The following is a 57,671-nucleotide window of genomic DNA, read 5'->3' as shown; positions in this document are numbered from 1 at the left end:
CTCAGTCTTGTGTCCAGCCAGCAGCCTATCATCAGCACAAAGCGCAACTCTGAAGAAACTGCTTCTCGCCCGATTTTGATTCCCGCCGTTGTACCTGATGTTTCGGCTTCGGGTATCATTTTGCCCGAATTGCTCGAATCAGAAACTCTTGCTGAACTGCAAACGATTTATTTAACCGACGATCTGCTGTTTACCTTCCAGCGATGTCGCCGTCGCTCGTTTCTGGATGTCTATGGCGATCGATCGCTGCAAGATCCGCCCAGCAATTATTTGCTAAAGCTAAAGCAAGATAGCCAGACCCACCAGCAGGAAATTTTGCTCGAACAGCCTGCCATTCAGCCGGATTATTTTGCCAACAACTGGGCAGCCGGAGCTACCGCAACCCTGGAACTGATGCAGCAGGGAGTCGATCGCATCGCACAGGGCGTTTTGCTGGTGGTGATCGAAAATGGCATTACGTTGGTCAGCAGTCCAAATTTGCTGGTGAAGCAGCCCGGACAGTCGATTTTTGGTGATTGGATTTATGCACCCGTTGATATTCGGTTAGGTAAGCGTCCTAAGCTTGATTATCAGGTTGTTGCTGCGTTTCATGCCTATTTGCTGGCAGCTGTCCAGGGAGCCTGGTCAGAAACAAGCTGGCTGATTTTACGCCGACGTGGAGCGTATGCGGTTAACCTGACGGAACTGCTGCCCCGTATGGAAGAAACGCTGCAAGGCTGCATCGAAACGCTGCTGCACCCCGAAGAACCTGAAATTTTTATCTCCAGCAATCGTTGCGATCTGTGTCACTGGTATAGCCACTGCTATGGCATCGCTCAGAGCCAGATTCACCTGTCGCTGTTGCCCGGAGTCACCCCCAGCCGCTACATCTATCTCAAAGAGCATCAGATTACAACGCTCGAAGCTCTGGCCGCCATCCAGCCTAAAAAGCTTGAATCTTTGCCCGGATTTGGCCCGCAGGTTGCCCATCGGCTGATTCGTCAGGCACAGGCAGCTTTAACGAATGAGGCCTTGCCAGACTGCCTACCCCAGGAACCCGTCCCCTACCCGCTGCTGTCTGAGGCAGAATTACCCACTGCCCCGATCGAACTTTACTTTGACATCGAAGCCGCCCCCGAACAGAATATTGTCTATTTGCATGGTGTGCTGGTGGTCGATCGCCTCAACCAAACCGAAACCTTCCACGCACTGCTTGCAGAAAACCAGACTGACGAATCCCTGGCGTGGCAAAAATTCCTCGATCTGGTCTGGCAATACCCCGATGCACCTATCTATCACTTCTGCCCCTACGAAGTGCAAACCGCCAAACGTCTTGCCCAAACCTACGGCACCCCCACCCACCTGATCGCGCCCCTGATCCATCGCTTTGTGGATCTGCATGAGCGGATCACCCGCGTTGCCATCCTCCCTGTGGAAAGCTATGCGCTGAAACCGATCGCCCGCTGGGTTGGCTTCGACTGGCGCGACCCAGAGGCAAATGGGGCACAGTCCGTCTGCTGGTATGACCAGTGGGTTGCTACAGGCGATCGAACCTATCTAGATTTAATCCTGCGCTACAACGAAGATGACTGCCGAGCAACTTATGTTGTGAAAGATTGGCTGGTGCAGTTCTGCCAGACCCAGAGGGATTAAAAAGTACTGTTTGAAGAATCGTATTAGGAGTCCTGCATTGCCCCCTAAATCCCCCATTTTTAATCTGCCGCGCTGAAAGCGCGAGGGGGACTTTAAAATAGGAGAAATTTCTAAGCATCTTTGTCAACGTCCTATGGGAACTGCGTTTGAAATCGGCTTAATTCTCAACCTGCAACCTGAACTGGCAAGCGAGGATATTGAGACATTAGAGTACATGACACGATCGCAAGATTATGATTTTCAAACGCTGCTTGACGATGCCCTTTTCACAGAAGGCAAGGAATGGAGAAGTATTATTGCAAACACAGAGATAGAGTATGAACAGAAATATCGCTCTCAACTTCGTCGGAGTGTTTTCAGTAACAACCAATTATGTTTTCGCATCGAGATAGGAGACGATTGGTGCTGGGGCGGTCCTTGGAATTGGTTCTCGGATTGGCTATTTTTAATCAGCACTGACGAAGGCTTAGTCGGTTACATGATAGATATCACTAAATTCAAAACTGAGCTAATTTACTTTGAGAAAAGCGGGATAACTTTGCAGGTTGTTGAGGACTTTAAAGTCCCCAGCAATTTAGCAATTCGCTAAGCGAATCATTGGGTGGTGCAGGGAATATCGATTTCAAGTCATAGGATGCTAGTGAAGCATAAAATATCGGTTTCAGAGCTTCAAAACTAATTTCAGAACTATCCCTTTAAAACTCAAAGTCCCCCAGAATTGGGGGATTTAGGGGGCTGCAAAGCCTCAAACACCAGTCCAACCTTGCCCTATCTCACCGAAGCAATCTTCGATCGATAAGTGGCACTATCTAATCCATCTCCCATATTTGCCGTTGCCGGATCGATCGTTCGATCGAGGGCAACAATTCGATCGCGTACCGCCGGGTGGGTGCTGAGAAACGAAGGAATCGATCGCTGGTTTGCCAGCTTTTCCATAAAGTCAACCATTGCCCCTGGTGCATAGCGCGTTCGTCTCAGGTTTGCCAGTCCTTTTTGGTCGGCTTCAAGTTCGTCCTGGCGGCTGTTGGGGCGACGTACGGCAAACTCCACGCCCAACCGCACTGCGGCATTGCGATCGAGTCCCGCTGCCGAAACCAGTCCTGAAGCCAGTGCGCCTTCCCGCAAATTTTCGACCGCATGACGACCTGCGATATGTCCGATTTCGTGGGCAATGACGCTGGCAAGCTGCGCCTCGTTGTCTGCCGCTTTCAGCAAACCCGTGGTGACGTAGACAAAGCCGCCCATTGTGGCAAAAGCGTTGATCTGATCGCCTTCCACAACTTGAAAGGTATAGGGAATGTTGGGACGATCGCTAAACGGTGCAAGCCGCTGTCCGATCTGATTCACGTATTGCGTGATTGTCGGATTGTTGTAGATCTTGATTTCTTCTGAAACGAGCTGCTGATTAATTTGTCGTCCCAGTGAAACTTCTTGCTGATCCGACAGAGTCGAAAGCTGAAGCACCTGCACACCGCGCAGCAGCAAATCGAGCAAGGGAACTGCCTGCGAAGTATGTGGGGTCGCGATGACCAGACTCACTGCGGTAAACAGCGATAGCAGCCCATATAGCCAGCGACGACGGAAATAGAGCGAGAGGCGATCGAAAAAATTAAGCATATCTGACTGTGGTTCTCAGAGTGCAGGTTCATTAAGGATGCGTAGACAGATTTTGCTGCAAGGGATTGGGGGCTGAGTGGGTTAGGATGCAGCGATCGTAGTTTGCATTCAAGATCCAATAGGCAAAACCAAACTGGGCAAAACCAAACGCCCTATTATTCGTTAGACGAAGCAGCAAAATGAAATGTTTCAGCCGATGTTCAGTTCTCTGATCGCTATTTTAAGCATTCCCTCTGTAGCGTCGAAATGGTCTATCGCAATGCCTAATTGAAACGATCTGCGAAAATGATTGGGTCAGTGACTTCAATGTGCCAACTTCGCCTACAATGATCTTGCTCTTTTCATCCGGTGCTGGGCACTGCTCAACCCAATGGCTATTTTGGATTCTAAAGGTCGGCTATTTGGCAAAATTAGCATTCTCGATCTGGGTGCAGGTCTGGTAATTCTGCTGGTGCTGGTCGGGCTGTTTCTGTTGCCGGGAAGCGGTGGCTCTGTGGCGCAAGTAGGTACGTCAACCAAGCCGATCGAAGTTGATGTGATCGTTCGGGGTTTGACGGTGCGCGATCCGCAGGCGTTGATCAAGTCGCTGGAAGACGAAAAGAAGACCAACATCATCATCCGCAATCAGCCCTTCGGTCAGGTGAATGTCCTGGGAGTGCAGCAGCTTCCGCGCACGGTAGCCGTTCCTCAACCCGATGGTTCCGTGAAGTCGTTTCCTGATCCGCGTCCAGAATTGAACTACACCGTAGACATGATGGTCACGCTGGGCGGCAATGCTCAAATTGTTGAAAATGGTCCTGTTCTGGGCAACACCAAAATCAAGGTTGGAACGCCCCTCGAGTTGGAAGGGCTCACCTACCGCTTCAATGCGCCTGTGATTGGAGTCAGAATCAAAGATTAGGCGTAGGCAGATCTGAAAGACGCAAGACTACTTGCCTGGAGCAAAGATTCCGATCGCCCTGGAAAACCTTGCTCAGCAGGCAATGAATGCGATCGTCGATTGTTCTCACTAAAGTTCTGAGTTCTTTGAATCAAGAACAGAGTGATCAGTAACAGATTGATCAACAAAAGATTGATCGCGTGATTTCTGCGTCTTTCAGATTTGCTTAGTGAACGCTTAGTGAACCTCGCTAATTTAGCGAACAGCCCCCTGCAATTGCTCGATCGCTGGCTCAATGCCTGAAGCGTTAATATACCTTTAAGTGATTGAGGGCGAGCAGCAATGTGGTCAGGTCAATTTCGTAGGGGTCTTTGATAGGAAAAGTAAGGGTATTTCGAGGACGTTTATCGAAGTCTAAATAGCGCAAAACTTTAGGGGTCATTTTTCCGCGAACTCCGCACCATCTGCCATTGAAGAGTGTGGCGAGCCGACGAAATCCGGGGCGACTGAGGGTGAAGCAAGGGGAGAACAGTTCAATCAGTCGAAGCCCGCTCCCTGCAACTTCTGGATTTTCTAGCCCCCGGCGATTGAAAACGAAGTTGGCGGTTCCAGCTCCATGAGCAACAACTGCAACTTTGGCATTCCGGCAAATCGACCATTCTTCACTTGGGGTTAAATCTTCAAAATAGTAAGTGACGAAGCCTCGCTTTTCTAAAAACTCAGTGATTTCATCATTGTTGCTTAATTGACGGCTGCCTTTACGGGGAATAAAAACTCGTTCAGGTGTATTAGGATTGTAGTCTTTAATTTCAAGATCGTAAGCTTCAGGCTGAAATCCATAAAGCTCTCGATTTGGAGTGACTTCAACCACTTCTCCAAAAACATTACCATCAGTGCAAATCGTGGGAATCCCCAATCCGTCATAAACTTGGCGGGCTAATTCTGTAGCACTTGCATTCAACACAACATAAATCTTAGCTTCTTGACCAAGATGCTCTGACAAAGCCTTTTTTGCAAGCAAGACAGGAGTCGCTACGTTATCAATAATATGGCTTATATTTTTTTCTGTATCATATCGACTGTCATAAACAAAACGACCTGAAAAATCCAGGGTTTCAGAACCCTTCAGGGCTTGATTGAGTTTATTATGGACTTTCCATTTCCAGCTTCCTGTTTGTCTGGCTCCTGTATCTTTGCTGTTAACTTGAATCTGTACATTTTTTTCTGGGACAGACTCTTCGGGTAGGAGGATTGTTTCTGTGAAAGCTGTATACACATCGGCGGCGCAGGTTGGATAAGCAAACATAAGTGCTGAATCAACCACGTATCCTGGAATGCGATGTTGTAATGAAATTTGCATCTGCGATATCTCCAGCAATCAGCTAATTCTATGTATGCATTGGCAATGAAATCCTGCCCAGCCAAAACATTTGGCAAGCCAATCTTGTCACTATGCAATCTCGATCGCTCAAGTGCTTTGTTCCTACGCTCTAATTTTTCTAAAGGGCGATAGGACGTTACTTGTAACCCTCTGCTAGGACGGCTCAGTGTAGGCTGTGCGTAGCAGTAAATATGGCATGAAGTTATGTGCTAACACTTAAGTTTGCTTTCGCTTCATTAAATCTTTGTTTTTCCCCTCAGGATGAGAGAATGACCCTTACGGAGGCTATACTGAACGGACAGCTTCGCTTTGAGCAGTAAGAGCTGCTTGTAAATGTTAGTTAGATTCAGTCCGATAGCTGTGATTTTCCAGGCTCGTTAATGCTTCGTCAGTATGTGAAGCATTCATCAAGTTATTACTTTATTCAAAGTACCCTTGAGTTCTTTACCTTTGAGGCATAAGAAGCTTATGAACCTCTCGATCGCCCTAGGTGACATTACGCAGCAAGCTGTGGATGCGATCGTTAATGCTGCCAATTCTTCTTTGCTGGGGGGCGGCGGAGTCGATGGGGCAATTCATCGGGCAGCAGGCAGAGCACTTCTAGAGGAATGTCGGCAGCTTGGCGGCTGCGAGACCGGACAGGCAAAAATCACGCACGGCTATCGGCTTCCAGCAAAATGGGTAATTCACACGGTTGGTCCTGTCTGGCGCGGTGGCAGTTATAGAGAAGATCAACTTCTGGCGCAGTGCTACCAAAATAGTTTGCGATTGGCGATCGGCTATAACATTCGATCGATCGCCTTTCCTGCCATCAGCACCGGAGTTTATGGCTTTCCCCTCGATCGTGCCACTCAAATTGCCCTCAGCGAAACGCTAAATTTTTTGAGTCAGGAACCCCGGATCGATCGCGTGATTTTTGTGTGCTTCAGCGAGTCTGCCTATCAGTGTTATCGATCGACGCTGGCAACGCTAACGGGTGAAGTTGCTGAGGTTGAGTCTGATTCCGCTGGATAGCCGGTGGAAATGGTTGGCTGAGACGTTTGTAGATCTAAGCTTGAGCTTTGCAGGAGGCGAGTTGAGCCGTCTTGCAAGACGAACAGATTGGTTATTTGGAGTGGGAGAGTTTGCAGAATCCTGACTTATACTGCATTCAAATCGAAAATGGGAAAACCCAAATCGACCGAATGGTTCAGGCATCTACCCCAACCTAGTAACTTATCCCTTCACCGGTTATCTTCACCGGTAACTTATCCCCTCAATCAACGGAGAGGGTGGGATTCGAACCCACGGTACCTTTCGGTACACTCGATTTCAAGTCGAGCGCATTCGACCACTCTGCCACCTCTCCAGACGGCAAGATTATCTTAACAGGTTGACCTCAAAAGATGCTAGTGCATTGGTAGGGAAGCGGGCTCTGCCTGGTATAGCACCTGTTCAGAGACGATCGCGTCTTCTTCATCGAGCCACACTAAAGAAGCTTGCGTTATCGTTCCGGCTTTCATTTGCACCAGGGAGAAATTGCGCTGGCGTCCGGCTTCGGTTTGGATAATGCGAGGCACACTGGCAGCATTGAGATAGACCGTTCCGGTGGGGAAAACATCGATCATTTTTCGCAGACAGTCTTTGGTGTGGCGCAGCCCGTGGTGCATGTGTCCGAAGGTAACGAGGGGAACGGACTTGCCCAGGAGCAGCGTTTCTTCGATCGCCGCTGTCAAATCCGGGTCGCCGTGGTCGCCGCCAAGGGGTTTCCAGTCCTTGCCGCACGGGTCTTCGGGCTGAGCGCCCAGTCCTTTGGGTCCGCAGTGCCCGATAAAGAGTACCGTGTCGAAGGCAGCATCTTTCACCGCCTGCACAATTTTCGCCGTCGATTCTTCAAAACTCTGCACCCCATACCGCTCTTTGTAAAACTGCCCGTGGGCTGACCAATCTGAGCCGCCCCAGCTAAACGGACGGCCACCCACTACGCTGAGATTAAATTCGGGAAAGTCGAGTTTGCCATAGCCGACATGGGTTGCTCCCAAGAGGTCAAGCTGTTGCTGTACCCGATCTTCGGTGTGGGTTCGCAGCTTCTTGCCCCAGTGAGTTGCGGTGTACCAGGCATCGTGGTTGCCCATCACTGCCGCCTTGGGAATCGACATCTCCGCGATCGATCGCACCACTTCCACCGATTCATTGCCAAAGTCACCCACCAGCAGCACCAGATCCACGCCCAGATGCTTCAGGGCAAGCTCGTCGGCGGGTTCCCACAGATCATGGACATCGCCAACAACCGCGATCGTCAGGGCATGGGAAGTCGAGGGAGTTGAGGTAGAAAAATTGGCGGCGGGAAGCGGAGTGTGACCGTTAACCATGCTGTGATGAAAAGATACCTTTCCTTAAGGATAGGCAGGGAAGGCACTTTTTTGTATGGAACCAGGGAAGGAAGCTCTGATCGACTTCGGAACTTGGAATTTAGGAGGTCGCAATTAAGAATGGCAGCGAGGAGAGTGATTGAGCAGAGTGAAGGGTTTATCGGTCGTCTTGAGGGTGAGCAGGGAGATAAACCGCTGGTCTACTCCAGGTTTTGCAATTACGAATTCCGAACTCCGAATTCTGAATTTCTGAGGGTGCGAACATAACGCTCAAACCAGAGACCGATCGCAATAATGCCAATGCCGCAGAGCAGAAACGCCAGGGACTTCACCAGCAGTCCGGTGTCGTATTCCAGGGTACGGCTGAGAATTTGCAGCGTCAGCAGAATTAAGCCACTCCAAAACAGACTGCGCTGACCTTCGGCGAGTCCTTCTCGTAGAAATCGCGTTGCCATTACAAAAAATACGGCATTTATTAAAAGCGTTGCCAGCTCCAGGATCGGATTCATGCTCCAGTGCCAGAAGCCTAGCAGTGCCAGCAGTACCAGCACCAGCAGCACCAGCGCATCAGTTTGGCTCAGTCTCCAGCGATCGGTTCTTTGGGGACGCGCCAGATTAATCCACTGAAGAATCGCGATGATCGTAAACAGCAGCAGATTGGGATTCAGCAAAAACGATCGCCCGCTTGTAATCAATCGTCCCAGCTGCTGCGAAAGCGGCAAATCGGTTCCTGGAAAATCCCAGGCATTGTGAAACGACAGGATGTAGAGCAGTCCCACTAAAAAAATAATGGCTAAACTGCGGGCAAGCGGCGCAAAAGTCGCGGTTTCCTCGGTTTGATGCTCCTCATTCTGGTGTACAGCCTGTCCTTCGTCCTCGAAGCTCCAGAGCAGCGCGGGCGGAATTGTAAAGGCGATCGCAGCTAGAAACCCCGACGCAAAATTTAGTCCCAGACCAAACGACTGCAAGACGACTTCAAACGAAGAAATCACGGCGATCGACCCTAGCACGAAAATCGTTCTAGAGCGACACCAGTAGGCAAGAGGCAGAAACAGCAGTGTGGCGGCGATCGGCATATTGCGAATCAGCAGCATAATTCCGGGCAGCGTGCCCAAACCCACTAGGTAAGCAACGCCGCTCCAATAGCCAATGCCCATCAGCAAAATCGCCAGCACTCCCAGCAGGGTCAGCCGCAGCGCGTATGCCATTGCCAGCACCGCCAGCCCCCAGACCAGACAGAGTTCGGCAAACGTGCCTGTGCTGTGAAACATCTGCCCCACCAGTGCCAGATTTGCCCCCAGGATGAGTGCTCCCAGCAGTAATAAGCCCAGTCCGAACCGATGCTGCCAGTTCTTTTGTAGGCTTGCTTGCGGGACGAGATGCCAGAGGTAAAAGCCGATCGTATTCACACCCAAAAATAGTGCCATCAGCAAGAGCAGTTTTACGCCTCGCCCGATCGCCTGCCAGTTTGCTGCGACAAAGGTAATCACGCTCAGCCCCAGCAGCGCACAGCCTAAACACAGCACCACGACGACAAAGCGATCGCGAGCCACGCGGTCTAGCCCTTCAAACTGATAGCGGTCTGCAAGCTGCTGAAACTGGTCTGCGTTAATCAAGCCTTCCGATCGCCATTGCTCTGCTTCCTGGCGCAACTGCTGCCGAAACTTCTCTGAGGCCATTGCCGCATCCTGTTCTGGATTATCGGATGATTTCCGTGCCTCTACTTTGCCAGAGATTTGCAAAGTCAGCGTGACCTAAAGGACAGCTATTGAAGTGGTGCGTCGTGTGGGTTCTAATTGCCGCAGCAGATCACCTTGAACGCAGTATCAACCGTTTTTAACGGCTTCTTAGCTACACAGCTTTAGCTACACAGCTTTAGCTGCACTACTGCTGCACCACTTAAGGATTTACCGGAGGCTGGCTACGCCGCCATTCTGCGATCGCTTCCTGGGCTTTGGGATAGGTCGGCGTATTGGGTGGAACGAGCTCAGCCGTCTGAATTGCCAGATCGAGATTGCCTTCTGTTGCGCGATCCTGAGCAAGCTGGAAAATGAGCTGACTCCACTGGGCGATTGACTGCTGGGCACGGGCGTAAACTTCAGGGCGATCGTTAGGAACCAGCAGCCCCGTGCGAATCGCTCCCCCATAGTTTTCGGCTGCGGCTGGCGTTGAGCCATCATTGCCGCGATCAGCTCTGCCTTGCGCCATGTCGAGAATAATCTGACTCCAGCGATCGATGTGCTGCTGTGTTTCGTCGAAGAGCGGCTGACCGGGACGAATCAGGCGGGCAATCTCGATCGCATCAACAAAGTCAGAAGCTTGATTTTCAGCCGAAGATTCCCGCGATCGGCTGGTCATACTTTTTGCCTGACTCAGCAAGCCGCGATTGGTTTGCTCCAGCAGTTTGAGCGTGTTGGGGGTTTGCTGCTCTGGGGTGAGCTGGCTAAGCTGCTGTGAGGCTTCCTGATACTGACGCGCCTGGATTGCGGTTTCGGCGGCTGCCGTTAGCGTTGCCGGATCAAGGGGAACTGCCAGCGTCGGAGGCGAGTTTGTGGGCGCAGAAGCCGTCGGAGCAGGCGGATTAGCAGGTTTATCCTGTCCAAAAATGACCGCCGCGTTTCGCAGCAGCACGCCGACCAGCAGCAGACTTACCAGAATGCCGCCCCAAAGCAGCAATCGCTGCCAGAACGGATCTTGAGGCAACAAAGCGGCTCCTCCCGAAGCAGGAATCGGAGTCGTTTGAACTGGAGCAGGCTGATGTTCTGGAGGAATCGACGGTAAAGCCACTGCAGGCTCATCGATCGCCGAAGCTGCATAGGATCGCTCTAGCAACGATCGAATCCCTACCCCCGTTTCACCTCCTCCCCCGCCCACACCGACCGGAGCCACGGCACCCAGACGCACCACCGCTGCTTCGGGCACAATGAGCTGATATTTCTGAGCCAGCGGCAAAAAGGCTAAAGGATCTTGTCGCGGTCGCCAGTGCTGTTCGCTCAGTTCCGGCAGGCGATCGGTCAAATACTGCACTAACTGATCGAGCGTAAAACAGTTTCGATAGCGAATCGCCTCTATCAACGTCGCGGTGAAAAGTCCCTGCCGCAGGGCGATCGTCTCGTGGGAAAACTGCTGCGGCTGACTGGAAAGAATCGTGGCAATCCCATAATGCTGAGCAAGCTGTAGCGTTTGATTGCCAACTCCGTCTCCGGTAAGGTGATTGTGAGTGCGGTTCACATCCAGCAGCAGCACAACTTGCTGAGTCGGGGCAGTTTTGAGCCGTTGAAAAACTGTGTCGATCGCAATTCCGGTTTCTGCGGGACGAGTGGGGTCACTGTCGATCGGCATCACGTAATCAACCCCGTTCTGCTGAATTCCATAGCCGCTGAAAAAGCACCACAGCACGTCCTTGGCGGCGAGGCGCGTCTGGCAAATCTGCTCGATCGCCTGCGGAATGTTCTTTTGAGTGGGATAGAGCGATCCTTCAGCACAATCCGTCAGGGTCAGGCAGCAGTCGGTAGAGAACCCCGCTTCCTGAACCCAGAAATCGCGCAAGCTTTGTGCATCTCGCTGAGCATACAAAAGAGGTTGCAGCTTTTGAGTTTGATATTGATTAATTCCGATCGCGATCGCCCAGTGTGCCATTCCGTTTCACCCGTTCTCCAGCCGTAAAATGCGTTAACCCTGTGCCGGTCTAAGTGGATTCCTTGCCCTGTCTAAGCTAAGAATGCCCAGACGATAACACAATCTATTCAGTCCCGGCACACAGGGGATCGCGAAAAATAGAGGTTTCTACCCAAGGGCAGCAGGCAAAACAGCATTGAATTCTGCCGCTAAATCAACTAAAACAGTGTGGTTAAACGCACCGGATGTTTTCGAGAGGTCAGAATGCCCCAGCATCACCATTTGAGCAGAAGTCTAGCGAGCAGAGATCCAGCGAGCAGAAGTCTAGTAAGCAGGAAACATCGCCGTCATCCGATCCTCACAGGCTTGCTGCATTGGGGGTCTACCCTCTCGATCGCTGCCACTCTCTCCCTGCTGCCTTTGGGATTCCATGCTGAATTGGCTCAGGCTTATCCGCGTCAAACTTCGGTGTCGGTCGCTCAGCAGGAAGGGGACAGCTACACAGCTCTGGTGCGCCGGGCAGAGACAGCGGCGCGAACCACGGCTCAGCAGATTTTTGACGGCGATATTTTGGTAAGCGAAGTCGCAATTACGGTGGTGGGAGAAAGCGGAACTTCGATCGTCCCCATTCTGACAATGCGTGTGAGTCGCGACAACTGGCGTACCCGTCCTGATCCGCAGCAGTGGTCAACTTATTTTCGCAGTGCCCGATTGCTTCTCGAACTGGGAACTCCCGCTGCCAGTCCTCCTTCTGCGCCTGCGGCTCCAGTGCCCTCTGCTCCCGTCAATTCTCCAGCAGCGCAACCGGGAACCGTCCCACCCGCGAATATGAATCCGCCTGCGGATGCTTCACCGACAAACCAGCCTACACCCCAACCTGCGAATCAGCCGAGCGATCAACCCGCGAATCAACCCGCGAATCAGCCCGCGAATCAGCCGACCAATCAACCCGCAAATCAACCCACGGGTCAACCTGCAAACCAGCCCCCCACGTTTAATCAGCCGTTCAATCAGCCTGCAAACCCATCTGGGAATCAGCCGTCCAATCAGCCTGCAAACCCAGGAGTTGCCCCAACCCCGAGACCGGGAACACCCACTCCTCCTCCAGCTCCCTCGCAAACGACTGCCCCAAATTCTGCCCCGATCGATTCCCCTGCAACTCCGGCAGGACAAGGGGGTTAAAGGCTTTGGCTACTCTAACTCTGGCATTGACGGGACTGGCGCGAATCGAACGCGCGACCTATCGCTTAGGAGGCGATCGCTCTATCCTACTGAGCTACAGCCCCAGATCTACCGCCATTATCATAGCAAGAGAATCTGGAGCAGGCGTAAACGAAAACCAAAACTATAGACAGCTTGTCGACAGCATGACGATCGCCCTCAGCTCAGCAGTGGTTCAACAGGACGGGGTTGAAGTTTCTGCCTTCGATGGGTGAGTTCTGAGAGCATCTCAATTGCAAGGGATTCAAGCTGCCGATCGCAAATTGATTCAAGCCAGCCCTGATGCCCCGGTGGTCTGACAACCCAGTCTGCAAATCTAACGGCGATCGGTTCCCGATGTCCGCCCGGAATTTCTTGCTGAATCGGGTTTGCCTTCTGTTTTCGACTAAGGGTTTGAGCAAACCATGCCACATCGCTCTCATTAGGAGAGCCTGCCAAGGTTCCAGCAATCGTGTCCTGCCGAAAGGAAATGAGCGCAGTGAGATTAAACAGAGAACTGTCTAAAATTCGGCGTTGGGTTTCCTGACGATTGGGCACTGCACCGAGATGCAGTCGATCGAGCAGGTCTGCCAGGGATGGAATGGGTAGTGCGTTGCGAGTGTCTGAAATATCGGGCGCGATCAGCAGGCTTGGCTGATCGAGAATCGATCGCATCGTTTCTAGCAGCACAATATATTTGCAGCCTAAGCTATGTCCTACCCAGAAATGAGGAATCGTAGACGGATAGTTCAGCTCGGCTCGAATCTGATCGCGCTCTTGGAGTAACCCTTGCGCGATCGCCAAATGATTGAACCCAAACCGAAAAGGAACCGCAATCACGGTGTAGCCTGCTTCAAACAGACTGTTTAGAAAATGGGAATAGGCGATCGAAGGAAAGGAACCGTAGAAAGCTCCCCCCAAAAATTCGATAACGCCGATCGGTTCAGGATGACGAGCGACCCAACTATGGGAAATGGGGCGAAACCGCATGATTGAATTCTTTGAAATATTTTGTGAAGTTGATTGAATGAGACGGGCAGGAAATCAGGAAAAGGGTTCCAGCGATTGCTGCTGAAACCCCAGTCTATCGAGCAAGGGTAATCTGCCAAACGTAAGCGTCAAGCGTCAGAACACGATCGCTATTTGCTCAGCTTCAGAATGCTGCCCGGATTTGCCGTTGGCAGTGAATAAGCCTGCTGGTCAAAATCAGGGTTGGGCAGCGTCAGATCCGCAGGCAGGAAAGTCCCGCGAATTTGAGGCGTGATCAGCACCTCCGCATGAGCAGCAGCAGAGTAGGGAGAGAGGGATGCTTCCACATAGCCCCGCACTTCCAGGTTGGCAACTTCCAGACTCGATCGAATCGGTGCTGTTTTAGAAACATCGGGTTGCAAAATGAGTAGGGCAGTTGCACCAGAGGCAAGCGTCAGCGGTTGGCTGGGCTTACCCGTCACCGGATCAGGAATCAAATCGCTAAACACATTGCCACTTCCCATATCCACGATCGAAATCAATTCCTCATTATTGAGGGGTGATGAACTGTTGAATTGAATTGAAATTGCGGCATCGGGTTCGCTAACGGGATTCACGTTAGAAATCATCAGAAAATATGCCTGCACCACGCGACGAGAAACACTCGGATTGAACGGTGCGGGAGCGATCGGTTTAACCAACAGTTCAAAAGAAGAAATAATCATTAAGGATTCCTGGTTGCATCTTTAACCACGAAAGCATTTGCCTTCCTGGGGTCGCATTCCCCTGACAGGTACTCTTTGCTCTGTGAAGATGCCAGATTATCCTTAACGGAAAGGGATGCTTAAGATGCTCAGGAATCCGACGATCGCCATACGTCATTCCAGGGAGAACCGCCGACCTCCAAACCGCAGAGAGAGCTAGTGGCCTGCAAAATCGTTTTGGTGGAATAAGCCGATCGCTCCTTCAGCGTAAGCTGCAAGTTGCCCTGCATTGTATCTTTGCAGCAAAACACGAGTCCCTCTTGGGTGGGGGCGCGAAGCGGTGTTCCAGGAAGGGTGGTGGTTCCCACAAGTTCGACTTCGTAGCCGTGATTCTGCGCTTGCATCCGCCATTTGCCCCAGGGATGAATTTCCCAGTGCACACGGGCATTCCAGGGAACAAACTCATAGAATTTGCCCTGGTAGTGAATCCCCACCATTGCCACTGATTCCATCCAGGTGAGAACTTGCCGCCTGCCGCCGCCTGCGGTGAGTGCCAGATCTGGCTCATGGTCGAAGCAATTGCAGTTGAGCCAGAACCATTTGGTTGGAAATGCGCCGCCCCAGTTCTTCTCGCCGTAAGCCGGAGCATTTGTAAACTCATAGCGTTTGCCGTTCCACTCGATCCAGCCGGTTGCCAGCCCGTGTGCCATCAAGATTTGCCAGCCCGGTTCAAAAATCTGAAACTGCGATAGCCATCCTGCCGTAGACTGCTGCGGTTTCCTGGAATCGCCCCATCCGTAGATCGGCTGAATTTCGTAGCACCAGCTCGCCGCTCGTCCCGACCCCGGATCAAGAAGCTTTCCCTGATTTAAGGTCGCCGTTGCCTGATAGCCTTCCTGAATCGTGCGATCGAACTCTTCCGGCTCCAGATATTTCGAAATGGTAGAAATCGGCGATCGTCTCCCCCAGTGTCCTAAACCCAATCGATCGCCCCACGCCCAAAATCGATCAACAGCCGGAAACGTCCGCCACAGATACTCATCGTCTGGACCCAGGATTTGCGCTGCGCCCCCGCTTTGTGCCTTACCGCCGATCGGATCTTCGATCGAATACATAAATGCAAAGGTCTGGCGGTCTTCGGGTAGCGTGACGCGATAGTACCAGCCTTCAAAAAAGCGGCGATGAGAGCCGTCCCAGTGATAGCCACTGTGGGGGGGAGACTGGGGATTTTGCAAGTCGGTCATGGGGCAGTTGCAGACAGTTCTTTTAGTCTAAAGGTTGTTTGAGAAGTATTGAAGGTTCTGCATTGCCCGCCATACTCCCCGTGAATAAGGGACTTTCAAACCTAAGAGGAGAGCAAGATCCTCAGGCAGCGAGAACGGTAGAATAAGGAACGGTTGCGCTGAAGAATGTCTAGGAAAAGCAGGCGATGCGAATCTCTTTAAGCTGGCTCAAAGAATTGGTTGAAATTGATATGACCCCCGAAGCGTTGGCAGATTTGCTGACGATGGCAGGGTTTGAAGTTGAAGAGATCGAAGATCGGCGCACCTGGGCGGATGGCGTGGTCATCGGTCGTGTGATTAGTCGAGAGCCTCACCCGAATGCGGATAAGCTCAGCGTTTGTCAGGTTGATATTGGTGCAGCACAGCCTTCTACGATCGTCTGCGGAGCTTCAAACGTGCGAGCCGATATCTTTGTTGCCGTAGCGACGATCGGCACTTACTTGCCCAAAGTTGACCTCAAGATCAAGCCGCGCAAGTTGCGGGATGTGCCGTCTGAGGGGATGATTTGTTCGCTGGCGGAGTTGGGCTTAGCAAAAGACTCCGAAGGCATTCACATCTTTCAGCAGGATGTCACCGTCGGGTCAGATGCCCGTCCTTTTCTAGGGCTGGATGACGTGGTGCTGGATCTCACCTCAACGGCAAACCGCGCCGATGCCCTCAGCATGATCGGAATTGCCCGCGAAGTCGCTGCCCTGACGGGGGCAAAGCTAAAGCTGCCCGAAGTGCCCGAAATTCCGGTGCAGTCTGGTTCAGATCTGGCAATTCGCATCAGTGAGCCGCAAGCCTGCCCGATCTACATCGGCACGAATATCGATGGCATTACGATCGCCCCTTCCCCCAATTGGATGCAGCGTCGTTTGCAGGCAGCAGGCACTCGCCCGATTAACAACGTGGTTGATATCACAAACTATATTTTGCTGGAATGGGGACAGCCGCTTCATGCCTTCGATCGCGATCGGCTTCAGACCGTTGCCCAAGCCCAATCGCTGACGATCGGCGTTCGCAGTGCCCATTCTGGAGAAACCCTGAAAACCCTGGACGCGCAGGAGCGCAATTTGCAGGAGCAAAATCTGCTGATTACCGCAGGCGATAAACCTGTTGCGCTGGCAGGGGTAATGGGCGGCGAATCAACGGAAGTCTTTGACGGGACGCAAAACCTGATGCTGGAGGCGGCGATTTTCGATACGGTGGCAATCCGGCGATCGGCTCGCACTCAGGGACTCCGCACCGAAGCCTCTGCCCGCTATGAGCGAGGGGTAAACTCAGCAGAGCTAGAGCTTGCCTGCCGTCGTGCCATCCAACTCATTACTGAACTGGCAGGCGGAACGGTTCGCACTCAGGCGGTTGCCGATCACCGTCCGGGTCAAGCAGCGACAATTAGGACGATCGCCCTGCGAATGGAGCGAGTCAATCAAGTGCTCGGACTGGTGCTGCTCAACGGTCACGGCGAGAATTGCAATCATAACGGTCATGATCACAGCCATGATGAGCTGACCGAAGACGATATTGGCGAACTGCAACCTGTCGATGTCGAGCGCACCCTGAGCGCACTGGGCTGTCAGCTTACGGAAACTGAAGCAGGGGTTTGGTCGGTCACTGTGCCGCCCTATCGCTATCGAGATCTAGAGCGCGAGATCGACCTGATCGAAGAAGTGGCACGGCTCTACGGCTTCAATAATTTCTGCGATACGCTGCCCGGAAAAACCGAGCCAGGCTACCTCTCCGACGAGTACGCGCTGACGAAGCGAATTCGTGAGGCGATGCAGGCAGTTGGCTTAACCGAGGTGATGCACTACTCGCTGGTGAAAACGGGTGAAGAAAACCAGGTCGTCCTCAGCAACCCGCTCCTGGTAGAATATGCTGCCCTTCGTACCGATTTGATGCCTGCCCTGATCGATGCCTTTCAGTACAACCTGGAACAAGGTAACGGGGCACTCAACGGCTTTGAAATTGGGCGCGTGTTCTGGCGCGATGAAGACGGCTTGAACGAAACCGATATGGTGGCGGGCATTCTGGGCGGCGATCCGACGGTGGGCAAATGGGTGCGGAGCGGACGTGAACAGCCGATGACCTGGTTTGAGGCAAAAGGAATGCTGCAAAGTGTCTTTCTGCGGCTAGGCCTGAACGTGGAATATCAGCCCGATCGCCGCAATCCCCTGCTGCATCCTGGCAGAACCGCTTCTCTCTGGATCAATGGCAACCGCCTGGGCACATTCGGTCAGTTGCACCCCCAGCTTTGCCAGGAGCGCGGCTTACCTGATGCCATTTATGGCTTTGAACTCAGTCTGGACGAACTGCTCGACGGCATGGCGCAGGACGAAAACCTGGTTTCCCTGTTCCAGTCCTACTCGTCCTATCCGGCATCCGATCGCGATATTGCCTTCTTTTCACCCGTGCAGTTCTCGGTCGCGGAAATCTCGCGGGCGATTACCCAAGCAGGCGGTAAACTGCTCGATTCCGTGGAGCTATTTGATGAATACCGGGGCGAAAATGTGCCGCAGGGCAAACGCAGCCTCGCCTTCCGTCTGATTTATCGCGCTCCCGATCGCACCCTGACCGACGAGGACATCAACCCCGTCCATGTGAAAGTCCGCCGAGTCCTGGAAGAAAAATTCCAGGCAGAGCTAAGAAGTTAGTCTAGGAAGCTAAATCAATCAGGAATCTATGCCCAAATATGTTCTCTGGGGTCGCTACTGCGAAGACGTGCTGGAAAAACGCGCCCCTTACCGTCAGGCACACCTCGATCGCCTGGCTCAACTAAAAGATGCAGGACGGGTAATCACGATCGGACCAACCAAAGATGTAACGCGGGTCTTTGGCCTATACGACGCAGAAACCGAAGTCGCTGCCCGTCAGCTTGTCGAAGAAGACCCTTACTGGCAAAACGGCATCTGGACAGAATATGAGCTAATGGAATGGATTCAAGCCTTTTAGGTGATGCGAAGTAGTTCCTTCTTCGAGGTAATTGCCTTCCTGCCGGAGCTTCATTCTTCCTTTAGCAATACTGGGGTAACGAAATGGGGGGATATCATCACAAGATATTCCCTGATTTTTTGCTGGATGTTTTGGGTTCTGTCGCTCTTTACTGACGCACGACCTTCCTCTTAATTTAACCTGTGATTTCCCTATCCTTCTCGCTGCAACCCGACCTCATTCATTTCTCCCTGAACCACTGCTTCACACCGATTCTGGCTCAAGCTGCCCCTCTGCTGGGTAGCACCTGGATTGATCTGAGTGCTCTGTTTCTGATGCTGGGAATGTCTGCTTTCTTCTCCGGCTCCGAAACGGCAATCACGGCTCTAGACAATCTGAAACTGCGTGCCCTGATCAAAGACCAGGGCGATCGAAGTGGTTTATTTACGCTCGTCCTGGAAAAGCGGACGCGTTTTATTACGACGCTGCTTATTGGAAATACGCTGGTCAACAACCTGGCTGCGATTTTGACCAGTAACCTGTTTGTCATCTGGTTTGGCAGCAATGAAGCAGTGCTGTTTGCCACGATCGTCGTCACGATTTTGACGCTGGTTTTTGGCGAAATTACGCCGAAGTCGCTCGCGATTAATAACGTCTTACCGATTTTTCGGGTTGTGGTGCGTCCGATCTTCTGGCTGTCGCGGATTCTCTCCTGGACGGGCATTGCCTATTTGCTAGAAGCAATTGCCCAGGCAGCAATTCGGCGATTTCAACGCGATGTTGTGCCGCAAGGTGAGTCGGTCAAAGATTTGCAGCTCATGATCGAGATTCTGGGCGGCAAAGGGCAGCTTGACCTGGACAAACGCCAGCTCCTCAACAAAGCCCTGATGCTCGATCGCCTTACTGCCTATGATGTGGTGAAGCCGCGTATCGAAATGCGAACCATTTCCCAGGAAGCAACGCTGCAAGGCTTCATCAATCTCTGCCTGGAAACAGGCTACTCGCGCATTCCCGTCCAGGAAGAGTCCAAAGACGAAATTATCGGCACAGTGCATCTCAAGCGGGCCCTTCAGGTACTCAAAACCCTTAACCAAGAAGGACAAAGCGATGGTTCTGTGACGCTGGCAATGGACTTGCCCGTGTTTGTGCCCGAGGTTAAGCGGATCGCCGATTTGCTGAAAGAAATGCTTCAGCGTCAACTCCATTTGGCGATCGTGGTAGACGAATACGGTGGCACGGTGGGATTGCTCACGCTAGAAGACATTCTGGAAGAACTGGTCGGCGAGATCTATGACGAAAGCGATCTCCCTGCCCGTGCTAACCTGCGAGGACGAGTGCCCTTCAATCGTCGCATCGCAAGAAATCCTTCTCCCAATCGCTAGCCCCGTCATTCTGAAAAAATTGATCGCAAACTCTTTGACAAAATTCGCAACTTCCATGTACGATGATTAATCGTGGAAAGGACGGGTCGGTGCCCGAGTGGTTAATGGGGGCGGACTGTAAATCCGCTGGCTACGCCTACGCTGGTTCGAATCCAGCCCGGCCCATTCCACGATTTGCCCGTGTAGCTCAGTGGTAGAGCACACCCTTGGTAAGGGTGAGGTCATGAGTTCAATCCTCATCACGGGCTTATTGTAGAGCGACATGATATTTGTCTGTGGCACTACATTAGTAGTGTCGTTGCGAGTGCCGAGCAGTTTCATCGTATTATTCGTGAGCATTGGTGCATCGAGAATCGATTGCATTGGGTCAAGGACGTGACGTTTAACGAAGACAATGCGCTGCAAACCGGCAGCAATACAGTCACGAACTGGTCAGTGGTCCGCAACTTCTTCATTAACTTTTCTTTTTCTCGCACGCTGGGGTTCACTTCGATGGCTGCTGCCAAACGGCAATTTGCCAATCAGTTGGACAAGGTTTTTCCCCTATTACAATGAAACAGCCCTGCTTAACCAGTCAGCACACAACCTTAATTTCAGTCCTACACTGGTTTTAAGCATCCTGAACTTCTCCTTCAGGTCAGGTATATATAATGCTAGGTTCAATCCGTCAGGACCATGAACAAACAACGATCGTTGATGTCTACTCCCTCTGCCAAAGCCAGCAGCTCTGCTCAACGCGACGGCATGACGACTGGAGGGAAGCGAGGCTTCAGGCGGGGAGACTGGGGGCGCGGGCTGGTCGGCTTCTGGGCAATGGCTGCGGCAATAGCAACAGCGCTGGATCTGGGGCTGGTACAGGTTTTAGAACGACAGACACAGACTTTATTTTCTGAGGTCAGAGGCACGGTTGCTGCCCCGAAAGAGGTTGTCATTCTAGCGATTGATGAAAGCTCTCTTGCCCAAGGTGATTTTTTTCGATCGGATCCAAAACAGTATGCCAGTTTAGAACCGATTCAGTCTTGGCCCTGGAAGCGCAGTGCCTACGCGAAGGCTGTTGAAAAATTGATGGCGGCTGGGGCAAAAGCAGTGGCGATCGATGTAATTTTCTCAACGCCCAGCAGCTATGGTGCACAAGATGATCAGCAGCTTGCCCAGGTACTTCAGCAGTATCAAGGACGGATTGTGCTGGCAGCTCGCTATGCAGAAGCAGAAACGCCGCAGGGATTTAGCACCCAACTTGTAGCACCACTGCCTCAATTCTGCAATCGTCCTGACTGCATCGGGTTCATCAATTTTCTAATGGAGCCAGACCAGCGGATTCATCGATTCGGTGAGGCATTTTCGCGCCACCTGCTGCAAAATTCGCCATCCGTTGAGGCAGAGGTTTTACCGCAGGCTCCTTCTTTTGTTGAAACAACGCTGCGGGCTGTGAATCTGCCGTATCAGAAGCCGATCGCCGATTCGATTTTCTTCTACGGTCCGGCAAACAGTTTTACCCACGTTCCTTTCTGGACCGTGCTGGATCCTTCTGCCTGGCAGACCACATTAGAGTCGGGAGCCTATTTCAAAGACAAAATTGTGCTGATCGGCTCAACTGCCATGGTTCATCAAGACTTGCATGCGGCTCCCTTTTCTAAAAGCTGGCTCTATCCGCAGCCGATGTCAGGGGTGGAAATTCACGCCAACGCCATCGCCACGCTGCTGGAAGGACGATCGATCGCGGAAGCCGTGCCGCAAGCTCCCCTCAGAGGATTATGGGTGCTGATCGGGGTTGCAGGCGCAGGCTGGTGGTTGACCCGTCCGCAGCAGCCCCTACGTCGCTTAATTTGGGCGATTGGCTTCGCAGCAGTTTGGCTCGGTCTCAGCTATGGCTTATTTATCCAGGCGAGATTGCTGATTCCAACAGCAGTTCCAGTTGGAGCAATTGCATTGAGCGGTTTGTCGCAGCTCATTGCGGGGTCGGTGAAAGAACAGGTCAAAAAGCGGCAGCTCCGAGACACACTGAGGCAGTATGTCACTTCGCCGATCGTGCAGGAAATTGTCAGCCAGCACGATGACCTTCATGATTTGCTGCGAGAACGAGAACTGGCTTTATCCGGCAAAGTGTTAGCCAGTCGCTACCGCATCACGAGAGTTTTGGGATCTGGTGGATTTAGCGAAACCTACATTGCTGAAGACCTCCAGCGACCGGGCAATCCGTCTTGCGTGGTGAAGAAACTGCGCGTCTTGAGCGACAACCCAAACACCCTCAAGCAGGCACAGCGACTTTTTGCGATCGAAGCAGAAACGCTAGAACGGTTAGGGCAACATGAACAAATTCCGCGCCTGCTGGCATCCTTTGAGGAGGAGCAAGAGTTTTATCTGGTGCAGGAATATATTCGGGGGCATCCCTTAACAACAGAGATTTTGCCTGAGCGATCGTTGCCGGAACAGAAAGTTGTGCAGATGATTTATGAACTGCTGAATGTGCTGGCGTTTGTGCATAGCCAGGGGGTGATTCACCGGGATTTGAAACCCTCTAATATTCTTCGACGACGATCTGATTGGAAACTCATTCTGATCGATTTTGGCATTGCCAAGAAGATTACAACCCAGCTTGCCGAAAGCAGCAACACAAAATTTACGATCGCAGTTGGCACACCGGGCTATATGCCTAGCGAACAGTCTGCCGGACGACCCCAGTTCAATAGCGATATCTATGCGCTCGGCATTATTGCGATCGAGGCGTTAACTGGACAGTCTCCCCATCGACTCACCCATGACTCCAAGACCGGAGCATTGCGATGGAGCCAGCAGGCGCGTGGGCTGAATCCTGCTCTGGTAGCCATTTTGAACAAGATGGTATGCCACGACTTTACCCGCCGCTATCGATCGGTTCAGGAAGCCCAAACTGCTCTGATGTCCCTTTATCCTGATTTAGCAAATCCTGACCCGCAAACGAGCAGTGCTGAAATGGCAGGGACACAATCGGCGCAAAGCATAGCTCCTAGTGAATCCTCTGATCCGATCGCTTCTGAAGAAGACCGTTTCAACGACATGACCCTGCGGCTGCCTGAGGATTGGCTAGATCAGAACGAGGCAGAATCGGTCAATAACATGACCCTACCGCTGCCTGAGGATTGGTTGGATCATTCACCCGATCATCGCTAGCGAAACTTTCAGAAGCTTGTGTAGAATGCGAGATGGGTTTAGTAAGATTACAAATACCAACATCCTTTCACGCAATATCAGACAATCAGGGCAAGTGCGGAACATATCTACCACGTCGCAGTCTTCAACCTTCAGACCCTATCGAAATTCTGCATGGTTCGCCGTACAATTCCCGTTATCATTGCTATTTTGTCAAGTACGGTTTTACTGACAACAGAAGCGCGTGCCCAAACCTCGCTCAATCGTGCTGTGCTCTCAGCAATCCGAAATCAGGTCCAGGTGCTGCAGCAAAACCAGTCTGCTCGTGCAGCTCGTATTTCCGATGTTGTCACGCCTGGACAGGGAGTTTCTACAGCTCGCGCTTCATTAGCAGAACTCCGATTTAATGACGGTTCGTTAGGACGGCTCGGAGAACAGGTTGTCTTCTGGTTCACGCCCGGAACACGCAATTTCCGCATCTCGAATGGAACTGCTTTGTTTCTGATTACGCCCGGACAGGGCAGGACACGCATCCAAACTCCGAATGCAACCGCCGGGATTCAGGGTTCTGCGCTCTTTGTCCGCTATATTCCCGAAACCGATACGACAATTATTGGAGCCTTAACGGATAGTGGCATTCAAGTATTTAATCGAGATGCCTCTCAGCAGCAATCCCTACGAGGTGGGCAGATGGCAGTTGCGATCGGGGATCGCATTGAACAAATTTACGATTTCGATCTAAATACTTTCTATGAAACGAGTACGCTGGTGCGAGGGCTAGCTCCAACCGAGGAACGATCGCAATCAGAGACTCGCGATGCCACAATCTCCCAGGTTCAAGAGGAAATGCAGACTGCGATCGAACAGCAGCAATCGCTCCCTCCCAACGAAGTCATTGAAACTCCAAGCTTTGTCAGAACTCCAGAGTCCAGCGCCACAGAGCCTTCGATCGCGCCACCCGTCTTTGATAATTTCCCTGACTCCAATCAAGTCACCAGTCCGCTTGAAACCCTGACGAATGAAAACCAGCCTCGCAATACGCCCCTAGATCCAAATTCACAGCCCGCAATTCCATCTTTCCAGAACCGATCGGATCAGGTCATTACCGATCCACGAGTTGACGATCGGCGGAATCCAACTGATGATCGTCCCGGAAATGGCAACGGGAGACCGAATGTAGACGATCGTCCCGGCAATGGCAATGGCAACGGAAGACCCGACAACCCTGGCAACAGTGATGGGAACGGACAACCCGATGTAGGCGACCGTCCGGGTAATGGCAATGGAAGACCGAATGTAGACGATCGTCCGGGTAATGGCAACGGCAACGGCAACGGCAACGGAAGACCCGACAACCCTGGCAACAGTGATGGGAACGGACAACCCGATGTAGGCGACCGTCCGGGCAATGGCAATGGAAGACCGAATGTAGACGATCGCCCCGGCAATGGCAATGGCAACGGAAGACCTGACAACCCTGGCAACAGTGATGGGAACGGACAACCTGATGTAGGCGATCGTCCGGGTAATGGCAATGGGAGACCGAATGTAGACGATCGCCCCGGCAATGGCAATGGCAACGGAAGACCTGACAACCCTGGCAACAGTGATGGGAACGGACAACCTGATGTAGGTGATCGTCCAGGTAATGGCAATGGGAGACCGAATGTAGACGATCGCCCCGGCAATGGCAACGGTAACGGAAGACCCGACAACCCTGGCAACAGTGATGGGAACGGACAACCCGATGCAGGCGATCGTCCGGGTAACGGCAATGGAAGACCTGATGTAGACGATCGCCCCGGCAATGGCAACGGCAACGGAAGACCCGATAACCCTGGTAACAGTGATGGGAACGGACAACCTGATGTAGGCGATCGTCCGGGTAATGGCAATGGGAGACCGAATGTAGACGATCGTCCGGGTAATGGCAATGGCAATGGGAATGGTGATGATAGACCGAGTGTAGACAATCGCCCTGGCAATGGAAATGGCAACGATAATGAAAGACCCAATGTAGATGATCGTCCTGGCAACGGCAACGGCAATAACGATAGAGATGATCGTCCTGGCAACGGCAACGGCAATAACGATAGAGACGATCGTCCTGGCAATGGAAATGGCAATGGAAATGGCGATGGCAATGGCAATGGAAATAATCGACCACCCAACGGCAATGGAAATAATCGACCTGATAGAGACAACGAACGACGTAATTGAGATTACGTATTAGCCGCGTGAAGTTTAAGGGGTGTTTACTGAGCTACTCAATCTTGTGGGCTGGTTTTCTGTGCAGCCGCGCCCAGGGCATGAATGCTGAAATTCCGACAGCAGACGCATCAGACGGAGCATCGAAAGCTGAATTGCATGACATTGCTCAGTCTGAACATCAATTTTTTGCCGAGAGCGATCATGCTGTTAGCAATCCTCTCTGGACTCCAAATATTGCCCCTGCGGAAATCATTCTGCCTACACGAGAAGCGTTTAATCCAAACAGCCTTGCTCCAGACTTGAATTTCACAGCCGATTCCCAGATTCGTGGAACAGTTCTGAATGAACTATCCAGCTTAGAAGCGCATCAGGAACAGCAGAACCCGGCACAGGAACAGCAACAAGAGCAGGAAACGCGCTCTTTTTCATTGGAATCTCAAATTCCTCCTGTTCCTACAGCGATCGCTAATGAGATAGAGGAATTCGTAGAAACGCAAAACAATCAAGAAGCTGTTTCGCAATCGATCGATCCAGAATTAGGGAGACTGCGGCTTCGTGAAACGCAACGGGTAGAGCCACAATCGACCGATCCAGAATTAGGGAGACTGCGATTGCGCGAAAGGCAGTTAGCAGAACAGCAAGCCAGTGATCCGGAATTAGGTGAATTTCAACTCCGTGAAAGAGAGCTTGCAGAACGGCGACCGGAGCAAAGCGTCTTTTTTCAAGGCAGAATTGACTATTTTAGAAGCAATAATATTCTGCTAGATGACGTTGATCCTGTAGATGATCAGCTAATCACGGTTGGCATCTCCGTACTAGGCGTTCCAAGCATTGGACCTCGAACTAACCTAGTTGCCTCTGTCGGCGCTAGCCTTGCTCGCTATGGCGATTTGTCAGAACTTAACTACAACAATCTTCAGTTTCGCCTTGGAGTACGCCACAATCTGTTTCCTAACACTTATGGGGAATTGAGTTGGACGAATCAACAATTGTTTTCTGCTGATGATGGTGACCAATTCCTGAATGATCATTCAATTCGGCTTTCCCTGTGGCGACGTGACCAGCTCGCGCCTCGACTTAATTTAGATAGTTTTTATCAGTTCCGCCTCAGCTTTGCTGATCCAGCCGATCGCAGCCGTCTAGTGAATACGCTAGGAATTTACTTGAGCTACGAAATTCAACGCGATTTAGAAGCCGGGTTAGATTATCAGTTTGTTCTGACAAACTTTACTCAACAGGAACGCGAGGATAGTTATCATCAACTAACCGCTCAACTGAGCTACAATCTTTCTCGCAAGACCAGTATTAGTCTATATGGCGGTTTTAGCTTTGGGCGATCGTCCGAATCAAGCATTGATTTTGATAGCTCCATACTGGGCATCAGCTTAAGCACAAGCATTTAGGCGGCGATCGTCTCAACAATCTGCGTCTGATAGGAAACTTAAGGGCGACAAGTCAGAGCCATGGGTTTGAATCCAGTATCGCCCCTATAGAAGATTGCTAGCAGTATTCATAGGATGCAATGATACTCTTTGCCACCACGTTCAACCCCTGAGGTTTCGCACAACCGATCCGCATTGTATTGATTGAGTAGCCGCTCAACCTGGTAGGTTGTAACATCAAGCGTTTTGGCGATCGTCTCTTTCCACTCAGACTTCACCTTACGGTTGGGAGCCTGAGCCAACCACTCAGTTAGACGAAAGCGTATTTGTTAGAATCTGATGACTCGACCAGGGCTTTAGTGGGGAGAGCCTGGCCTCATTTCGCTTGAATCCTGCTTGTCTTGCTTCGTACAGCAATTACAGCGAGGTTGTTTTTCCGACTCAGATTGAAGATAGGCAGTTATTGAGCGGATGCGACTCAACGCATATCGGATTGTTGCTAGTATTTTGGCTCTTTTAGCAAGTAAGTCCCTATAATCGCTATTCATCCTGAGCACCTGAGCTAGTCTATAGCAAGGTTAACCTTATTAGAGTCTGTTCAAGCTCTCGCGTTGGATAGGCGATTTTGTGAATTCTCCTTGTTTTATTGTTGGCAGGTGAATAGGCTTTTATACTTAGCCAGTCGTAGGATAGATTCCGAGATATCAATAATTCTCTATCCTTTTTATTGGCAAGTCTCTTTAGGAAAATGAGTGATTCTGGTAAGCCCCTTGAAGGATTGCATCTGCTAGTTATTGAGGACGAGCAGGATACAAGAGAACTAATTACCTTCATTCTCCAGCTATGGGGTGCAGAGGTTACAGCGGTTATCCACATTTATGAGGCGATAGAAGCTCTAGATCGGTTTATACCGGATGTAATCCTCAGTAACACTCATTTACCAGATGGAGACGGATATATGCTTATCGGTCTGTGGAGAGACAAAGAGGTAGAGCTAGGGATAGAGCCAATTCCAGCAATTATCATCGCTGATTCAGACAGAGAGGTAAGTAGGAATCGCATCCATCAAGCAGGTTTTCAAACCTACGTCTCTAAACCTTTAGACGTGACCGTGATCGTTGAAACCGTAGCGACGGTAGCTTCTAGGCAAGGAGCTAAGGAAAGAGAGCACTGAAGCGATCGAATCCTGTCTAGCTCCTAGACATTCCGGCTATACTGGGCACAGTTTGGGTACAGCTTCAAGACCAAACGCTCAGAATCCTTACAAAATGCGCTCTTTGCACACCCTTGGTAAGGGTGAGGTCATGAGTTCAATCCTCGTCATGGGCTTATTTACTTTAAGAAATAAAACTGCCGATCGCCCCAGGTAAGCTACACTTCTAGACGCTACATCTGGAGAGCAAACTGATCTGATGGGCTAGATGTGTCCTGAGAAAAGGCTCTGGATATGGCAGACCTGCCGTGAGTGCGTGAGGCTGCGATGACCCTTGCAAAAAAACTGTCTTCTGCTCAGCGTCAATCTTCAAACCGAAAAGACCTGCTGAACTTTGACCTGAGGTTTGAGTCGGGCGGGAGTTTGCCGCTCAACGCCTTTTCTAACAGTGCTGCGATCGCTGACTTCAACAATGACGGCAACCTGGATACGGTGATCACGACGTTTGGCTTTGCCTTCAATACCGATGCGTCGCTGTTTTTGGGTACGGGTCGGGGCACGTTTAACCCGGCGATCGAGCTAGAAATTGGTGACAATCCGGGTGGGCTAGCAGCCGCCGATTTAAATGGCGACGGGTTCGCTGATATTGTGGCTGCAAATCGCACCTCAGATACGGTTTCGCTGCTGCTGGGTCGCGGAGACGGTAGTTTTCGCAGCGTTGTTCGGCTTGAGGTCGGCACGCAGCCCCGAGAGGTAGTCCTTGGAGACTTTAACGGAGACGATCGCCCTGATATTGCAGCCGTTAACTTTGGAAGCGGGTCGAGCAGTGTTTCGATTTTGCTAAACAACGGGAACGGCACGTTTCGTGCTGTAAAGACCAATCGCATTTTGGGAGGGCAGTCGCTCGCGCTGGCAACCGGAGACTTTAACGGCGATCGAAGGCTCGATCTGGTCACAGCGGATGCTGGCTCGAATACGGTTTCGCTGCTGCTAGGAACTGGAGACGGCAATTTTCGGGAGTCGAAAAGCTATCGCTCTGGGGGAGCTGTACCGTTTGGGGTGGCAACTGGAGACTTTGATGGCGATGGCAGGCAGGATGTGGCGACAGCAAATAATGGCTCTCGTTCTGCGGGAATTTCAGTGCTGTTTGGCAACGGCAAAGGGGAATTTACGCGGGGAGAAACCCTGCTTCCCAACACGCGAACCACGTCGATTCGGGCAGCAGATCTGAATGGCGATCGTCAAATTGATTTAATTGCAACACTGCAAAATGGTTCCTCGCTGGCGACTATTCTCACCAATGGCGAAGGCAATTTCAGCCGTCCTTTTTTCACCCTAGCTAACAGTGACCCTTCTGCAACAGCGATCGGTGATTTGAATGGCGATCAAAAGCCCGATCTGATTGTCTCTAGCAGTGGCTCGAACAACGCACGGGTTTTGCTGAACCGCACCAGCTTTGTATTTTTGCAGCGTCCTACCCGCAGTCGCGCAGGTACGATCAACGGTTCCCAGGAAACTCGCACGTCGATTTCTGTTAACCTGGCAAACGCAACGTTTCAGCTCAACACCAGCCCCCGGACTCGCTATCCAATCAGAAACTACGCCAACGCGATCGGCACTCAGCTTGAGGACAGCCTCACTGGAAGCAGCGGACGCAATACGCTAGCCGGGGAAGCAGGCAAGGACACTCTACGCGGGCTGGACGGCAACGATACGCTATTGGGCAACGCGGGAGCCGATCGCTTACTGGGAGGGGACGGCAATGACTCCCTCAGCGGTGGCACAGGAAAAAATACGCTTACTGGAGATGCCGGGAGCGATCGGTTTATTTTTGCGACAGGCGCACCCTTTAACCCGCAAGATCCGCCCAGCCGCATTACTGATTTCACACCCCGTCAAGACAAGATTGTCCTCGATCGCCAAACCTTCCCTACCCTGACCCGATCGATTAGCTTTCAGGCAGTTTCGACCTTTGCCCAGGCACAAGCCAGCAGCGCAGCAATTGTCTACGCGCAATCGACCGGGCGGCTCTACTACAATCCCGACGGTGCAATTCCCGGCTTTGCTCAGGGCGGAGTGTTTGCCGTTCTCAGTTCACCCAACCGCCGATCGCTAAGCGCAAATGATTTCAATGTCAGCTAGAGGTCATTGCGCTGTTAGAGTCCAGGCTTTTCTAGCCGCATCGCCTCCAGATCAAGCTGACTGAGCCGATCGAAAGCTCGATCGATCGATCGCTGTCCTCGCAAAAACCCTGTATTCGCGCCCGGACAGAGAAACTGAAGCGTTTCTGGCGTGAATCGATCGCGCAGGGCTGCAATGCTGCGAAGCTGACGCGGCCAGTGAAAAGTTTTGGCAATGCGGAGCGGAACCGGGTTTCCCTGCTGATTCGGTAACAAATGCCGTCCGGTAAACAGAATGCCGCCAAAGCGATCGTGATAAAGGCAGGCAGAGCCGGGAGAATGTCCAGGTGTCCAGATTGCCAGACTGCTGGAGCTGAGGCGAAACTCTTGCTGAAACGTTGTGATTTCCATTTGGGGCAGCAGATAGCCCTCCTGCTCCTGAATCAGCACTTCGCAGCCCGTTTCCTGCTGAATTGACCTGACCTGACCGATCGCCCCCCGATGAGTCAGAAATAACCACCGCACGCCTCCCTGCGCCTGAAGAAACGATCGAGTTGCGGCATCCCACGCAGGACAGTCAACCAGCATATTGCCGCCCTCCTGCAGAATCAGGTAAGCTGTGCCGCCTGCAATCTCGCGGTTGGGAGGAAAGGCAAACACGGTTTCAAACACGGGGCGAGGCGGTTTGACAGCAGCGTTTGAAGGGTTTGAAGCAGTTTCTGATGAATTGGGCACAGGGGAATTAATCACGGGAAGCGGGTGAGAAAAGGGCGGTAGTGAGAACTGACGATGATAAGACTGACGGTGATAAGACTACTGTGACGGTTTACATGACCAGATGGATAGGCTGAAGGGGTCGCTTCGCATGGGTGAGTAAAAGACGGGTTGCCATATCATGCTGCATGAGCAGTCTTCGGGTTCAGCATATTGGGGAAAGCCTCGTTTTCTGCGAAAAGGCTGGAGAATTCCCAGTTCTTCTCCCCATCGCTCCGCAGTTCGCTAAATTACCATATCAAACACTCAAAAGACAAAAATTATTTCTATCCACGATTGTTTTCCTCTTCATCTTAAAACTCCTATCCTGACTCCTTCAAAAGCGTCGAGCAGTTTGGCGATCGAAGCAATCTTCCCTCAATTTTCCCTGATGGATAATTGAATCGATAACAGGCGAATCAGCTAAAAACGGTTTGGCGATCATGCAACCGAGCTATTCTGGATGAAGCATGGTTCAGATTGAGCGGGAATAAAAGGTGAAATTGACGGCATGATCTTGCTGCTCCTGATTATTGGATCGATTACCTACTTTGTGGTTCAGCGCAGTGTGGCGAATTTGACGCGCACCCCGGTCTGGCTACTGTGGCTGGTCATGATGATTCCTGCTTTTGTTTGGGCGAGCTGGGCGGTTGTTAGAGTGGCGGAGCCAATTCCCCTTGAGCTGCTGTTTGCTGCATTTGTAGGCAGTTCGATTCTGTACTGGACGCTGGTGCAAAAAGGACGAATTCCGCCTTCTCAGTCTGCCCAAGCGCAATCTGCCCAGTCCGAACAGCCTGCGTCTGTGGCGAATGTCCGTCCGACTCCACCTCCCCGATCGATCGATCGCGAAGAAGAAGCCAGCCTGCAAAACTGCTTTCCCTGGTCGGTGTTCTATCTGCAAAACATCGAGCATCGCCCCCAGGCGCTCATCTGTCGCGGGCAGCTCCGAACCTCGCCGGAAGTGGCGTATCAAACGGTGCGGGAAAATGTGGAAGCGCAGTTTCGCGATCGGTTCCTCGTCGTTTTTCAGGAAGGCTTAAACGGCAAGCCTTTTTTTGCCCTGGTTCCCAATCCCTACCAGCAGGCAGGTGCAGCCTTGCGGAAAACGGGCGATCGCCCTGGCATTGCGTTAATCCTGCTGTTTGCCACTTTGTTAACCACGACGCTGGCAGGGTTTTTGATCGGCAAAACCAATCCTCAGCTTCCAACGACCTTTGCCGAACTGCTGACCGGACTTCCCTATGCCGTTTCGCTGCTGGCAATTTTGGGAGCGCACGAGCTAGGACACTTCTGGGCAGCCCGGCGCTACCGAATTCGGGCATCTTTGCCTTACTTTATTCCGGTTCCGCCTGCAAGTATTTTTCCTTTTGGGACATTAGGCGCGTTTATTCAGCACCGATCGCCCATTCCCAATCGCAGGGCCTTGTTTGACATTGGGCTACTGGGACCGCTTGCCGGGTTCCTGGTGACGGTTCCCGTTTTGCTGTGGGGTTTGGCGCAGTCTTCCCCAGTGCCCGTAACCGAGGAATCTGGACTGCTGAACGCGGCTTCGTTTAAGTCCAGCGCGTCGGTGCTGCTGACCGTGCTCAGTCGGATTGCGCTGGGCGATCGCATGGCGATAGACAGTGCCCTGAACCTGCATCCGGTCGCAATTGCAGGCTGTCTGGGGCTGATTGTGACTGCGCTGAATCTCATGCCTGTGGGTCAGCTCGACGGCGGGCATATTGTTCACGCCATGCTGGGGCAGCGATCGGGGGCGGTGATCAGTCAGGTGGCTCGGTTACTGCTGATTGGGCTGGCATGGGTTCAGCGAGAACCGCTGCTGTGGGTATGGGCAATTTTGCTGTTTCTCATGCCCGTAATCGATGAGCCAGTTCTGAATGATGTTAGTGAATTGAATAATGCCCGCGACCTGCTGGGAATCCTGGCACTCGGATTGCTGCTGCTGATTATTCTGCCCGCGCCTGCTCCACTTCTCCGGGTTTTGTTTTAGACTCTAGTACACTGCCTGAAGGATAGAGTCATGACCCAGGATGTCCGGCAATGGTTAGGCGAAATAAAAGCCCTGCAACAAAAGCTGACCGAAGCGCAGCAGGAACGAGATGACGCGCTAAAGAGTGCAGCAAACTGGCGCAATTTATATGAAACTGAAGCCCGCCAGCGACGCACCGAGGCAAAACTGGCGCAGCAAAAGGTCGATTCCCTGCAAGCGGAACTCAACGCGCTAAAAGCAACTCCGTCCCTGTCTAATGATTTGGCCGCTTTCTCAGAGCCAGATGCAGCTCGTGCCCAGACGGTTCAGCAGCAGGTCAGCCAGCTCGACACGATCGAGGCACTGCAAGCTCGCCTGAGTGAAGCACTGCTAGAAGCCGATCGCCTGAAGCAGACACTTCGGTCTGAGCAAGCAGCCCATCAGCAGACCCGCGTCGAGTTGACAGCTGCCCTGGGAGATGCGATCGATCGGCTCACTCAGGAACGCACCCGTAACCGCAATTCGGATAACAACCCGGATAGCGGCAAGCTCGAAGATTCAGTTCTCTCCGAAATACCTGCCGTTTTGCCTGCGTCTAAAACCCCATCACTTGAGCTACCGCACTTCGAGTAGCTTCGATCCCGGTTTTGAACTGGTTTTGACAGTGTTTAATCGCCGTATCCGGGTCTTTAAGTCCGTTTCCGGTGAGAACACAAACAATTTTTGCGCCTGCCGGAACCTGATCTTTCACCTTCAGCAGTCCCGCCACTGAAGCTGCACTCGCAGGCTCACAAAAAATGCCTTCCTGAGAAGCCAGCATGCGATAAGCGTCTAGAATCTCTTCGTCGGTGACAGCGTTGAACTGTCCCTGACTGGCATCTCTTGCTGCAACTGCCTGCTTCCAGCTTGCCGGATTGCCAATGCGAATTGCGGTTGCCAAAGTTTCCGGGTTGGGATTGGGTTGGCCTGTCACCAGCGGAGACGCGCCTGCTGCCTGAAAGCCCATCATCCGAGGCAACTTGCAGCGATTTTCCTGATGATACTGACAAAAGCCCATCCAATAAGCGGTAATATTGCCCGCGTTGCCTACCGGAATACAGAGCCAGTCGGGAGCGTCACCCAGCACGTCTACAATTTCAAAAGCGGCGGTCTTCTGCCCCTCTAATCGATAGGGGTTCACTGAGTTAACCAGCGTGATCGGGTAGTGCTCTGACATTTCCCGCACGATTTCCAGGGCACGATCGAAGTTTCCCTGAATTGCCAGCACTTCTGCGCCATACAGCAACGCCTGTGCCAGCTTGCCCAACGCCACATAGCCATCTGGGATCAGCACATAGGCCCGCATTCCGGCTCGTCTTGCATAGGCAGCAGCGGCGGCTGAGGTATTGCCCGTACTGGCACAAATCACCACTTCTGCTCCGGCTTCCTTCGCTTTGGTGACTGCCATCGTCATGCCCCGGTCTTTGAAGCTGCCCGTCGGGTTCAGACCGTCATACTTGACCCACACCTGCACTCCGCGTCCAATCTCAGCGGCGATCGCAGGAGCGGGAATCAGGGGCGTATTGCCTTCTAGCAGCGTCACCACAGGGGTTTGATCGGTGACGGGCAAATAGCGGCGATAGGTTTCAATCAAGCCGCGCCAGCCTCTCTGACCCGCAACCGATTGAGCTGCCAAATGAGCGTTACCAGACGAACCAGAACTATGTGTATTAACAGACGGTAAACTAGCAGTCACAGCGAATTTGTGAATGAAGAACTTAGGACTGAGATGGTATCTCACCCGTTCTCTCAAGTCTAGTGCGATCGAGTCACATCAGCCAAGTGTAAGGGTTGTTCACAGGTTGGCGATCGTTCCCTTGAGGGGATTTGGAGAACGTTTGCTTCACAGAACGTCATGCAGCAAATCCTGTACTGTCCAGCCACTCAGCACCAACAAAGACAGCAGAGCAATGGCGAGAACCGTCAGCGGAATCCAGAGCTTATTTTGAGGTTGAGACATTTCACTAAAGTTTACGAATTTTAATTCTGCCGATCGACTTAAACTGCTTCTAGCTCATAACTTCTAGCTGAGAAAGGAAGCAGTTTTATGGCTCAGCTCTATGACTCATTTATGATTCAGTTTTATTCCTTATATAAAGTCTGTCCCCGGTACAGTGAAGCTTCCAATAAGCAGCCTAAAATCCCTGCTCCTACGGTAGTGCTCGATGGTAAGGTATCGAGGAACTCAATCCATCTGGTGATAGCGGTGAACGATACATCGCAACCCTGAAGTAGTCTTCCAAGGTTCTTGTATGTACAGACCAGGCTGCACAGAATTATTTCTTTTAACCCAGGCTCAGAATCCTCTATTTCGAGGAGTTATTTGGGTTAAACCTAATTCGGTTATCCAGGCAGTTGCAGCAGTGCGTATTCCGGGTGGCTTGACTCCACCGTGAGTTTGGGTTGTGTGGTGCTGGTGGGCAAACTGCTGACTACGATCGCGGCAATGCATTCTTGAAAATGCCGATCGTGCTTGTATTCTGCTGCTGATTGCTTTGGGAATCCTGGCGGTTACTGTTCCTGTTCGATGAACTGAATTGACAAACTAATTGATGAATTGAATTGATCGGTTAGCGGTTGCGGTGGTTTGGTCGCGCCCAATCGGCCGATTGATATTGATTTTACGATTGCCAAAATCTTGAACTATTCAGGCGAAGAAATGTCATACCGAGTGATTAGTCTGTTCCAAGCGAGGCGGATTCGAGCTTTGCGATCGAAGCTTCGGAGAAAAGCGCAAAGCCCAAACCTCAAGACTGAAGTTTTAGCCGGAATTACAGTAGCACTAGCCTTAATTCCCGAATCGCTTGCGTTTGCGGCGATCGCCAAAGTCAACCCAATGGTCGCGCTGTACACCTCATTTTGCATGGCAGTGGTCACAGCGATCGCGGGTGGGCGTCCGGCAATGATCTCAGCCGCGACTGGCTCAATGGCACTTCTGATGACCACGCTTGTGGCAAAACACGGTGTTGAGTATCTCTTTGCCGCAACTGTTCTCACGGGTGTACTTCAGATTTTGATTGGCATTCTTCAGTTAGAACGCTTTTTTTCTTTTATTCCACCCTCGGTCATTGCCGGGTTTGTCAACGCGCTGGGAATTTTGATTTTTCTGGCCCAGTTGCAGCAGTTTGTAGGAGAACCGTGGCAAATGTATGTCATGGTTGCCGTGACGCTGGTGATTGTTTATCTATTCCCCAGATTGTCTAAAGCAGTTCCGGCTCCGCTGGTTGCCATTGTCTCAATGACCCTATTTGCGATCGCCGTGAACCTCCCCGTGCGTCGGGTTGGCGACATTGGCCAAATAACGCGCAGTTTGCCCAGTGTACACCTTCCTGCCGTAAGCCTTTCGCTAGAAACGATCGCCATCATTTTGCCGTATGCTTTGACGCTGGCGATCGTCGGGTTGCTGGAGTCGCTGTTAACTGCCGCCCTGGTGGATGAGTTGACGGACACTCGCAGTTCCAAAAACCAGGAAATTAAAGGACAGGGGATTGCCAACGTGGTGACGGGGTTCCTGGGCGGCATGGCAGGCTGTGGGATGGTTGGTCAATCGATTATCAACGTGCGATCGGGCGGACGGAGCCGATTATCAACCGCTGTTTCCGGTGCTTTTTTGCTGTTTGCCATTTTTGTGCTGCGAGATTTGGTGCAGCAGATTCCAATGGCGGCGTTGGTCGGAGTCATGATCATGATTGCGTTTGAAACCTTCGACTGGAATTCGCTCAAAACGCTCCGCAAAACGCCTTTGCCTGAATCGATCGTTATGCCAATCACGGTAGCGATTGTCATTTGGACCCATGACCTGGCGAAAGGGGTTTTGGTGGGGGTCATCCTCAGTACCGTTGTCTTTGGCTGGCAAGCAGCTCAGATTAGAGCAACGACGACTCAGCACAGTGAGGTAAAGACCTACCATTTGTCGGGTCAACTGTTCTCTGGTTCAGCAAACCGGTTTCTGGAACTATTTGACTATCAGCACAATTCCAAGCGCATCGTTCTTGATTTTAGTGCAGCTCGTCTCTGGGACTGGGCAGCCGCAGACGCAGTTTCAAAAGTCGTCAAGAAGTATCAAATCCTCGGTAAACAAGTAACACTGAGCGGGCTTAATCCAGAGAGTCAGGCGATCGCCGAACAGTTTGGACTGATGCAGCTTGCCGATTTTGATTGGTTCGTCGATCAAAGTGCCTAGTACCCATTTGTACGAAGGGGCACTTTCATTTTTGGTCTCTTTGCGGGGCGGTATCAGCAAGTGTAGGGGATAGTTGGTTTGCGCTTGAACCACAACCGGGGACAGATTGTACTGTAGGATAGCAACTGTTCTTGACCGATCGGCGTCTTGCTCAGGACAGGTCGTTAAACTGCCTGTGTTCCACTGCGATTTGCCACTGCGATTTGCCACCCCGATACACTGTTGCAATGAAAGACCTCTTTGCCCGCGAAGCCCTGGCTCAGATTCCCAAAATCCTGACGCTGCTCGATCGCAATCCGCACAGTCCAACTTATGGCTGTTTCGATCGCAACTTCTGGCACTACAAAATCATTGATTTCCCAAGCGGGATGTCCCAGGAGTTTGTGCTGCCGCTGACGCTGGCGTATGAAATTAACCTGCCGGGCAACCCTTACTATCAGCAGCCTGTGATTCGTGAATGGGTGAAAGCAGGCATTCTCTACGCGGCAAAAAGTGCTCACGCAGACGGCTCCTGCGACGATTATTTTCCGTTTGAGCGAGCAGGCGGTGCGGCAGCATTTTCGCTGTTAGCCTGTCTGGAAAGCTATCGGCGGCTGGAGTTTCAGGACGAGCGAATGCTGAAATTTTTTAGCCAGCGGGCAGACTGGCTGGCGCATCACCAGGAAAGTGGGCGGCTCACGAATCATCAGGCGTTGATCGTGCTGTGTTTGGAGTTGCTTTCTCGACTGCTAAAGACAAATCGCTGGGATCGGGCAAAGGCGCAGCGACTCGAACAGGTTTTTTCCTGGCAGCACGAAGAAGGCTGGTTTCAGGAATACGAAGGCTGCGATCCGGGCTACCACACGCTGACCATTTCCTGTCTGGCATGGCTGTATGAACTCACGCCCGATCCACGCCTGCAAGCATCACTTACCCAAGCCGTCAAACTAGCGGCAGAATTCGTCCATCCCGACGGCTCCTACGGCGGCGAATACACCAGCCGCAACACCTATAATTTCTTTCCCAATGGCTTTGAGCGAGTCGGACGCTGGCTCCCTGAAGCTCTGGCAATCAACGATCGCTTCCTGCAAGGACTGGCAAACGCCAAGGCTCCCTGCTACGCGGACGATCACATCATCGGACACCACACTTGGAACTATCTGTTGGCATGGCAAGATTTTGTCGAGTCTCGTCCGGCAATTCCAACTCGATCGCAGGGTCAAGTTTGGCTGAAGCAGGCGGGTTTGCTGATCGATCGCCGCGAGAATACTGAGCTGTATCTGGCGTTAAATAAAGGCGGCGCATTCAAACTTTTCCGTGACAATCAACTGATTGCGTCCGATACGCAGTTTTCCGTGCAGGTGCGGCAGGGCGGCAAGCTCAAAAATGCGGTGGGGCATCTGGTGAGTGACTACACGATCGACCTTCAGCCCAACGAAATTGAAGTTCGTGGCAGGCTAGGTTGGGCAAAACAAAAGCAAATGACTCCCCTGAATTTGATGATTCTCCGAGTCGTGATGCTGACAATCGGACGCTTTTTCCCTAACCTGATTCGCAAAATTTTGCAAAAAGTGCTGATTGTGGGCAAGAAAGACGCGCCGTTTCAGTTCACACGCCGACTAATCTGGCAGGATGGACACTGGCAAGTGCAGGATCAGCTTCAGGCAAACGATTGGTTCAATGTGGTGAGTGCAGGTATTGGCGGCGATCAGACTTCGATTTATGTGGTGATGAGCCGCACGTTTCAAGTCGGACAGCTTCAACCCTGGCTGGATTTGACCGAGAAGGTGAAGTCGCTGAGGATGGGGGAAGTTTTAACGATCGATCGAACCCTTTAGGAAAGGTTTGAATTGGGATAACCCTGACCCGAACTGCCCCCTAGCCCGCTAATGCTGGAGGGAACCTGGCACTCTTTAAGCTGCTCGCAGTCTCTCAAAATTAGAGCATTTGGGGACAATATTTGGGGACAATGCAGGACAGATACTGCTGGCAAATTATTTCTTCATATCCGAAGCCCTGATTTTGCCGTTTCCTGGGTTACAAAACTCGAACATCTCGCTTCTGATTGTAATGAACTTGTAAGGCTTTCAGGGTGTTAAGCGATGTTTCGCCAGCAGTATCAAAACTGCGTAAGAGTCCAATTAGCAAGAGACGCGACAACATGATTGGCTTTCAATTAAATGGCGAGCCAAACAGCAATTACACACGCTTAAACAAACTTCGAGGCAGCAACTTTTTTACAGTCGCCGCCCCGAAAATACCGCGCTACTTAGACAATTGCTTATGCAGGAATTAGCACAGTGTCAATGATGTGAATGACGCCATTATCAGCAGTAACATCTGGTGTTGTCACGCTAGAATTGTTCACCTTAACACCTTGGGAGGCATCAATCTTTACGTCTGAACCTTGAACGGTCGTGGCTGACTTCAGCTTCACCACATCCGCCGCCATCACCTTGCCAGAAACAACGTGGTAGGTAAGAATTTGCTTGAGCTTCGGGATATCTTTGAGCAAAGAATCAACCGTGCCCGCAGGAAGCTTTGCAAATGCTTCATCATTCGGTGCAAAGAGTGTAAATGGGCCAGCACCCTTGAGGGTTTCTACGAGGCCAGCAGCTTTGACAGCAGCAACTAGGGTGCCGAATGAACCAGCGTTTACGGCAGTATCAACAATGTCAGACATTTATTTACCTAGCTTATGTGTCTGTAACAACCATAACGCAATTGCTGAAAACATTATGTCGTTTTTCTCAGTATCCGGCTAAAGGAATGGATATGCTCTGCTTGGCAATAAGAATACTTGTAAATAGCTAGACTTGATTAAATTTAAAACTGTTGTCACCGTTCACCAAACTGTCCGTGATTTAAAAGATAATCTTCTGATAGATAAGATAGTTCAACCCATCTTCAAAATCGAGAACGGCTTGATCGGTCTCTTTCAAATTGGCTATTTCTGAACCCTTATCAGAAATAGAAACGTTTAATGAGCCGTAATATAAGGTGTGGGAAGCGAAGATACCGTTGGCGAATTCGTTAGAGAAAATCTAGGCGAAAGGTCTCTCATGAGATGAGGGTAAAGGTACATGGCTGAACAGAGGTGCATTATGTCCATGCAACCCCAACCGATTCTTCCAGTTCTAGAAGACGCTGCAGCAGTTGCACGAACCGACTTTCCGAAAGGCAACCTTTATCTCCAGATCCACGCTACCCTTGGCAGCATTTATCAGGACGAAACTTTTGCCTCGCTCTTTTCGAGACGCGGACAACCAGCTCAAGCTCCCTGGCAGTTAGCATTAGTTTGCGTGATGCAGTTCATAGAGAATCTATCCGACCGTCAAGCCGCAGATGCTGTTCGTGCTCGCATTGATTGGAAGTATGCTCTCAGCTTACCGCTGAGTGATCCAGGATTTGATTACTCCATTTTGAGTGAGTTCCGCACTCGTTTGCTTGCAGGCAATGCAGAGCAATTGTTGCTGGACAAATTGTTGGAACAATTACGCCAAAAGAAACTACTCAAAGGACATAAACGGCAACGAACAGATTCAACTCATGTTCTCGGGGCAATTCAGAGCTTGCATCGACTAGAGACATAGGAGAAACCTTTCGTGCTGTGCTCAAGAGCTTAACGGTTGTGGCTCCAAACTGGCTTCAGGAGCATTTACAAGTGGAATGGTTTGACCGGTATTGTCGCCGCACTGAGAACTATCGATTGCCAAAACTAGACAGCGAGCGAGAAGAATGGGGGTGCGAAGAAATTAAATGGACGATAAAGCACAAAACTAATCAGGCTGATGCTGCTCTAGAGCCAGCGATCGATCACCCTCACCGTTTCACTCGAATGTGGAATCAGTAATCCTCTAAAAAAGAGTTCTTCGGTCATTCCCGGCATAATCAATGCCCGTACAATAACACTTGCGATCGTCCAACCTGAAGTTTGAATATCCAGCGTCAGGAATTGCGAGCCGAAACCGATCGGGAGGTAAATCAGTCCATAGAGCAACAGCAGCCCCACTGCCCAAAACCAGGATTCTCGCCCTGGAATCGTCCGAATCGATTTGACTACCCGGAGCATGATTCTCTGTCCTATCCATCTCATGTCCAGTGCCTCACTGAATTAATTCTATGAAACGCCTGATCTCGATCGCCGTTAGCCTCATCATTCTCGCAGTCATTTACTGGAGGATTGACTTTGCTGGACTGCTGCAAGTATTTCAGGACAGCGATCGATTGTGGATGGTCGTGAGTTTGGGGATGGTGATTCCCTTAACCATGTTCACTGCATGGCGATTGCAGCAGTTGATGCCGCCCGGAACGCGATTGAGATTTGGCGAGGCAAATCAGCTTATTTTGGCAGCCAGCGTCTTGAATATGGTGCTGCCGTCCAAGATGGGGGACATTGCGAAGGCGTATTTTATGCGCGATCGGGGGCATTTGAGTGGGACGCTTGCCCTGTCGCTGGTGGTGTTTGAGAAAACCTGCGATTTGCTGTCGCTGCTGTTGTGGTGTGTATTTGGGCTGCTGCTTTACCCGCAAAAAGATTGGCTATTCTGGATCATGACGGCGACGGTAGCGATCGGGCTAATGCTTGGACTGGCACTGATCGGACTGCCCCGCTTTGCCCAGAGTTTCTTTCAAATGGCGCAGGCCCTTGCCCCTAAAAAGCTGAAAGCCAAGCTGGAAAAACTGAGCGGTTCTTGGCAGGAGATGCACGATTACTTTTGGCGCGATCGGCTTCAGCTCACAAAGATTGCCGTAACGTCGGTGTTTATCTGGTTTCTGCACCTGCTGCAAATCTGGTTTTTTATTCTGGCACTCAACGCCTGGACTCCGTTTTTGGTGAATCTGGCACTGTCGCCCCTGGCCATCCTGGCAGGGCTGCTGCCCCTGACGTTTGCAGGCGTGGGAACCCGTGATGCAGCTCTAATTCTGTTTTATCAGCCTTATTTCAATGCTCAGACAGCGGCGGCTTTGGGGCTGCTTTGCACCTCGCGATATCTGCTGCCTGCGATCGGCGGACTGCCTTTTCTGGGACAATACCTGTCAACCCTGCGGGAAATGCGGCGGATTAAATCATGATGCACCTGCCTAATCGATTGCCTTTGAAGTCTGATCGATCGCGCCTGATCTTTTGGCTCGGTCTGAGTTTGCTCATGTCGCTGGTCTACTGCATTCCGGCTCTGATAACGGCATTCAGCAATGAATATGTAATTCAGGACGATGCGCGGCAGCACGTTTTTTGGGCCAGGCGGTTTCTCGATCCGCAGCTTTTTCCCAATGATTTGATTGCCGATTATTTTCAGTCCGCTGCCCCCGATGGCTATGCAACTCTCTATCGTTTTTTTGCCGGAATTGGGATCGATCCCGTCTTTCTCAGTAAGCTGCTGCCGCCCGTTTTGGCACTGATTAGCACAGCCTTTGCCTTTGGCATTGGGATGCAGTTTTTGCCGCTACCGATCGCCGGATTTGCCTGTGCGCTGCTGCTCAATCAGAATCTCTGGATGCGCGATGATATTGTTTCATCGACTCCTGTAGCGTTCATCTATCCGTTATTTCTGGCGTTCCTTTACTTTTTACTGCGTCGATCGCTTATTCCCTTAATCATTGTGATTGTTTTGCAGGGATTATTTTATCCCCAAAGCGTCTTTCTTTCTGCGGGGCTATTATTCATTCGCCTGTGGCAATTTCGTGGTGGAATTGGATTGAATCGATCGCATTTAAGATTATCGCTCGCCGGATTAATTGCTGCTTTTTTGATCCTGCTGCCGTATGCACTGCAATCCTCTCCCTATTCACCGATAATTACCGCAGATCAAGCCAGGCTATTGCCTGCGTTTAGTGAAATAGGTTGGTCAAAGTTTTTCGTGAATCATTTCACTGACTTCTGGTTATGCGGTAAACGAAGTGGCATGATGCCCACTGAATGGTGTGATTTAGCCAGAGAAGGCAATGCGTTGGGATGGCTAGGAATTCCGCAGCTTTGGCTCGTTGTATCGCTGCCTCTCCTTCTAAAATTCCGAAATCGGTTTCCTTTCGCCAATCAGGTTCGATCGCAAATTATATTGCTGCCACAGTTTCTCATCGTATCGTTGGGCTGGTTCCTTTTAGCGCATCTGGTTTTGTTTCGGCTGCATCTCCCCAATCGCTACACCGAGCATAGTTTTCGCATGATCGCTGCTTTAGCGGCTGGTGTAGCGATCGTCATTCTTTGGGATTCCCTAATGCGTGTCCTGCTAACTCGTAAACCAATGAACGGTCGAGTTCAGGCTGCCGTAGTTTCTGGTTTGTCTGTCCTTGCTGCCGGATTGCTCTTTTTGTATCCCTATACATTGCGAATTGATGGCGATGCGTTTCCCGTAACAGGATATGTCACGGGTGAATTTCCAGAACTGTACCGTTTCTTTCAGCAGCAGCCCAAAGAGATTCAAATCGCATCGCTTAGCGTTGAAGCCAATCAGCTTCCCAGTTTTGCTCAGCGATCGATTCTGATTGGCGGTGAGGGTTATTTGCTGCCCTATCACATTCAATACTTTGAGGAAATGAGTCAGCGTACAACCGATTTGATGCAGGCGCAATATAGCCCTGATCTAAATCAGGTAAAGAATTTTATTCAGAAATATGACGTGGATTTTTGGCTAGTTGAGCGATCGTCCTTTGAGCCAAAATACCTGGAAGAAAACTCAATCTTTCGTCAGTTTCCAGCAGTTTCTCAGCAGCTTCAACCCGGCAATGCTGCCCTGCAACAAACTGCACGAGCCTGTACAAAGGCGCGAATTCGCCGCTTTCGAATTTTGGATGCAAATTGCATTCAGCAGCAGTCTTAATTGGGGCAACAGCGAATGCAGAGAAGCGAACCCTTGAAGTAGAACTTGCTGGTTTGCAAGCTACCGCCTCAATGATTCGCCTCAATTTGTTTGTGAGTTAGTTTGATTAGACTGATCGATCGCCGATCGAAGATAATCCCACGTTGATCGCTCAGCTAAATTGCCTACGGCATCGGGTGAAACAGCAGGTCAGGAAAGAAGCGATTGAACTCAATCACGGTGGCTGACAGAACGACCAGGGTGACCGTTAGTGCCACGGGTGCGAGAGAGAGGTACTTGACGAAGTTTTGCATAGGATAGCTCCAGAGGAACGGAAGAGAGAATCAGAAACTAGCGCGGTCCGACGGGAATTTTGTTGTCGGCCTCGACGAGTTCACCCGTGGTCAGCTCTTTCAGGGCAGCCAGGGGCCAGGCGAGGGCAGACACAACACATTTGACGGCGAGCGGCACATCAATCAGAACTTCCTTCATTTCGGGGTTCTTGGTTTTCCGCACGTTGATCAGATAGGAGCGACCCGACCAACCGATCAAGCCTGCAATGTACAGGAACATGATGCCAGGAATCATAAATTCTCCGGCGTGGCTGAGACGACCATCTGCAATCAGGTGAGGTAGACCGTCAGGACCGCAGAGTACCTGGGAGTTAGCATAAGCCTCGAAGCGAGCCTTTGCCTGAGGAGTCCGAGCCTGGGCAGCCCGGGCCTGGAAAGCCTGAGATTCGCTGCAAGGGGTAAGTCCAGCGATATCAGCCGAAGCAGGGGGCACGAACCCAACCCACAGGAATAGAACGACAACGAGAGCAAACAATCTTCGCATGGAGTTGTTTCCCTTTATTACAAAAAACAAAGAAATTTGTACAAATTGTTAAGGAGTTTGTACAAAGAAGATTAGCGTTTCAGTGCAATCATACTCTTCCAGGGAAACCTCGTAAAGTTAAGCTTTTAAAAGAACTTTACGCCTAAATCAAACCGCTCAAACGATCGATCGAAAACCCTACTGCCGTTAGCCATTCGCCTTCACTGCCTCGTTTTCAGCAATTTTCTGTCAAGGGTTAGTTTGCAATTTTTAACTCTATATGTTTTTTTCGGAGCACATTCAGATCGTAATAGGTTGATTAATTTTTGCAAACAGATTTCTGCTTGGCTGCAAATTGATTAAGAGGCTAGGAATAATCCTTCATAATTTAGTTTGAGGCATCGCTTCGGACGACAATCAAGCATCATCAAGAACTCTCACAAGGCTATGGCAACCGTTCTGGCAATCGAAACAAGCTGTGATGAAACTTCTGTCGCGATCGTACGCGATCGGGAGGTGCTGAGTAACATTGTCTCTTCGCAGATTAAACTGCATCAGCAGTATGGCGGCGTTGTGCCCGAACTGGCTTCGCGACAGCATCTTGAAACCGTTAATTGGGTGCTCGACGCAGCCTTACAGCAGGCAAAACTGGACTGGCAAGCCATTGATGGCGTTGCTGCGACCTGTGCCCCTGGTCTGGTTGGTGCGCTGTTGGTGGGTGTGACCGCAGGCAAAACGCTGGCAATGCTGCACCAAAAGCCGTTTCTGGGCGTTCATCACCTGGAGGGGCATATCTACGCTTCTTACTTAAGCGAGCCGGAACTTCAGCCGCCGTTTCTCTGTTTGCTCGTGTCAGGTGGGCACACAAGCCTAATTAATGTGAAAGACTGCGGACACTATGAAACGCTGGGGCAGACCCGGGACGATGCTGCCGGAGAAGCGTTTGATAAAGTAGCGCGGTTGCTCGATTTGGGCTATCCGGGTGGTCCCGTGATCGATCGCCTTGCCAAAGCAGGAAACCCCGCCGCGTTTGCCCTGCCCGAAGGCAAAATCTCTTTGCCCGAAGGCGGCTATCACCCTTATGATTCCAGCTTTAGCGGCTTAAAAACTGCCGTGCTGCGCCTGACCCAAACCGTTTCACCAACTGATCTCTCTGTGCCTGATCTGGCTGCTAGCTTTCAGGCGGCGGTTGCTAAAGCCTTAACCAAAAGAACGATCGCTTGCGCGTTGGACAATGGGCTGAAAACGATCGCAGTTGGCGGAGGCGTTGCGGCGAATAGCGGTTTGCGCCATCACCTGCAATCGGCAGCGGAGGAACATGGTCTGCGTGTGTTGTTTCCACCCCTCAAATTTTGTACCGACAACGCAGCGATGATTGCTTGTGCGGCTGCCGAGCATCTCGATCGTGGTCACGTTTCCCCACTAACGCTAGGTGTTCAATCCCGGCTGTCGCTGGGGGCGGTAATGGATTTGTATAACGAAGCAAGCTAAGCCGAGTACTTTTCTAAAACTGCCCGAATTTCAGCAACCGTCACATCGGGCTGCTCAATCATGGCGAGATGACCGCAATCTGAAATTTCGCTGACATTGTGACCGCAAAACTCAAAAGAGGGATGAAAGCTTGCCAGATGGCGGACGTATTTCGGCTCCATCACCGTGTCTTTTTGTCCGGTAATAAAATGAACAGGCTGCTGAAGCTGAGCAACTACCTGGGGAAGCTGATGGACTTCGGCTTCGGTCGTCGAGTCGAGCAAGCTCCTGAGGGCAGCTTCTGCATTGGCTACCAGCAGGTCTTGCAGACGTTGCTTAGCCCACCGTCGGGCGATCGGACGATAAACATTAATTCGGGTCAGAAGCAGGTCGAGAAACGGCAGATAGGACAACCAGCGCGGACGAAACTTGACTAACTGTTCTCCCGCCAGGCGAAACCGCTCAAACTCTTCCTTCAGATAAATCCCGCCCCCTGCGTTCACGCAAACCACACCCTCGATTGTGTCAGGCGCGAGATGGGCTGCCCATAGTGCGATACTGCCGCCCAACGAATGACCCACAATCCAGGCTTTTTTAATTTGCAGTTCCGCCAGCAGGTGAACGAGATCCTGAGCATAGGCAGCAGGGGTATAGCGATTTGAGCTTATCTCAGCCTGATCAGCCGCTGTCTGATCGGGTAGGGAAACCGGGACAGAACCGCTTGCCCCACTGCTTGCCTCACGATTTAATGTTGGGTGATCAATCGCTACTGAAGTGGGACTTGCCACACTAACGGCTGTTCTTTGAACCACGGTTTCAGGCACGGGTTCGGTTAAATCGAGTTCGGTTAAATTTTGAGGCAAGGCTTGGGCAGCAGGCGCGCTGTTAGGAAAATTTTGAGAATGACCGAAACCTCGCAGGTCATAAGCAAGGCATTGATAGTTTCCTGCTAGCTGCTCAATCACAGGCTGCCAATAAGCCCGGCTCAGTAGCCAACCATGCACAAACACCACAATTGGCATATCGGTGGGTGCAGCGGTGGGCGCAAATAGCTCGTAGGCATGGGGAAACCCCAGAACATCAACAGTTTTGACCATACGATCGCAGTATCAATTGCCTTTTAGCACAGCAAACTGCCCAGAGCGATAACGCAGTCCGGCTTCGATTTGCTCTTCTGTCTCTATCATAGGTTTGCTGGGAGCCTGTTTCCAAGTTTTAGCTTCCCGCTCAAGTCAGAAATTACAGAAAGGAAGAGCGTTAATGCGGCGATCAGGAACCGAATACGCGGCTCGTCGGGTACGAACGATCGCGGTTTAAGCCTCCTCAGCCTGCCCGGAAGCTTTTGTCGATTCGCCACTTGCCTTATAAGCTGCCCAGCCGCCCAAATGGGAAATATCGGGCCAACTGTACTGTTCAACAAGTTCATGGGGGTAAAGCATTGCCGTTACCACTGCTCCGCTCTCCAGCACAACATCGCCGGGATACATATTGGGCGGTTCGGTAGAAACCAGGTATTCATATTGCTCGGAGCTAAGTTCGTAAAGCTCCCCCGGTATAGAGATGCCTCCCTCTGCTACCTGATAAATGGCAGGATGCCAGCCGTTTTGTGCTGCATGAAGGCGATACAGGGGTTGAGTCTTCGCTTCACGGACGAAACGAGCAGACTGTAGATTTTGATGGTCTGGCTGTCCCCGCAAGGCAGAACCGCAAATGAAGACCTGTTTCGGCTCGGAGCTAGGTTGGGTCATGGATGGTTCAAAAACTGCTGATAAGCGTTGCAGCATTTAACCTAAACCGATCGCCTACCCTCTGGCAAGAACTAAATCGAAAGCGTTTTCCCAGGAGTGAGGGGCGAAAAACGGTTGTCTGAAGCCCGTTTCATCACGCTGCTTCTGCCTGCTCGCAGCACACGCAGAGGATAACTTCTCTCTTTCGATTTTGGCTGCAAATTTGTCTTATCCCCCAGGGGAGAGGCAGCATTCAAGCAACTTGTTTATCGTTATCACTTGAAAGGTGATTAACAAAAAATAAACACAAAAAACAATGGACAACATTCAAGACTTGATTGTAAAGGCAAAAGATAACCTGCCCGATGTTACCCCCACGCCCCCAGAATTTCATTCCCAAGCCACCGCTTATGAGCTGAAGTCTCGTTTAGAGTGGGGAGAGCCGGGTCTGACAATTCTGGACGTGCGGGACCACGACGCATTCAACGATTGCCGTATCTTGGGCGCAATGACAATGCCGATGGATAAAGTACCAGGATTGGCAGAATCAACCATCCGCAAAGAGCGGGATCTTTATGTTTATGGCAATGACGATGAGCAAAGCGCACAAGCGGCTCAACTGCTCCGTCAGGCAGGGTTCCAGCATGTTGCGGAACTAAAGGGCGGACTTAAGGCATGGCGCGAAATCGAAGGTTCGATTGAAGGAGTTGCATCAAACGAGTCTCCGGGTCCGGGTGCTTACAATGTGGTCGAGCGGCTGAAAGATTTCGCTCAGGAAAAGGCACACGAAAAGCCGATGCAATAATTGCTAAAAGCGCATTCCTGTCGCGGAGAAGGTTTGACTCGAAGTAATCTCATGATGTTGAGTACGCTTCTGGTCAAACTTTCTTTTAAGGCATATTCATTCAATTGATTCTCAATTTATTGATTGGTTGAGTTCTCATTCACCTGTGAGAGGCACGATCGCGTGTCTCTTTTTTTGCTCTGTCTTGTATGGTGTGTCCTGTCCTGCACCGAAGCTCTGCAAAGAAGGATTTTTGAAAAGTTGTAAGTTGTCGATGTTGCCCTGAATTTCCCATGCCTAAATCCCTGATTAAGGGGGGACTGTGATTAAGGGGAACTGTGACAACCGGAACCAAGCGAGGTTCTGCCAGAATAGCTACGGTGGACGAATTACGGCTCTGTAAGCAAAACGAGCTTGCCCATGAGCGAACCCATTTCCAGTAATCGATGGGCGGCAGCGGCTTCTGCAAGCGGAAACGTTCGATTCAGGTAAATCATGAGGTCCTTCTGGTCGATCAGGTGGGCACACTGCCGCAAAATTTTTGCCTGATCTTGCTGCGCCTGGGTCATGCCCCTCAGCATGGGGGTTAGCATCAGTTCGTAGCTCACGCGCAAATTTCGATCGCGAGCTGTTTTCCAATCGGTCTGAGAATCAGGGGCGAGAATTGTTACCACGTCTCCATAAACCGCAGTTTGGGCAAAGCTTTGAGACAGCACTTGACCGCCGATCGTATCAAAGGCTAAATCCACGCCTTCGCCGTTTGTCCAATTCAGCACTGCCTCGATTGGGTCAGTCTCCCGGTAAAAAATGACGTGATCTGCTCCAAGCTGCCGCACAAACTTTGCCTTTTCCGGCGTGCTGACCGTGGTACAAACTGTTGCCCCTGCCAGCTTTGCCAGTTGAATTGCCACATGACCTACACCTCCCGCCCCCGCATGGATCAAAACCTTGCGCCCTGCTTCCAACCGCGCCCGATCGTATAATGCTTCCCATGCTGTAATCAGCACCAGGGGAGCCGCTGCTGCCTCTGTAAAGCCGATCGAGCTGGGTTTTAGCGCGGCAAATCGCTCATCGACGATCGCAAATTCCGCATAGTTGCCAGGATGCCCTCCTAAGCCACCGTTGCAAAAATACACTTCATCGCCTACGCGAAACTGCTGTACACCAGAGCCAACTGCCTCGACAACTCCTGCTCCATCACAACCCAGAATGGCGGGCATTTGCTCTGGGTAGAAAGTGCCGCGCTGCCGCAGTTTGGTGTCGATCGGGTTGATGCCTGCTGCCTTGAGACGAATTAGCAGTTCCCGCGCTTGCCGAATTTGTGGCGGTGGTACGTCGTGTACCTGCAAGACTTCGGGACTACCAGGGGAAGTCATTAGAATGGCTTTCACAGCTTGTTTCTTACTCGTCCATTTCAGGATAACGGAGCCATTTTAGGTTTAGAGGAGTCCAATACAAATTTTTTGATGACGAATTTGTAATAAAACGAAGCTCTATTCAGTCTATTCGGTCAACAGATGAGATCTGAGTTGGGTCAAAATTGCTTGCGCTCGCGTCCAGAGAATTGAACCACCTGCTGCTGGCTCGACCGTATGCGAAGCTGTTGGTAAACGACGAGCCAAGGTCGTCCCAGAATCTGGGGAGTGAACGGTGCTGGTGTCTAAACCACCGTACCAAAGGTCTACGGGAATTTTAATCTCCTCTAGCTTCATCGTCCAGGGGCTGAGCGCATTGACCAGATCCCGTACATAACCTTGTGTTCCCTGTGCAAATCCCCCTTGCAAACAATGCTGATATGCTCTGCCAAATGAGTCACTGAGATAAAGCGATCGATCGCACGCTGCACTCATTTCAATAATGAGATGCCATAACCCTTCTGGAGTTGCGATTTGCGAAAAGTATTGCTCAAATGCTGCTGCATCCTGTTCAATTTCCGCAATCATTCGCGAAACATCAGAATGCAAAAGCGGTCTGATTTGGGGATGGGTTAGCTCATCCTGCCCTGATACGATCGCGATTGCCTCGACTAGCCCTGCTCCTGCCAGCGCAAATGCAAAAGGTGCGCCTTGAGAAAATCCTACGGCGGTAACGTTCATGAGGTGATGTGCCTCAATTAATTCCTGGATATCTGAAACCCACGACGATAGTGTTTTGGTGGGGTGAGCATCGGATGCACCTAAACCAGGACGATCAATGGCAATAAGTTTTAAACCAAGCTCTAGGAGATAATTTGTGCCAAATCCCAGTGATCCGCTCATCCCAGCTCCGGTGCAGAATAAGACAGGCAATCCTTCAGTCGCTCCCCATTCCGACCAAGCTAGTACACGACCATCGCGAAGCTGCATTCCGGTTTGCCGATCGGGAGGTGTAATCAATACGTTCATAACATTTACCCATACTTAGCGATATCAAACAGAAAGGTTATCTCATCGCTTTGTGTCGATCGTTCACGTTTAGCAGGGAAATTTGTCCTTAGACGCAATCAGGGCAGAGCGGCGAACCAACTCTACCCCGGTAGCGTGATCTGAAGCGAATTGGGAAAATTCTTGAACGTCAACGATGCGAAGCAGCTCCCCCTGTGGGGTAATCGAGACTGTGAAGACTGAGGGGAACCATCTCGCCGCTGGTCGTAAGTCCCAAAAGCATTGGCTCCTGGGGTTTAATGAATTGACCCGTGAGGGCACATCGTTCTTCCTGAGTGGCTTGCGCCTGCACTGTGATGCGAATGTCCGATCGCGATAAGACAGGCTGAGCATCGCCGGACTTCTGATGCACATAGTTCCACAAAATGTCGCGGATGAGGGCTTGATAACCCTGGTTGCCGGATAGTTCTTTCAGTTTGTCTTTCAGTTCGCGCTCTAGCCGAATGCTCGTCACTTCCATTTCTGTCGTTGCGGTGCGATTCAGCGTGTACATGCTTTTCTTCTCCAATTATGTAGACATCATCGTAATACAAGTGTAGTATGTTATCTGAAAGATGCAAGTTTTCCTCCTGCGAGGTTTAGCCATGATGAACGCATTGCTCTCGATCGCTCTGGTTCAGTCGCTCGTTTTCGCGGCAGAGATGCGGCTAGCTCTGCGTGGCGACGATTTCGATCGTGAATTTAATCATGGCGAGAACCTGGACGCACAGTATTGGCTCTATCCACTGTTCCTATCGGGGCTGCCCCTGCTGCGACTGCGACTCGCACTACGATTTGCACCACTATTTTTTACCCGATTTGAAGCAGGACTGCTGGAACAGCCAGAAAGTCATTTATTCAGGCAAAGCGGGAGGGCAAGATGGCAGTTATTTGCTGGATCAACACCCTGTTAAATCCTCAATCTGAGTTTTAATCCCCCGCTTCTTACGGATTTTTGGAGGCGGGGCTTGTTGCTGTCTAAATCGATTGCACTCATCAGTTGCCTCAATACCCCCCCATATCAATTCACTCAATCCAGTAAACCCGCAATTCCGAGTTACGAATTACGAATTGGTATTCCGTCTCCAGTTCTGCTGCAATTTCGATCTGCAATTTCGATCTGCAATTTCGCTGCTGAAGTTTTTGCTGAACTCTTGAACTGCCCCGGAGTCTTTTGGTCATGCTGAAATTGACCTATACCGAAACAGGATTGTACCTGGAACTTGTGCCGGAATCGATCGAGGAATGGCTACACCTGCGGCTGACGCTCTCCCTGCGAACCAGCCAGTGCTTTCACCTGGAGCCAGGAGCCGCCTCATTTCTGCTGCCCGCCAACCTGCAAGGATTAATCCGCTTGCATCGCCTGATCCACCGCACCGAGCAAGAAATTACTATCACGCCTGCTGACCATCGATCGGTCGAAATCAGCCTGCGGGGAATCTGGATTGCGTCTATAGCTCACGAAGCCGAAGGCGTTTTTGTGATAGCGATCGATCAGGCGATTGAATCGTTGTTGTTTGAACTATGGCAAATGTCAGAAATGGAAATCTCTCCGCTCAAATATTGAGAGGGATTTGAATCGTAGTTTTGTCTTGAATTTCTTTGATTGTCTACTGTGGAGGTGGCTTGAACTTTAGAAGTTAGAAATTTTAATTGATTAAGGGATTGTTTGAGAAATCTTAAAGGTTCTATATCGTTCTCTAAATCCCCTGGCTTTCGGGGGACTTTGAGAATCCTGAGGAGGGCTACGTTTCCCAGGGTTAGGGGGTTAGGGAGTGGTTCGCCTGATGAATGTTACTTCTCAAACATCCCTAACATTGATTAGATGCAAATCGCTCGTTTTCCCTAATGGCTGTTAGTATCTGTTCGTAGGCAATGTCTCCTACTTTCATCGGAAGTAATGCGTTTATTTCCTGGAAGTAGGACATTCAAGATGAAAGGTTTAATTCAGCGATCGCAATCTGCCGAAAAGTCAAATCATGCTTATATCAGCAGAGCCTTAACCCAGGAAGAATTTCCGCTTGCCCAAAGGCTAGTTTATCAAGTTTTTGTTGAGGAGATGGGTTGGGTTCCTGAGGTAAACAATCCCTCTGGAATTCGGTTTGGAACCTGGCAGAATGATCTAATTTTTGTGGATGACTATGACTCAGCTTCTCAGTGGTTTGGCACGTTTCATCACGATCGCCTGATTGCCTGCTGGCGGTTTTGTACTCCGTTAGACGATCGCTTTGAGCTAGAACGCTATCATGCAATTCCAGCTCTTCTAAAACAATCAAATAATCTAGAAGTGACCCGATTAGTCATTCATCCTCGCTATCGTCATACTTCAAGGATTTTGCTCCACCTTGCTCGTTCAACCTATCAGCAAATCTGCCAAACCTTTGACTATGTGTTGACGGCAGTTGCCTTTCCTGATCCCGGTAACCTTTATCTCAAATTGGGACTCAAAAAATTAGATTTACCCTCTTTCAAATATTCACCGTCTGATGTTTCCGAAGTTTCGCTGATCACGCTTGATTTAAAAGATAAGACCACATTAGTAAGTGGTCATTCTGATATTTATCAGTCCGATCGGTCGCACTCCTTAAACTGATCAAACTGATCTCCCTGTACTTTTCCAGGAGAAACCAATGCTAACCTTAACTGCTCGCCCCTATACTGGTCAGGCTGACCTTCAGCCCTTGACAAATTTGATTAACCAGTGCGAAGCCGCCGATCGCGAAGAGGAACTTTCCACGATCGAAGAAGTTAAGCAAGAGCTTGGTTCTCCTGGCTTCGACCCAATGCGAGATATGCGCCTCTGGGAGGAATCAGGAGAAATTCTGGCAGTGGCTCAGATCTGGCTTCCCCAAGCAGACGATCCAAACCTGAGCGGCTACCTCTGTCTCTATGTGCATCCCGATCGTCGCTATCAGGGATTGGAGCCAGAAATGATCGCCTGGGCAGAAGCGCGAATGCGGCAGGTAGGGCAGATCCGCCAGCAGGAGTCGATTTTGCGATGCGGCAGCCAGGATATTTTTCACGATCGCATTGCGATTATCGAAACAGCTGGTTTTGTGCTGGAGCGGCAGTTCTTCACCATGCGGCGATCGTTGCTTGATCCCATTCCCGATCCGGTTTTTCCTGTCGGATATCAACTATTGGACGGGTGCGATGAGCTAGACGAGGCCGCTTCCGTGGAGCTGTACAACCAGACCTTTATCGACCACTGGAATTTTCATCCTTTAACGATCGAACAGTTGCAGCACTGGTTAGCAGAGCCAAACTATCGTCCTGAACTGGATCTCGTTGCCGTTGCCCCTGACGGAACCTATGCGGGCTTCTGCTTCTGCTCGTCTCAGTCCGAAGCGAACAAACACCAGCCACAGCCAATTAGCTGGGTTAACGCTCTGGGAACGCGGCGCGGCTTTCGCCGGATGGGGTTAGGACGTGCCCTGCTTCTTGCCGGACTGCATCGCTTGCGATCGATCGAAATGGAAATCGCTCATCTGGGCGTGGATCTAAACAACCCCAATCAGGCACTTTCGCTCTATGAGTCGATTGGCTTTGAACCAATTAAAACCTGGCTGACTTACAGCAAGGCGATTACCTAATTCTCAAACCTTTTCTCGATAAGACTAGAAACTAGAAGACGGCTCAAGCCGCTGCAGCGTGACTACAAACAAAGTCAGCAAACCGCTTCATCAAATCCGGGTTTCGCCAGCCCTTGCTGGTTTCCTGCATCATAATCTCCAGTGATTCTTGGGGACTAAAAGCGGGTTTGTAAGGGCGCTCATGCGTCAACGCGTCATAGATATCAATGAGTTGAAACACCTGCGCCAGAAAAGGAATCTCATCACCCCTTAACCGATCGGGATAGCCTGACCCGTCCCAGCGTTCATGATGATGGCGAATGATTGGCGTTACGCCCCGCATCGTCTGCAGCGGCTGGCAAATTTGCTCACCAATTAAAACGTGCTGTCGCATAATTTCCCATTCGGCGTCACTGAGCTTGCCAGCCTTCAGCAAGACTGCATCAGGAATACCGACTTTGCCAATGTCGTGCAGATAGGCTCCCCACGACAAGTCGCGCACTTCGTTGCGAGGAAGCCGCAAAAACTCACCAAAGGCTTTACCCTGCTGCACCAGTCGCTCGCAGTGGTCGCCCGTGTTAGGGTCGCGACTCTCGATCGTCCGGGCGATCGAAAACAGCACTTTTCCCGCATGATCCAGGTCTTCGTTGAGGCGTTTTTGATGAATCAGCGACTTCACTCGTGCAGATAGCTCTAGCTGATCAAAGGGTTTGGAGAGGAAATCATCTCCGCCTGCTTCAATACCTCGAAGCCGGGCGCGTCGATCGTTCAGAGCCGTCACAAAAATTACGGGGGTTAAGCGTGTATGCTCATCTTGCTTAAGCTGTCGGCACACTTCGTAGCCGTCCATTCCCGGCATCATCACGTCTAGGAGGATTAAATCGGGATTGGCTCCTGCAAGGCAATTGAGAGCAGCTTGCCCATTTTCAGCTTCTAAAACCTCGTAGCCTTCAACTGAGAGTAATGCAACCGCAGTCGTTCTGCTGGAGGGGTGATCGTCAACAACCAGAATCTTGGGTCTATCTGAATCGAAGCGGTTCACAGGAATGTCTCACTTACGAATATAAACAGTGAAGAGTGAGGGTAGACAACTTCTTCAGCGTTCTGAAACGCGAGTTGGTGCTGCACAAAATTTCTCTTAGCGTTTAGCGGCTTTAACTTTTGTATCTTCACCAGTATGTTCAATCAGGATAGGTAGAGGATCAGGTTTTTTACTGATATCGCAGTACCTCATGGACACCGTCAATCGGCATAACACTGAATCTCGTCTAATATCGATTCACATTGAGGATGATAGTCGTCGATTCAAGCCTACCTTTCCAAAAAACAAAAACTAATTCTCGCCTAACCTGTAGCTGAGGCAATCAGGCTGAACTAATTCGACGCAGACAAAACAAAATCAGGACAAAACGAAATCAGAACAAAGCAAACGATACTGCAGAAGCAGTTTAAGTCTTAAACCTATCAGATAAATTCTATCAAATAAGTAATTAACACTCCAACCGCTAAAGCCCGTTAGACTCCTGAGAGCAATAAATCTGCGTCAACCTTTGCATTTCTATTTCCCTCGCTGAGAGTACACAAGCAATCCTCAAACTAAACCTTCGTAACAGGCTGCTCCATGTCGAGCTTTATTGATAAAAGGGATGCAGAGTAGCTCTCCTTAAGCTTTGAAGTACCCTTTTAGAGTACCCTTCTAAGTACACTTCAACCAAACTGAAAACCCCTCAGATCAACGGACTCGGAGGGGCGATGTAAAACTTTTGAGGCTGATCAAACAACCTTATCAGACCAAAATTGGCGATCGTCCCAGAAGCAAGCTTAGAAGAAAGCAGGCTGATGACGGAGCAGGCTGAGGAATTCTTCGCGGGTCTTTGAATCTTCCTGAAAAACACCCAGCATCGCGCTTGTCACCGTCCAGGAACCGGGTTTTTGCACACCGCGCATCGACATGCACATATGAGTCGCTTCCATTACGATCGCTACGCCTTTGGGTTCGAGGATTTCCTGCACTGCTTCTGCGACCTGGCGCGTTAGACGCTCCTGCACCTGAAGCCGCCGCGAATACATTTCGACAATGCGGGCAAGCTTGCTCAGACCAACGACTTTCTGGTTTGGAATATAGGCAACGTGCGCTCTGCCCATAAACGGCAGCATATGGTGTTCGCACAGGCTAAAGAAATTAATGTCGCGCACCAGCACCATCTCATTGTGCCCTTCGTCAAAGATGGCTCCGTTCACCAGTTCTTCGAGCGATTGCTGGTAGCCGCTGGTGAGAAACCGCATTGCCTCAGCCACCCGCTTTGGCGTTTTCAGCAATCCTTCGCGCTCTGGGTCTTCGCCAACGCTGACCAGCATATCGTGCACCGCTGCCATCATTGTTTCTTGAGCACTTTCTGGGATCGGATACAGCTTTGCCTCTTCACCAGAGCGAGTGGTGCGATCGGGACGAGTCGTGACGCGAGTGACATTGTTAGCCGAATCCGCCACCGTTGAATCTTTTGCTTGGGGAGAGGGACCGCCGTTGAAACCGTTAGAAGAAGCAATAGTCATAGTTCAGTAAGGGTAGATCTCAGAATCAAATTAGATGTCAGAAACAAATCAAAAGGGGTGAAAGAGGTTTTACAAAGCTCCGCCACTGGGCATGACGGTGAGTTCCTCCACCACTGCACCGGGCGGCAGTAGGGCAGCATGCAGAATGGTTTGCGCCACCACATCGGGCGTGAGCATTTGGGTGCGATCGAAATCTGCCTGTACCGTCTCTGTATCCCAAATCGGCGTGTTGGTTGAACCTGGACAAACCGTAACGACCCGAAGCCCATTTGCCCGCTCTTCTGCCGCCAGGATTTTAGAGAGGGAAATCAGTCCCGCTTTGCTGACGCTGTATGCGCCCCATCCGGGAAACGCCTGATAGCCAGCGATCGATGCCACATTGATCACCATGCCCCCCCGACGCTGTCGCATTCCGGGCAGAATGGCTTGAATGCACTGGAACACGCTCGTCAAATTCAGGTTGATCACCTGCTGCCAGTCCGATAGAGGGGTATCGATCAGGTTTCCCGTATAGCCCATTCCAGCATTGTTAACCAGAATATCGATCGGCGTTTTGTGATCGATCGCTTCAAACTGAGCTTTAATCGAATCAATCGCTGCCAGATCGATCGAATAAGCGTCAGCCTGAACGCCCAGCTGAGTGACCTCATGGGCAACTGCATCTAAGGCACTCTGGGAGCGACTTACAAGCACCAG

49 protein-coding genes, 4 tRNA genes and 1 pseudogene (2 of these 54 cut by a window edge) are annotated in these 57,671 nt (G+C 51.1%); 29 read left to right on the top strand and 25 right to left on the bottom strand.

Translation table 11 applies throughout. From position 1 onward, the window contains the following. Both NDA02_RS15110 and NDA02_RS15105 read left to right on the top strand, forming a co-directional pair. Positions 1–1,632: the 3' portion of a TM0106 family RecB-like putative nuclease gene (locus NDA02_RS15110; RefSeq protein ID WP_242067122.1), read on the top strand. 57 nt of this gene lie to the left of the window's left edge; only the last 1,632 of its 1,689 coding nucleotides appear in the window; its start codon lies beyond the left edge, outside the window; its stop codon occupies positions 1,630–1,632. Between the two features lie 133 nt (positions 1,633–1,765). Continuing rightward, positions 1,766–2,221 carry a hypothetical protein gene (locus NDA02_RS15105; protein WP_348255205.1) on the top strand — a complete coding sequence of 152 codons (456 nt, stop codon included), beginning with the start codon at positions 1,766–1,768 and terminating at the stop codon, positions 2,219–2,221. A gap of 179 nt (positions 2,222–2,400) precedes the next feature. On the opposite strand, the gene NDA02_RS15100 is transcribed toward NDA02_RS15105, so the two are convergent. Further along, on the bottom strand, positions 2,401–3,249 hold the full coding sequence (locus NDA02_RS15100; protein WP_190789979.1) for a M48 family metallopeptidase: 849 nt from the start codon (positions 3,247–3,249) through the stop codon (positions 2,401–2,403). Between the two features lie 370 nt (positions 3,250–3,619). Between NDA02_RS15100 and NDA02_RS15095 the strand changes: the two genes are divergently transcribed. Beyond that, entirely contained in the window at positions 3,620–4,150 is a 531-nt protein-coding gene (locus NDA02_RS15095; RefSeq protein ID WP_348255204.1) for a DUF4330 domain-containing protein, read from the top strand. Between the two features lie 286 nt (positions 4,151–4,436). On the opposite strand, the gene NDA02_RS15090 is transcribed toward NDA02_RS15095, so the two are convergent. Beyond that, positions 4,437–5,489 carry a glycosyltransferase family 61 protein gene (locus tag NDA02_RS15090; RefSeq protein ID WP_348255202.1) on the bottom strand — a complete coding sequence of 351 codons (1,053 nt, stop codon included), beginning with the start codon at positions 5,487–5,489 and terminating at the stop codon, positions 4,437–4,439. 489 nt (positions 5,490–5,978) lie between these two features. Between NDA02_RS15090 and NDA02_RS15085 the strand changes: the two genes are divergently transcribed. After that, positions 5,979–6,524, top strand: a complete 546-nt coding sequence (locus NDA02_RS15085) for an O-acetyl-ADP-ribose deacetylase (RefSeq protein ID WP_348255201.1) — start codon at positions 5,979–5,981, stop codon at positions 6,522–6,524. Positions 6,525–6,773: 249 nt separating this feature from the next. Here NDA02_RS15085 and NDA02_RS15080 read toward each other — a convergent pair. The 4 genes from NDA02_RS15080 to NDA02_RS15065 all read right to left on the bottom strand — a co-directional run bounded on the left by NDA02_RS15080 (position 6,774) and on the right by NDA02_RS15065 (position 11,500). Further along, a tRNA-Ser gene (locus tag NDA02_RS15080) sits at positions 6,774–6,858 on the bottom strand. Positions 6,859–6,898: 40 nt separating this feature from the next. Beyond that, entirely contained in the window at positions 6,899–7,861 is a 963-nt protein-coding gene (locus NDA02_RS15075; RefSeq protein WP_348255200.1) for a TIGR04168 family protein, read from the bottom strand. 218 nt (positions 7,862–8,079) lie between these two features. Then, a complete protein-coding gene (locus NDA02_RS15070) occupies positions 8,080–9,603 on the bottom strand; it encodes a DUF2157 domain-containing protein (protein WP_348255199.1) in 1,524 nt (507 codons plus the stop codon). Positions 9,604–9,760: 157 nt separating this feature from the next. Continuing rightward, positions 9,761–11,500, bottom strand: a complete 1,740-nt coding sequence (locus NDA02_RS15065) for a caspase family protein (RefSeq protein WP_348255197.1) — start codon at positions 11,498–11,500, stop codon at positions 9,761–9,763. 399 nt (positions 11,501–11,899) lie between these two features. On the opposite strand from NDA02_RS15065, the gene NDA02_RS15060 reads away from it, so the two are divergent. Next, entirely contained in the window at positions 11,900–12,661 is a 762-nt protein-coding gene (locus NDA02_RS15060) for a hypothetical protein (RefSeq protein ID WP_348255195.1), read from the top strand. Between the two features lie 30 nt (positions 12,662–12,691). On the opposite strand, the gene NDA02_RS15055 is transcribed toward NDA02_RS15060, so the two are convergent. From NDA02_RS15055 to NDA02_RS15040, 4 genes are all read right to left on the bottom strand, one after another. Continuing rightward, positions 12,692–12,765 (bottom strand) — tRNA-Arg (locus tag NDA02_RS15055). 94 nt (positions 12,766–12,859) lie between these two features. Further along, the gene (locus NDA02_RS15050) at positions 12,860–13,669 is read right to left on the bottom strand and encodes a DUF1350 family protein (protein ID WP_190792123.1); all 810 of its coding nucleotides are present in this window, start codon (positions 13,667–13,669) and stop codon (positions 12,860–12,862) included. A gap of 149 nt (positions 13,670–13,818) precedes the next feature. Next, entirely contained in the window at positions 13,819–14,373 is a 555-nt protein-coding gene (locus NDA02_RS15045) for a hypothetical protein (RefSeq protein ID WP_190792122.1), read from the bottom strand. A gap of 128 nt (positions 14,374–14,501) precedes the next feature. After that, entirely contained in the window at positions 14,502–15,596 is a 1,095-nt protein-coding gene (locus NDA02_RS15040; RefSeq protein WP_190792121.1) for a tocopherol cyclase family protein, read from the bottom strand. Positions 15,597–15,781: 185 nt separating this feature from the next. On the opposite strand from NDA02_RS15040, the gene pheT reads away from it, so the two are divergent. The 9 genes from pheT (at position 15,782) to NDA02_RS14995 (ending at position 26,673) form a co-directional block, all read left to right on the top strand. Continuing rightward, on the top strand, positions 15,782–18,271 hold the full coding sequence (gene pheT / locus NDA02_RS15035) for a phenylalanine--tRNA ligase subunit beta (protein WP_190792120.1): 2,490 nt from the start codon (positions 15,782–15,784) through the stop codon (positions 18,269–18,271). 28 nt (positions 18,272–18,299) lie between these two features. Continuing rightward, positions 18,300–18,569, top strand: coding sequence for a YciI family protein (locus NDA02_RS15030; RefSeq protein WP_190792119.1), 270 nt, complete (start codon positions 18,300–18,302; stop codon positions 18,567–18,569). 314 nt (positions 18,570–18,883) lie between these two features. Next, complete coding sequence (locus NDA02_RS15025) at positions 18,884–19,930, top strand: hemolysin family protein (RefSeq protein WP_190792125.1); 1,047 nt, start codon at positions 18,884–18,886, stop codon at positions 19,928–19,930. A gap of 83 nt (positions 19,931–20,013) precedes the next feature. Beyond that, positions 20,014–20,095, top strand: a tRNA-Tyr gene (locus tag NDA02_RS15020). 11 nt (positions 20,096–20,106) lie between these two features. Continuing rightward, positions 20,107–20,178 (top strand) — tRNA-Thr (locus tag NDA02_RS15015). Between the two features lies 1 nt (position 20,179). Further along, positions 20,180–20,485 (top strand): transposase, encoded by a 306-nt coding sequence (locus NDA02_RS15010; protein ID WP_190792124.1) that lies wholly within the window; start codon positions 20,180–20,182, stop codon positions 20,483–20,485. A gap of 120 nt (positions 20,486–20,605) precedes the next feature. Further along, positions 20,606–23,080, top strand: coding sequence for a serine/threonine-protein kinase (locus NDA02_RS15005; protein ID WP_190792118.1), 2,475 nt, complete (start codon positions 20,606–20,608; stop codon positions 23,078–23,080). A gap of 153 nt (positions 23,081–23,233) precedes the next feature. Next, positions 23,234–25,279, top strand: a complete 2,046-nt coding sequence (locus NDA02_RS15000; protein ID WP_348255193.1) for a FecR domain-containing protein — start codon at positions 23,234–23,236, stop codon at positions 25,277–25,279. Positions 25,280–25,368: 89 nt separating this feature from the next. After that, entirely contained in the window at positions 25,369–26,673 is a 1,305-nt protein-coding gene (locus NDA02_RS14995; RefSeq protein WP_190792116.1) for a hypothetical protein, read from the top strand. A 107-nt stretch (positions 26,674–26,780) separates the two neighbouring features. Here NDA02_RS14995 and NDA02_RS14990 read toward each other — a convergent pair whose 3' ends face one another. Continuing rightward, positions 26,781–26,954, bottom strand: coding sequence for a hypothetical protein (locus tag NDA02_RS14990; RefSeq protein WP_190792115.1), 174 nt, complete (start codon positions 26,952–26,954; stop codon positions 26,781–26,783). Positions 26,955–27,400: 446 nt separating this feature from the next. Between NDA02_RS14990 and NDA02_RS14985 the strand changes: the two genes are divergently transcribed. Beyond that, a complete protein-coding gene (locus NDA02_RS14985) occupies positions 27,401–27,826 on the top strand; it encodes a response regulator (RefSeq protein ID WP_190791455.1) in 426 nt (141 codons plus the stop codon). Between the two features lie 306 nt (positions 27,827–28,132). Continuing rightward, positions 28,133–29,947, top strand: a complete 1,815-nt coding sequence (locus tag NDA02_RS14980; RefSeq protein WP_348246529.1) for an FG-GAP-like repeat-containing protein — start codon at positions 28,133–28,135, stop codon at positions 29,945–29,947. A 14-nt stretch (positions 29,948–29,961) separates the two neighbouring features. On the opposite strand, the gene NDA02_RS14975 is transcribed toward NDA02_RS14980, so the two are convergent. Beyond that, on the bottom strand, positions 29,962–30,660 hold the full coding sequence (locus NDA02_RS14975) for an MBL fold metallo-hydrolase (RefSeq protein WP_190791457.1): 699 nt from the start codon (positions 30,658–30,660) through the stop codon (positions 29,962–29,964). A gap of 529 nt (positions 30,661–31,189) precedes the next feature. Here NDA02_RS14975 and NDA02_RS14970 point away from each other — a divergent pair. Together NDA02_RS14970 and NDA02_RS14965 are read left to right on the top strand one after the other, a co-directional pair. Next, complete coding sequence (locus tag NDA02_RS14970; RefSeq protein ID WP_190790263.1) at positions 31,190–32,671, top strand: site-2 protease family protein; 1,482 nt, start codon at positions 31,190–31,192, stop codon at positions 32,669–32,671. A gap of 30 nt (positions 32,672–32,701) precedes the next feature. Beyond that, entirely contained in the window at positions 32,702–33,283 is a 582-nt protein-coding gene (locus NDA02_RS14965; protein ID WP_190790262.1) for a hypothetical protein, read from the top strand. Here the strand turns inward: NDA02_RS14965 and thrC are convergent. Further along, the gene (gene thrC / locus NDA02_RS14960) at positions 33,246–34,325 is read right to left on the bottom strand and encodes a threonine synthase (protein ID WP_199296353.1); all 1,080 of its coding nucleotides are present in this window, start codon (positions 34,323–34,325) and stop codon (positions 33,246–33,248) included. The two genes, NDA02_RS14965 and thrC, sit on opposite strands and share 38 nt — an antisense overlap. A gap of 1,071 nt (positions 34,326–35,396) precedes the next feature. On the opposite strand from thrC, the gene NDA02_RS14955 reads away from it, so the two are divergent. Together NDA02_RS14955 and NDA02_RS14950 are read left to right on the top strand one after the other, a co-directional pair. Further along, positions 35,397–36,872 carry a SulP family inorganic anion transporter gene (locus tag NDA02_RS14955; RefSeq protein WP_277879026.1) on the top strand — a complete coding sequence of 492 codons (1,476 nt, stop codon included), beginning with the start codon at positions 35,397–35,399 and terminating at the stop codon, positions 36,870–36,872. Between the two features lie 227 nt (positions 36,873–37,099). Continuing rightward, positions 37,100–38,689: a hypothetical protein gene (locus NDA02_RS14950; RefSeq protein ID WP_348255191.1), complete on the top strand. Its 1,590-nt coding sequence runs from the start codon at positions 37,100–37,102 to the stop codon at positions 38,687–38,689. Positions 38,690–39,132: 443 nt separating this feature from the next. Here the strand turns inward: NDA02_RS14950 and NDA02_RS14945 are convergent, their stop codons facing one another. Next, positions 39,133–39,534: a fasciclin domain-containing protein gene (locus tag NDA02_RS14945; protein WP_348246539.1), complete on the bottom strand. Its 402-nt coding sequence runs from the start codon at positions 39,532–39,534 to the stop codon at positions 39,133–39,135. A 421-nt stretch (positions 39,535–39,955) separates the two neighbouring features. Between NDA02_RS14945 and NDA02_RS14940 the strand changes: the two are divergent. Then, positions 39,956–40,587 (top strand): annotated as a pseudogene (locus NDA02_RS14940) (transposase); the annotation flags it as partial. A 63-nt stretch (positions 40,588–40,650) separates the two neighbouring features. On the opposite strand, the gene NDA02_RS14935 reads toward NDA02_RS14940, so the two are convergent. Continuing rightward, positions 40,651–40,923 carry a hypothetical protein gene (locus NDA02_RS14935; protein ID WP_190790256.1) on the bottom strand — a complete coding sequence of 91 codons (273 nt, stop codon included), beginning with the start codon at positions 40,921–40,923 and terminating at the stop codon, positions 40,651–40,653. A gap of 50 nt (positions 40,924–40,973) precedes the next feature. On the opposite strand from NDA02_RS14935, the gene NDA02_RS14930 reads away from it, so the two are divergent. After that, positions 40,974–41,927 (top strand): lysylphosphatidylglycerol synthase transmembrane domain-containing protein, encoded by a 954-nt coding sequence (locus NDA02_RS14930; RefSeq protein WP_348246541.1) that lies wholly within the window; start codon positions 40,974–40,976, stop codon positions 41,925–41,927. Next, on the top strand, positions 41,924–43,672 hold the full coding sequence (locus NDA02_RS14925) for a hypothetical protein (protein ID WP_348255189.1): 1,749 nt from the start codon (positions 41,924–41,926) through the stop codon (positions 43,670–43,672). Before NDA02_RS14930 ends, NDA02_RS14925 begins: the two co-directional genes overlap by 4 nt. Positions 43,673–43,836: 164 nt before the next feature. On the opposite strand, the gene NDA02_RS14920 is transcribed toward NDA02_RS14925, so the two are convergent. Then, positions 43,837–43,965 carry a photosystem I reaction center subunit IX gene (locus NDA02_RS14920; RefSeq protein ID WP_348255188.1) on the bottom strand — a complete coding sequence of 43 codons (129 nt, stop codon included), beginning with the start codon at positions 43,963–43,965 and terminating at the stop codon, positions 43,837–43,839. A 37-nt stretch (positions 43,966–44,002) separates the two neighbouring features. Then, on the bottom strand, positions 44,003–44,488 hold the full coding sequence (locus NDA02_RS14915; protein WP_190789811.1) for a Photosystem I reaction center subunit III: 486 nt from the start codon (positions 44,486–44,488) through the stop codon (positions 44,003–44,005). A 426-nt stretch (positions 44,489–44,914) separates the two neighbouring features. Here NDA02_RS14915 and tsaD point away from each other — a divergent pair, with 426 nt between their 5' ends. After that, complete coding sequence (gene tsaD, locus NDA02_RS14910; RefSeq protein WP_348255187.1) at positions 44,915–45,958, top strand: tRNA (adenosine(37)-N6)-threonylcarbamoyltransferase complex transferase subunit TsaD; 1,044 nt, start codon at positions 44,915–44,917, stop codon at positions 45,956–45,958. Here the strand turns inward: tsaD and NDA02_RS14905 are convergent. After that, positions 45,955–47,034, bottom strand: coding sequence for an alpha/beta hydrolase (locus NDA02_RS14905; protein WP_348255186.1), 1,080 nt, complete (start codon positions 47,032–47,034; stop codon positions 45,955–45,957). The two genes, tsaD and NDA02_RS14905, sit on opposite strands and share 4 nt — an antisense overlap. A gap of 216 nt (positions 47,035–47,250) precedes the next feature. Next, on the bottom strand, positions 47,251–47,685 hold the full coding sequence (locus tag NDA02_RS14900; protein ID WP_348255184.1) for a gamma-glutamylcyclotransferase: 435 nt from the start codon (positions 47,683–47,685) through the stop codon (positions 47,251–47,253). A 295-nt stretch (positions 47,686–47,980) separates the two neighbouring features. On the opposite strand from NDA02_RS14900, the gene NDA02_RS14895 reads away from it, so the two are divergent. Further along, positions 47,981–48,469: a rhodanese-like domain-containing protein gene (locus NDA02_RS14895; protein WP_190794072.1), complete on the top strand. Its 489-nt coding sequence runs from the start codon at positions 47,981–47,983 to the stop codon at positions 48,467–48,469. Between the two features lie 368 nt (positions 48,470–48,837). Here NDA02_RS14895 and NDA02_RS14890 read toward each other — a convergent pair whose 3' ends face one another. The 3 genes from NDA02_RS14890 to NDA02_RS14880 all read right to left on the bottom strand — a co-directional run bounded on the left by NDA02_RS14890 (position 48,838) and on the right by NDA02_RS14880 (position 51,364). Then, positions 48,838–49,839 (bottom strand): zinc-binding dehydrogenase, encoded by a 1,002-nt coding sequence (locus tag NDA02_RS14890; protein WP_190794071.1) that lies wholly within the window; start codon positions 49,837–49,839, stop codon positions 48,838–48,840. Positions 49,840–49,950: 111 nt separating this feature from the next. Next, positions 49,951–50,832: an alpha/beta hydrolase gene (locus NDA02_RS14885; protein WP_348246553.1), complete on the bottom strand. Its 882-nt coding sequence runs from the start codon at positions 50,830–50,832 to the stop codon at positions 49,951–49,953. Positions 50,833–51,001: 169 nt separating this feature from the next. Continuing rightward, the gene (locus tag NDA02_RS14880; protein WP_190794070.1) at positions 51,002–51,364 is read right to left on the bottom strand and encodes a hypothetical protein; all 363 of its coding nucleotides are present in this window, start codon (positions 51,362–51,364) and stop codon (positions 51,002–51,004) included. Between the two features lie 91 nt (positions 51,365–51,455). Here NDA02_RS14880 and NDA02_RS14875 point away from each other — a divergent pair, with 91 nt between their 5' ends. From NDA02_RS14875 to NDA02_RS14860, 4 genes are all read left to right on the top strand, one after another. Continuing rightward, a complete protein-coding gene (locus NDA02_RS14875) occupies positions 51,456–51,764 on the top strand; it encodes a hypothetical protein (protein WP_190794069.1) in 309 nt (102 codons plus the stop codon). A 266-nt stretch (positions 51,765–52,030) separates the two neighbouring features. Then, complete coding sequence (locus NDA02_RS14870; protein WP_190794068.1) at positions 52,031–52,417, top strand: alr0857 family protein; 387 nt, start codon at positions 52,031–52,033, stop codon at positions 52,415–52,417. Between the two features lie 366 nt (positions 52,418–52,783). Continuing rightward, the gene (locus NDA02_RS14865) at positions 52,784–53,443 is read left to right on the top strand and encodes a GNAT family N-acyltransferase (RefSeq protein ID WP_190794067.1); all 660 of its coding nucleotides are present in this window, start codon (positions 52,784–52,786) and stop codon (positions 53,441–53,443) included. A 37-nt stretch (positions 53,444–53,480) separates the two neighbouring features. Further along, on the top strand, positions 53,481–54,443 hold the full coding sequence (locus NDA02_RS14860) for a GNAT family N-acetyltransferase (RefSeq protein ID WP_190794066.1): 963 nt from the start codon (positions 53,481–53,483) through the stop codon (positions 54,441–54,443). 43 nt (positions 54,444–54,486) lie between these two features. On the opposite strand, the gene NDA02_RS14855 is transcribed toward NDA02_RS14860, so the two are convergent. From NDA02_RS14855 to NDA02_RS14845, 3 genes are all read right to left on the bottom strand, one after another. Further along, positions 54,487–55,464 carry an HD domain-containing phosphohydrolase gene (locus NDA02_RS14855; protein WP_190794065.1) on the bottom strand — a complete coding sequence of 326 codons (978 nt, stop codon included), beginning with the start codon at positions 55,462–55,464 and terminating at the stop codon, positions 54,487–54,489. 779 nt (positions 55,465–56,243) lie between these two features. After that, the gene (folE, locus tag NDA02_RS14850; RefSeq protein ID WP_190794064.1) at positions 56,244–56,975 is read right to left on the bottom strand and encodes a GTP cyclohydrolase I FolE; all 732 of its coding nucleotides are present in this window, start codon (positions 56,973–56,975) and stop codon (positions 56,244–56,246) included. A 69-nt stretch (positions 56,976–57,044) separates the two neighbouring features. Next, a protein-coding gene (locus tag NDA02_RS14845; protein ID WP_190794063.1) for an SDR family oxidoreductase crosses the window boundary here: on the bottom strand, positions 57,045–57,671 show its 3' portion. It continues 108 nt past the right edge of the window; the window shows 627 of its 735 coding nt (coding positions 109–735); the start codon falls outside the window, past its right edge — the gene reads right to left on this strand; its stop codon occupies positions 57,045–57,047.

This window comes from Leptolyngbya sp. ST-U4, from assembly GCF_039962215.1.
In the GTDB taxonomy this organism is placed as follows: Bacteria; Cyanobacteriota; Cyanobacteriia; order Elainellales; family Elainellaceae; genus Leptolyngbya_A.
This window is presented reverse-complemented; position numbering and strand designations above follow the sequence as displayed.

What these genes read in the sequence shown, in the direction of transcription:
- NDA02_RS15005 (WP_190792118.1), top strand. Translation starts at nt 20,606, where the DNA reads ATGAACAAACAACGATCGTTGATGTCTACTCCCTCTGCCAAAGCCAGC.
- NDA02_RS14885 (WP_348246553.1), bottom strand. Translation starts at nt 50,832, where the DNA reads ATGAACGTATTGATTACACCTCCCGATCGGCAAACCGGAATGCAGCTT.
- NDA02_RS15025 (WP_190792125.1), top strand. Translation starts at nt 18,884, where the DNA reads ATGCTGGGAATGTCTGCTTTCTTCTCCGGCTCCGAAACGGCAATCACG.
- NDA02_RS14865 (WP_190794067.1), top strand. Translation starts at nt 52,784, where the DNA reads ATGAAAGGTTTAATTCAGCGATCGCAATCTGCCGAAAAGTCAAATCAT.
- NDA02_RS14930 (WP_348246541.1), top strand. Translation starts at nt 40,974, where the DNA reads ATGAAACGCCTGATCTCGATCGCCGTTAGCCTCATCATTCTCGCAGTC.
- NDA02_RS15075 (WP_348255200.1), bottom strand. Translation starts at nt 7,861, where the DNA reads ATGGTTAACGGTCACACTCCGCTTCCCGCCGCCAATTTTTCTACCTCA.
- NDA02_RS14925 (WP_348255189.1), top strand. Translation starts at nt 41,924, where the DNA reads ATGATGCACCTGCCTAATCGATTGCCTTTGAAGTCTGATCGATCGCGC.
- NDA02_RS14875 (WP_190794069.1), top strand. Translation starts at nt 51,456, where the DNA reads ATGATGAACGCATTGCTCTCGATCGCTCTGGTTCAGTCGCTCGTTTTC.
- NDA02_RS14995 (WP_190792116.1), top strand. Translation starts at nt 25,369, where the DNA reads ATGAATGCTGAAATTCCGACAGCAGACGCATCAGACGGAGCATCGAAA.
- NDA02_RS15045 (WP_190792122.1), bottom strand. Translation starts at nt 14,373, where the DNA reads ATGATTATTTCTTCTTTTGAACTGTTGGTTAAACCGATCGCTCCCGCA.
- tsaD (WP_348255187.1), top strand. Translation starts at nt 44,915, where the DNA reads ATGGCAACCGTTCTGGCAATCGAAACAAGCTGTGATGAAACTTCTGTC.
- NDA02_RS14860 (WP_190794066.1), top strand. Translation starts at nt 53,481, where the DNA reads ATGCTAACCTTAACTGCTCGCCCCTATACTGGTCAGGCTGACCTTCAG.
- NDA02_RS14905 (WP_348255186.1), bottom strand. Translation starts at nt 47,034, where the DNA reads ATGGTCAAAACTGTTGATGTTCTGGGGTTTCCCCATGCCTACGAGCTA.
- NDA02_RS14870 (WP_190794068.1), top strand. Translation starts at nt 52,031, where the DNA reads ATGCTGAAATTGACCTATACCGAAACAGGATTGTACCTGGAACTTGTG.
- NDA02_RS15100 (WP_190789979.1), bottom strand. Translation starts at nt 3,249, where the DNA reads ATGCTTAATTTTTTCGATCGCCTCTCGCTCTATTTCCGTCGTCGCTGG.
- NDA02_RS14980 (WP_348246529.1), top strand. Translation starts at nt 28,133, where the DNA reads ATGACCCTTGCAAAAAAACTGTCTTCTGCTCAGCGTCAATCTTCAAAC.
- NDA02_RS15095 (WP_348255204.1), top strand. Translation starts at nt 3,620, where the DNA reads ATGGCTATTTTGGATTCTAAAGGTCGGCTATTTGGCAAAATTAGCATT.
- NDA02_RS14920 (WP_348255188.1), bottom strand. Translation starts at nt 43,965, where the DNA reads ATGCAAAACTTCGTCAAGTACCTCTCTCTCGCACCCGTGGCACTAACG.
- pheT (WP_190792120.1), top strand. Translation starts at nt 15,782, where the DNA reads ATGCGAATCTCTTTAAGCTGGCTCAAAGAATTGGTTGAAATTGATATG.
- NDA02_RS14935 (WP_190790256.1), bottom strand. Translation starts at nt 40,923, where the DNA reads ATGCTCCGGGTAGTCAAATCGATTCGGACGATTCCAGGGCGAGAATCC.
- NDA02_RS15085 (WP_348255201.1), top strand. Translation starts at nt 5,979, where the DNA reads ATGAACCTCTCGATCGCCCTAGGTGACATTACGCAGCAAGCTGTGGAT.
- NDA02_RS15065 (WP_348255197.1), bottom strand. Translation starts at nt 11,500, where the DNA reads ATGGCACACTGGGCGATCGCGATCGGAATTAATCAATATCAAACTCAA.
- NDA02_RS15030 (WP_190792119.1), top strand. Translation starts at nt 18,300, where the DNA reads ATGCCCAAATATGTTCTCTGGGGTCGCTACTGCGAAGACGTGCTGGAA.
- NDA02_RS14880 (WP_190794070.1), bottom strand. Translation starts at nt 51,364, where the DNA reads ATGTACACGCTGAATCGCACCGCAACGACAGAAATGGAAGTGACGAGC.
- NDA02_RS14970 (WP_190790263.1), top strand. Translation starts at nt 31,190, where the DNA reads ATGATCTTGCTGCTCCTGATTATTGGATCGATTACCTACTTTGTGGTT.
- NDA02_RS14915 (WP_190789811.1), bottom strand. Translation starts at nt 44,488, where the DNA reads ATGCGAAGATTGTTTGCTCTCGTTGTCGTTCTATTCCTGTGGGTTGGG.
- NDA02_RS15040 (WP_190792121.1), bottom strand. Translation starts at nt 15,596, where the DNA reads ATGACCGACTTGCAAAATCCCCAGTCTCCCCCCCACAGTGGCTATCAC.
- NDA02_RS15000 (WP_348255193.1), top strand. Translation starts at nt 23,234, where the DNA reads ATGGTTCGCCGTACAATTCCCGTTATCATTGCTATTTTGTCAAGTACG.
- NDA02_RS14950 (WP_348255191.1), top strand. Translation starts at nt 37,100, where the DNA reads ATGAAAGACCTCTTTGCCCGCGAAGCCCTGGCTCAGATTCCCAAAATC.
- NDA02_RS15105 (WP_348255205.1), top strand. Translation starts at nt 1,766, where the DNA reads ATGGGAACTGCGTTTGAAATCGGCTTAATTCTCAACCTGCAACCTGAA.
- NDA02_RS14985 (WP_190791455.1), top strand. Translation starts at nt 27,401, where the DNA reads ATGAGTGATTCTGGTAAGCCCCTTGAAGGATTGCATCTGCTAGTTATT.
- NDA02_RS14895 (WP_190794072.1), top strand. Translation starts at nt 47,981, where the DNA reads ATGGACAACATTCAAGACTTGATTGTAAAGGCAAAAGATAACCTGCCC.
- NDA02_RS14945 (WP_348246539.1), bottom strand. Translation starts at nt 39,534, where the DNA reads ATGTCTGACATTGTTGATACTGCCGTAAACGCTGGTTCATTCGGCACC.
- folE (WP_190794064.1), bottom strand. Translation starts at nt 56,975, where the DNA reads ATGACTATTGCTTCTTCTAACGGTTTCAACGGCGGTCCCTCTCCCCAA.
- NDA02_RS14900 (WP_348255184.1), bottom strand. Translation starts at nt 47,685, where the DNA reads ATGACCCAACCTAGCTCCGAGCCGAAACAGGTCTTCATTTGCGGTTCT.
- NDA02_RS14965 (WP_190790262.1), top strand. Translation starts at nt 32,702, where the DNA reads ATGACCCAGGATGTCCGGCAATGGTTAGGCGAAATAAAAGCCCTGCAA.
- NDA02_RS15090 (WP_348255202.1), bottom strand. Translation starts at nt 5,489, where the DNA reads ATGCAAATTTCATTACAACATCGCATTCCAGGATACGTGGTTGATTCA.
- NDA02_RS15050 (WP_190792123.1), bottom strand. Translation starts at nt 13,669, where the DNA reads ATGCGGTTTCGCCCCATTTCCCATAGTTGGGTCGCTCGTCATCCTGAA.